This window comes from uncultured Streptococcus sp., assembly GCF_963545685.1.
Classification (GTDB): domain Bacteria; phylum Bacillota; class Bacilli; order Lactobacillales; family Streptococcaceae; genus Streptococcus.
The window spans coordinates 1-47806 of sequence record NZ_CAUUKN010000013.1 but is presented as its reverse complement, the minus strand read 5'-3'; the positions used below and the strand labels follow the sequence as shown (position 1 = coordinate 47806).

Sequence of the window (47806 nt, the reverse complement as noted above, 5' to 3'; positions counted from 1 at the left end):
AGACATTGTCACTAGGTGTTACAGTACCAGATAAATTCTACGAGTTAGCACGTAATAATGAAGATATGTACCTCTTCAGCCCATACTCCGTTGAAAAAGAATACGGTAAACCCTTTAACTACATTGATATTACAGCTATGTATGACGAGTTGGTTGCCAATCCAAACATCGCAAAAACTAAGATTAATGCGCGTGAGCTAGAAACTGAAATTTCTAAACTCCAACAAGAATCTGGTTACCCATATATCGTCAATGTTGATACAGCAAACCGTCACAATCCAATTGATGGCAAAATTGTTATGTCCAACCTCTGTTCTGAGATTCTCCAAGTTCAAACACCAAGTGAACTTAACGATGCTCAGGAATTTGTTAAACTTGGTACAGATATCTCATGTAACCTTGGATCTACTAATATCCTGAACATGATGACTTCACCTGACTTCGGTCGTTCCATTAAGGCTATGACACGTGCGCTTACCTTTGTTACAGACAGCTCAAGTATTGATGCTGTTCCATCAATCAAAAATGGGAACCAACAAGCTCATACATTTGGTTTGGGAGCTATGGGGCTTCACTCTTACCTTGCTAAACACCATATCGAGTATGGTAGCCCCGAATCTGTTGAATTTACTAATATTTACTTCATGCTTATGAACTACTGGACTTTAGTTGAATCTAACAATATCGCCCGTGAACGTCAAGAAACCTTTGTCGGCTTTGAGAATTCAAAATATGCTGATGGTTCTTACTTTGATAAATACGTTACAGGCCAATACGTTCCTAAATCTGACCGTATCAAAGAACTTTTCGAAGGCCACTTCATCCCACAAGCCAAAGATTGGGAAGAACTACGTGAACTCGTTAAGAAAGATGGACTCTATCATCAAAACCGTTTGGCTGTTGCGCCAAATGGCTCAATCTCTTACATTAACGACTGTTCTGCTTCTATTCATCCAATCACACAACGTATTGAAGAACGTCAAGAGAAGAAAATCGGAAAAATTTACTATCCAGCCAACGGTCTTTCAACAGACACTATTCCTTTCTACACTTCAGCCTACGACATGGACATGCGTAAAGTTATCGACGTCTATGCCGCTGCGACTGAACACGTTGATCAAGGTTTGTCATTAACTCTATTCTTGCGTAGTGAGTTGCCTAAAGAAATTTACGAATGGAAAACAGAAAACAAACAAACAACTCGTGACCTTTCTATCCTTCGTAACTACGCCTTTAACAAAGGAATCAAGTCAATCTACTACATCCGTACTTACACAGATGATGGTGAAGAAGTTGGCTCTAACCAGTGTGAAAGCTGTGTCATCTAAGATAGTGAGTTAAGGCTAACAACTTCACTAGTCTTATTTACAAAATGCATAAAAAGGTCGGTTCGCCGACTTTTTTAATAGATAAACTCAAAAAATTATGTCATGATTTTGAATTATGATAAAATAGAAATGATATCAATAAAGAAAGAGGTTTCTAATGGAAACTTACTATAAAGCCATTAACTGGAATGAAATCGAAGATGCGATTGATAAATCTACCTGGGAAAAATTAACTGAACAATTCTGGTTAGATACTCGTATCCCCCTTTCAAATGACCTTGATGACTGGCGTAAACTTTCAGCTGAAGAAAAAGACTTAGTTGGAAAAGTTTTCGGTGGTTTGACCTTGCTAGATACCATGCAATCTCAAACGGGTGTTGAAGCCATTCGAGCAGACGTTCGTACACCTCATGAAGAAGCTGTCTTGAACAACATTCAGTTTATGGAATCTGTCCACGCAAAATCTTACTCTTCTATTTTCTCAACTTTGAATACTAAATCAGAAATTGAGGAAATTTTTGAGTGGACAAACAGCAACGAGTACTTGCAAACTAAAGCAAAAATCATTAACGATATTTATGAAAACGGAACGCCACTTCAGAAAAAAGTTGCTTCAACTTATCTTGAAACCTTTCTTTTCTATTCAGGCTTCTTCACTCCACTCTATTATCTTGGTAATAATAAGCTAGCTAACGTCGCTGAAATTATCAAACTCATTATTCGCGACGAATCGGTTCACGGAACCTATATTGGCTATAAGTTCCAACTAGGATTCAACGAATTACCTGAAGAAGAGCAAGAGAGTTTCCGTGAATGGATGTATGATCTCCTTTATCAATTGTACGAAAATGAAGAACTCTACACTAAATCTCTTTATGATGGTGTTGGATGGACTGAAGAAGTAATGACATTCCTTCGCTACAATGCCAACAAGGCATTAATGAATCTTGGGCAAGATCCTCTTTTCCCAGATTCTGCTAACGATGTTAACCCAATCGTTATGAATGGTATTTCTACAGGAACATCAAACCATGATTTCTTCTCTCAAGTCGGTAATGGTTACCTTCTAGGTACTGTTGAAGCCATGCAAGACGATGATTATAACTACGGACTATAATAAAAACTAGCTGAGCTAGTTTTTATTATAGTCAATACTCTATTCGAAAATATAGAAAAAAAGAGTTCAAAAATGAACTCTTTTTAGCTTATTTACCTTTAACTTCGAAACCTTCTGCCACACCTTCAGCAAAGTTTTCTTCGACAATGCTAGCACAGTGATCACAGATAGTCGCATTGTAGCTACGTTCTTTAGTAGTTGGATCAATACGACGACAGCGGTCACATACTTCACCATCGGCACGTTCCACTGTGAATGAAACACCTTGGAAGCTTACAGCAGATTCAGGAACATCTCCTTCAGCAATAGTTAGAGCTGAAACAATCAAAAGTTGAGCAAGATTAGTATTCAAACTTTCAAGAAGTTCCTTGACTTCAGCATCTGGATAGATCGTTAAATGAGCTTCAAGCGATTTACCAATAACTTTCTCATTACGAGCTTCTTCCAAAGCTTTTTGAGCTTGGCCACGGAATTCCATGAAGGCATTCCATTTTTCAAGAAGTGCATCTTGATTTGCAAAATCTTCTGCTTCTGGCAACTCTGACAATTGAACATAGTCTTCATTTTCAAATTCAAGATATGACCAAATTTCTTCTGCAGTATGAGGAAGAATTGGAGTCAAGAGTTTTGTAATCTTAACGAGAATATCGTAGAAGACTGTTTGCATTTGACGACGTTCAAGTGATTCAGCACTCTCAATGTAAACGACATCTTTAGCAAAATCAAGATAGAAGGCTGACAACTCAACATTAATAAAGTTAACCAAAGCTTTGTAAATAGTCAAGAATTCAAAGTTTGCATAAGCATCACGAATAATCTTAACCAATTGATTGAAACGAATAGTCATATATTGATCGACAGAGCGCAAGTCTTCAAATGCTACTGCATCAGTTGTTGGATTGAAGTCAGAAGTGTTAGCAATCAAGAAACGAAGCGTATTACGAATCTTACGATAAGATTCTGATACTTGGCTCAGGATATCCATTGAGATACGAACGTCATTGCTAGTATCTACACTTGTTACCCAAAGACGAAGAATTTCAGCACCAAATTGTTTCTCAACATCGCTAGGCGCAATAGTATTTCCAAGAGATTTGGACATCTTTTCACCCTTACCATCAAGCGCAAAACCTTGAGACAAGAGTTGTTTATATGGTGCAACACCATTATTGGCAACTGACGTGATAAGCGATGAGTTAAACCATCCACGATACTGGTCTGAACCTTCGAGATAGAGATCAGCAGGATATGTTAACTCTGGACGTTTTACGGCAACACCATTCCATGATGAACCTGAGTCAAACCATACGTCCATAATGTCAGTTTCTTTAGTAAATTCTCCATTTGGTGAACCAGGATGTGTAAATCCTTCTGGAAGAAGATCTTTGGCATCACGTTCCCACCAGATAACTGATCCATGCTCTTCAAAAAGTTTAGCTACATGTTCAATCGTTTCTTCAGTCATGATTGGTGTTTTATCTTCAGCATAGAAGATTGGAAGTGGAACACCCCAAGCACGTTGACGAGAGATTACCCAGTCACCACGGTCACGAATCATGTTGTAAAGACGAACTTTACCCCACTCAGAATGGAATTTAACTTTTTCAATCTCATCCAAGATTTCTTGACGGAATTTAGAAACAGAGGCAAACCATTGTGGCACTGCACGCCAGATAATTGGTTTCTTGGTACGCCAGTCAAATGGGTATGAGTGAGAGATTTCTTCTTTCGCAAGAAGCAAATCTCCGAGTTTCTCCATAACAATCGGAGCCACTTTATCGTAGAATTGACCAGCAAAATCAGGACCTGCGTTTTCCATCATGATTCCACGTTCGTTAACGGTTACTGCAACCTCAAGGCCATTAGCAACACCTACGTTGTAGTCATCCTCACCAAACCCAGGAGCTGTATGGACGATACCTGTACCAGAGTCTGTTGTAACATGGTCACCAAGAATTACAAGTTCATCAACTTCAGTGTCCCAAGGGTGTTCAGTAACGATTTGATTTAATTCATCACCACGATAAGTATTAAGAACTTCTACTTCAGCCCAACCAAATTTCTCAGAAAGACTATTTAGCAATTCAGAAGCAACGATAAACTTACGAGTTTCTCCAGCAGGTTTTACGAGAACATACTCAATATCTGCACCTACAGTCAAACCACGTGAAGCTGTCACTGTAAATGGTGTTGTAGTCCAAACAACAATATAAGTATCAGTATCTAAAACACCTTTTCCATCCTTAACCTTATTGGCATAATAAAGAGATGTTGAAACCAAATCATGATATTCAATCTCTGCTTCAGCAAGTGCTGATTCTGATGACCATGACCAGTATACAGGTTTCGCTCCCTGGTAGATATAACCCTTTTTAGCCATTTCGCCAAAGACACGGATTTGTGCTGCCTCATAGTCTGGTGTCAAGGTAACATAAGGGTTTTCCCAATCAGCTGAAACACCAAGGCGTTTGAAATCTTCACGTTGCTTATCAACTTGTGAGAGTGCATAATCACGACACATCTTAAGATATTCAGCACGATCAAGTTCTTTACGTTTTACACCTTGTTTAGCCAATACCTGTTCAATTGGCAAACCATGTGTATCCCAGCCAGGAATATATGGAGCATAGAAACCAGACATTGATTTAGATCGAACAATGATATCCTTAGAAATTTTATTCATCGCATGACCTACGTGAATATTACCATTGGCATAAGGAGGGCCATCATGAAGTGTGAAATGCGGTTTACCTTGATTCAACTCTTGACGACGTTGATACATTTTCGCTTCTTCCCACTCTTTTTGCCAGATTGGTTCTTTATTAGGAAGTCCAGCACGCATTGGAAAAGCTGTCTTACCTAAATTTAAGGTTTCTTTGAGTTTCATTATATCTCCTCTTTAATTTAATTCATTTAATTCTACTAAATAAAAAGAGCCTTCATCAAAAAAGGACGAAAGCTCGTGGTACCACCTTAGTTTAGAGCAAATAAAATTTGCTCCCTCAAATGTCCGTAAGGAGGACCACCCTTCTAGCTTACTTAATTCAGCTAGAATGCTAGAAAATGATAACTACCCAAATAGGGAATGTGGGACTCACACCATCTCCCACTCGCTGTTAATATATTTGGTAAGTTTTATTTTTCTTATTCGCTAATATTTAATTTAAAAGTTTGTGTTTCATTAAGGTTGATTTCACCAGTTCCTTCTGGTTGCAAATCAAAGTCCTCATCTACAGGTGCAGAAGTTGGAAAATCAGCTACTTCACTTTCGAATGAATCTGCAATACCAAAATCTACTGGAGTTGAAGTAATATCATTTGTTTCGTCAACATCCGGATTAGAGAAATCTTCAACTTGTTTATTGCTTTCAGCAACGCGACGTTGAAGTTCAGCCATTTCATCAGGAGTGAATTGACGAGTTGCGTCGAATGAAGCAGCATCATTTGAATCTGGAACATGTTCATCCAAAACTTTTTCAACAACTTCTTTAAAGGCAGCATCTGAGTTTTGAAGATAAATAGCTGTTGGTTGCAACAATTCACCCCATTCTGGAGCACTTGCCAAGCTAAGTTGACCTTCAACTGCAGCCAAAAGACGTTGGTGGAAGACACGACTTTGACGTTTAAGTTCTTCAGTTTCAATGGCAACACGTTTTGCTTCATCTGTAGCATCACGAAGAATTTCAGATGCCTTAGATTTAGCTTCTTCAACCAAGTGTGTCGCGTTAAAGTTGGCCTTGTTAATCAAGTTAGCTGATTCATCTGCTGCTGAAGCTTTAACTTTTTCAGCTGTTTCTTGAGCCAAGATAACTGACTGACTCAATGATTCTTTCATTTCGTCAAAATAAGCCAATTTTTCTTCAAGCTCTTTTACACGGGCAGCAAGTTCACGATTGTCACGAACTAAATCTTCATAATCATCTACAATAATATCAAGAAATTCATCTACTTCTTGTTCATTGTATCCACGAAATTTAGTTGTAAACTGTTTATCTTTAATATCAAGTGCTGTGATTGCCATTACAGGCCTCCTTTATTTTTTTACCATTTCTTAAAGCTCTTTTACATGAGCAGCAAGTTCACGATTGCCATGAACTAAAACTTCATAACCATCTCTGATAATATCAAGAAATTCGTCTACTTCTTATTCATTGTATCCACAAAATTTAGTTGTAAACTATTTTTCGATAATATCAAGTACTGTAATTGCCATTACAGATTTCCTCTTTATTCATTACCATCTCTGATGACTTTAAATGAAATAACTACTTTTGTCGTCTTAAAAGACTGTCGATGACCACCTTAGCTTTTCCTGATTTAGAAATGCCTTCTTGTTGTGATAGACGAAATCGGCCAAAACCTCTAACTGAAATCATATCACCGATAGATATTGTCTGATCAGCTTTCTCAATTTGCCGATAGTTGAGTTTGACTTTTCCTGAAGCAATCAGCTTTAAGGTGTTTGAACGTGATAGATTTAATACTGTAGATAACACATTATCAAGACGCATACTAGAAAGTAAGACAAAAGATTGTGAATATTTTTTTTGATTTGAAATCCAATCGTCTTTACTTACTTCTCTAAGCGTAACTGAAACCTTACCGATTTTAGTAATGGTCATTATTGCATAGCTTGCTAAATGAGAAGCAATGTTAAATTGAATTCGGCCTTCTTCATCAAGAATGATATCTCCAAATACTTGACGTTCAAGACCAAGTTGATTAATCAGTGCCCCCAAAATTTTTGGATGTGTCAATTTATTAAACTGTCTAGCATAAGAAATCTCTAATCGTTTAATTTCAAAGTCATCTTCATCAAGCTCATAATAATCCGGAGCAAGAATCACTCTTCCATACTCTTCGTTATCAAATGTTGAACTTACAAAGAATTTTAAATTATAGTAATTTGCTAAATCTTTGATAATCTGGATTTCACGAGGATTTAAGAAATCAGTCAAATAGGGGCTATACCGATTTTCAACTAACTGACAAAATCCCCTAACCTTTTCTAAAAAAGGACGTTCCTCTAACGAATAATGCTGTTCAATATTTTTTGCTTCAGACATCAAAATAGGACAACCCTAAGAATACTAAGAGAGATATTCAACAAAAGTACAATTGCAATAATTGAAAAATCAATACCAGCAAAAACCAGATTCAGCCGACGAAATGGTGCAAGAATTGGCTGAACAATTTGTCTAATTATCTTCCCAAGAGCTGTATCATAAGCTCCTGGAAACCAAGATAACAAAGCATAGATTATAAGGAGTATCTCTACTAAGTTAACAATACGTGCACAAATAACATATAATAATTCTGACATTGCTTAACGCCTCTTCATATCGAAGTCAAAAGTAGCTTCTTGATTTCCATGAGTCAAACCAATCTCTTCGATGTCAACAACAACGTTGATTGGTGTGAGCAAATACATGGAAGAACCAACTTTTTGCAAGTTTCCTGTAAGTACCTTACTAGCACCATCAATAAAGTCTAGACAACGACGTGCTTGCGCTTCTAACATATATTGAAAATCAATTAAAACACATTCATTTTCAATCAAAAGTTCTACAATTTCCTGAGCATCTTCATATTTTTTTGGATATTTAATTGCAATTGTAGTTTTAGTTGTATTCATTTGTTGTGGTCCCTGATTAGCTTGTGATCGACTCAAAGGTAAACTACGAAGGCCTTGAGTTTCCTGTAAGTCTGAATTGACATGTTGACGACGAGGAGGGACTGTTGCCTGAGGACGCTCAGGTTGACGTTGCTGACGAGGTGGTGTCTGCACAGGTCTCTGTACTTTAACTGGACGTTCTTTAGCCTCTTCTTTAGCAACATCTTCATAATCTGTTACTTCGTCGGTATCAAAATATGAAACAATTTTATCAATTGCATCTTTTATTGCCATAAGGTTATTCTCCGTTCTCTTTAAAGAATGCACTGCCTATTCTAACAAAAGTTGATCCATTCTGAATAGCCACGTCGTAGTCTCGACTCATCCCCATACTCATTTGATCACAAGGAACATTCTTTAGTTTTTTATCTTGAATTGATTTTCTAAGTTCATTTGTCTCAGCAAAAATCTTATCAAGTTCTTGAGCATTCGCATCAATTGGAGCCATAGTCATTAGCCCAACTATACAAATTTTATCAAGATTTTCAATTTTATTTAAAACAGTATCAAGTTCTTCAGGTGAAAAACCATGTTTCGACTCCTCACCTGAAACATTAACTTGTAGGAAGCAATTAATGGTATGATCGGCACGCTTTTGAATTTCCTCTGCCAATTTGACAGAATCCAAAGCATGAAAATAATCAACTAAATTAATAACATCCTTTACTTTTCGACGTTGTAAGGTACCAATAAGGTGCCATGTCAAATCATATTTTTTTAATGCCTGATACTTATCTAAAAATTTATCAACACGGTTTTCAGCAATGTGTTTAATTCCCGTTTCAACCAATTCTTCAGCGATTTCACTTGAAACATATTTAGTTACGGCAATTATATTGACTTCTTCGCTAGAGCGATTAGCTTTTTCACATGCTTTCTTTACCGCTTGATAAACACCATTTTTATTCTCTTCTATAGTCATTATTAACGGTTTTTAAAGAATGGTGGTGTCTCCAATTCATCATCATCTTCAACATCACTTGAGAATGTAGACATAGTCAATTGACTATCAAGTTCACCTGTTTCAGGACGAGAAATATTATCTCGTCTCAAGTCCCAGTTTCCAAAAGCTGACTGCTCTTGTTGAGGTGCTGCCGTAGCAGGACGAACTCCTGGTTGTGGCATTGAAGGTGCTTTATTGTAGTCAAAATTCGGTTGACGTTCAAATGAAGGTTGAGAAACTGGACGTTGTTCTTCTTGAGCTACTTGCTGAGTAGGAACTGACTGTTGTGAAGGAGCTGTAGTAACTTTACGTGGTTGAGCTTTTATACCAGATGCTTTTTCAGCACGATCTTGACGAACCCCTGTTGCAACAACTGTTACACGAATTTCATCTTTCAAAGTATCATCGATTGATGTACCAAGCCAAATATTAACACCATTACCAGCTGCTTGACCAACGATTTCAGATGCTTCTTCTGCCTCTGTAAGGGTCATATCAAGGCCACCTGTTACGTTAACGATAACATCTTCTGCACCATCGATAGTTGTTTCAAGAAGCGGTGAATAGATTGCTTTGCGTGCAGCCTCAACAATACGTTCTTCACCAGAACCAATACCAATACCCATAAGCGCATTACCTTTATTTGCCATTACTGTTTTCACATCAGCAAAGTCGAGGTTGATCAAACCTGGGTTGGTAATAAGGTCTGTAATACCTTGTACCCCTTGGCGTAGGACATTATCTGCTTCACTAAGGGCTTCAAGAAGTGGAGTTTTCTTATCAACGATTTCAAGAAGGTTGTTGTTAGAGATAATAAGAAGAGTATCAACTTGCTCACGCAATTCTTGAATACCTTCAATAGCAAAGGCACCACGCTTATTACCTTCAAATCCAAATGGACGTGTAACCACTGCTACTGTTAATGCACCCAAACTTTTAGCAATACGTGCAATAACTGGTGCTGCCCCTGTACCAGAGCCACCACCCATACCAGCAGTGATAAATACCATATCAGCTCCTGTAAGTGCTTCTGTAAGTGTTTCTTCACTTTCTTCAGCTGCTTTACGACCAACTTCAGGTTGACCTCCAGCACCAAGACCACGAGTCAATTTAGGACCCAATTGGATAACTGTTTCTGCTTTAGAAGAGCTGAGCGCTTGAATATCCGTATTAGCTGCAATAAATTCAACACCAGCAAGACCTTCCTCAATCATTCGGTTGATGGCATTTCCGCCACCTCCACCGACACCGATAACTTTAATTACCGCACCTTGAACTGATGCGCTATCAAATGAAAAACTCATTTTATTTCCTCGCTTTTACTAGATTCAATTAATCAAACATGCTACCGAAGATTCCACGAACACGATCTCCAAGTTTTTGTTTTTGCTCATGATTTTCTTCGTCAACCGGAAGAGGTACCTCAACGGTATTCTCTACTGGAATAGGATTTGGTTGTGGAGTCACTCGAGGTGCTGGAGCAGGAGTTCTATCAAAACTCAAGCTAGGCGCCTCATTGTCGATAGGTTTACGACGAAGATACTCTTCACCAGATACAGCTTGCTGAGCAATGATATCAACTTCTGTAAGGAGACCAACATACTCTACAAGACTAATCACATTTGCAAACATTGGATTACGGATACCAACTTGGTTTGGTACATAAAGTTTCACATTTGTCTCAAAAACTTCCTGAGCAACTTCAACCACGCCCGGCATGATGGCTGTTCCACCTACAAGGACAATACCACCAGGCAAATCAAGTAGGCGACCTCGAGTCAAGTCTTGTTTAACTCTATCCAAGATATGCTTCACACGAGCTGAGATAATCTCAGCAAGATATTTTTCAGTGATTTCGACAGGTGAATTTTCACCTACAACCTCTACCTGAACAGTTTCAGTTTCACTTGCTTCTTCAATATCAGCATTACCAAAATTAAACTTAAGCGCTTCTGCAATTTGCATAGACGTCTTCAAGACTTTTGAAATATCCTTGGTGATGTATTCGCCACCTTCAGAGTAAATATTGGTAAACTGAAGTTCTTGAGCACGCATGCTTGCAACTGTTGTTTGGCCACCACCCATATCAATAACAGTAGCACCAAATTCACGCTCACCTTCATTCAAGACAGCACGAGCCATTGCAAGAGGAGAGATGATGATGTTCTCAACCTGAATACCTGCGCGCTCAACTGTCTTACGGAGATTGTGAAGAATTGTTGTTGGTCCTGTGTAAATGAGGCCTCTCATTTCAAGACGAATCCCCATCATTCCACGAGGATCACGAATCCCTTGGAATCCATCAACGATAAATTCTTCAGGAACCAGTGAGATAACCTCACGCTCAGGTGTAATGCTCTTAGTCAAGGCTGAGCGAACAACACTTTCAACATCTTCATCTTTGATTTCTTTTGATTCACTTGTTACAGGAATCATACCTTGTGTAGGCTCAATTTGAAGAAGATTGGCTGGAAGCCCAACATTCACTTGTTCAATCACAATACCAGCTTTTTCTTCTGCTTGTTCAATAGCTGTTTTGATTGATTTTGCTGCAGCGTCAATATCAACAATGATGCCATCTTTCACACCAGAACTCTTAACATTACTTACTCCGATGACATTCATTGATCCATCAATAAACTCAGCAACAAGAACCTTAATCGAGCTAGTTCCTATATCTAATCCTGTAAAAAAGCCATCTCTAGCCATTCACTCGACCTCTCAATCTTTCCATTCAATATCTTTGTAAACTGTATAAAAACAGAATTATTCGGATACTATTGTACCATAAAAAAACGTAAAATGTCAGCATTTTACGTTTTTATTATTCAATATTAGCCTTGAGCGGGGGAAGTTTGAAGAGTTGATTCTTGATTAACGGTCGGATTTTCTACTTCTTGAACATCTGAATTATCAGCATTAGCTTCTCTCTCAGAATTCTGTTCAGTTGATGTCGTTGTTTCTTGACCCTCTTCAGAAGTTTCTTTATCTTCCTTCTTATCCTCATCAGTTTTTGATGATTCTACTTCAGGAGTTGTTGTATAGATACCAACCTCCATATCTACAATACTTCCATCTGAGAGTTTACTCTTAATTTTCTCGTAATAAGGTAGCTTAGTCGTTAATTGAGAGAGGGGAACGCGAATTGAATTTCCATCATATAACTCAATTGTCAACAAATCTGAAGTTGCTTTTGTAGGCGTTAAATTAATAATTTGAATATTACTCTTGATTTTACTATCAAGTTTATTCAACTCTTTTACCAACTCTTCAATTTTCTTTTCATCATCCATCTTTAAAGTGATAAATTTATCTGGTAGATTTCCTGTTGAAACAGTCCCTCCAGTCTTACCACTTTCAAGAATAGAAACATATCCATTTGATGTTTGACGATAAGCCACGATTGGATATTCTTTCACTGCAATATTAAATTGATTTGGAAAACTATAAGTTACCGTAGCCTTTTTGACCCAAACATTGGTCTTTTCAACAGTTGATGCAATCTCTCCTTGGTTGAAAAAGACATGAGTAATATAATCTGTATCAAGAATACCACTTGCATCTTTCACATCTTCTGATAGAGCATTTTTTGTTCCTGATACTGTAAGAACCTTTTGCTTAGACCAAGGCGAGATAAAGAAGAGTGAAAATACAATTAAAATCGCAGCTATAAAAATAACAAGTCCTGCAAGATTTTGTTGTGCAATTGGGATATTACTAGTCTTATTGATTTTTTTTCTTTTTTTCTTCTTGACCTTCTTTTTTACTGGTATTTTACTCTCATGCGATGTGGCTTTTTCTGAATGAACGATTGTTTTGTTCGTCATTTTTTCTGAACCTTCGGTTTCTTTTTTTCTCAAAAATTCTAGGTTTCGCTTCTGCCACTCTGTCAGAACTTTTTTTTCTTGTGATTTTTGATCCTTTTTTGCCATGAAATTCCTTTATTTATTTGAAATACTAGTCACTAATAGGTTGTAAAAATCATCAGGAGAAGTGATTTCCTCAGATTTAGCCATAGCTTCTTTGTAAGTCTCTGCATGTTCAACAAGTTGTTCAAGCTCGTGATTTAATGTCTCCCAACTTAATTCCGGTTCCTGCAATTGACGAGCGTAACCTTTTCTTTCAAAATAGTCAGCATTCTCAAGTTGGTCTCCACGGCTAGCTTCTTTTCCTAGAGGAATGATTAAATGAAGTTTTTTCATAGCCAGCAATTCAAAAATAGTATTTGAACCACCACGAGTTACAACTAAATCCGCCATATCCATAAGAGGTTGGTACAAATCTGTCACATAATCAACTCTATAAAGATGACGCTCCAGAGTATTCAACGAAGAATCTCCAGATATATTGATGACATTATAGTGTTCAATCAGTTCTGGTGTTTTGCTAATAAAATCATTAAACACCTTTGCACCAGCTGATCCCCCAATAAAAAGGACTGTTTTTAGGTTCTCATCAAACTGTTCTTTAATCTTATCTAGTTCATCGGAATTAACAGACTTTGTCATACCCACCTTAGTAATAGCACCAACATGCTTTGTCTTAGCCAAAGCTTTTGATTGTTCAAAAGTGGTAAACATAGTAGTCGCAAACTTGTATGCGATTTTATTGGCTAAGCCCATAGACAAGTCAGACTCGTGAACATATACAGGGACTCTTAATAATTTAGAAGCGATAACTGGCGGCACAGATACAAATCCACCTTTTGAAAAGAGTGCTTGGGGACGAATCTTAGCAATAATTGCAATTGACTGTAGAATTCCCCAACCAACTTTAAAGACATCCAACATGTTTTGCCATGAAAAATACCGACGTAGTTTACCTGTAGCGATACTATGGAAGGTTACATCTAAACCAGACTTATCAATTTGTTCGTGTTCGATACCATGTTTATCACCGATATAGTGCACTTCCCATCCATTTTTTAGAAACTTTGGAATTAAGATAAGATTTAAGGTCACATGTCCAACTGTTCCGCCACCAGTAAAAACAATCTTTTTCGATTTTGCCATATCCTATCCCTTCAATCGCTCAACAGTTGTGATAAATTCATCACCACGCACTTCGAAATTCTTGTACATGTCCCAACTTGCGTTAGCGGGACTCAACAAGACAACATCTCCTGCACTCGCTTGTTCAAAGGCAATACGTGTCGCATCAGCAACATCTTTGGCATCCAAATAGCTCACACCAGATTTGTCTGCTGCGCGTTTGACACGAGGAGCTGATTCTCCCAAAATTACCATTTTCTTAAGTCCAGTAATATCAGGAATGAGCTCATCAAATTCATTACCACGGTCCAAACCACCAGCAATCAAAATGACTTTACTATTATCAAAGCCAGAAAGTGCTTTTTGTGTCGCTAAAATATTTGTTGACTTACTATCATTATAGAATTTCACATCATCAATCGTATCAACAAATTGAAGACGGTGCTTAACCCCACCAAAGCTTGCGAGAGTTTCTTTGATTGCTTGGTTTGAAACACCTGACAATTTTGCTACAGCAATTGTCGCTAAGGCGTTTTCAACATTGTGACTTCCTGGAACACCAAGTTCTTCAGCATGCATTACCAATTCACCTTTGAAGTAGAGACCACCATTTTCCAGATAGGCACCATCTACTTTTTCCATAGTTGAAAATGGAACTACTTGTGCATTAGTTTGCGTAGCCAATTCCTTAGCCAAGTCTTGATTAAAGTTTAGAATAACAAAATCATCTGATGTCATTTTGTTTTGAATATTCCATTTGGCAGCCACATATTCTTCAAAACTACCATGATAGTCAATATGCGTCGGCATCAAGTTCGTAATCACAGCAATATGTGGATGGAAGCTCTCAATTCCCATCAATTGGAAAGAAGATAACTCCATGACCAGAGTATCCTGATTTGTCACTGATTGCGCTACTTCTGATGCAGGGAAGCCAATATTCCCAGACAAGACACCTGACTTACCACCATGATTTAGAACATCAGCAATCATAGTTGTTGTTGTTGTCTTACCATTTGAGCCCGTAATACCTATAATTGGTGCTTCAGAGACTAGGTAAGCCAACTCAACTTCAGTCCAAACTGGGATCCCTTTTTCAAGCGCACGAGCTACCATTGGATTATCATACCGAATTCCAGGATTCTTAACCATTAATTCAAAATTTTCATCCAAAAGTTCAAGAGGATGTCCACCACAAACAACCTTAATACCTTCTTCAAGAAGTGATTGAGCTGATGGGTTTTCCTCAAAGGCTTTTCCATCATTAACAGTAACAATAGCTCCTAGCTTAGCCAAAAGACGAGCCGCTGCTTCACCAGATTTAGCCAAACCAAGGACTAAAACTTTTTTATTTTCAAATTGTGTTATTGATTTCATAATTCGTCCACTCTCTCAAATTGTATCATAACCATTTTACCCTTTATCACAAGCTATTTCAAGGAGTAGTATTTTCTAGATACAGAAAAAGCCAATCTAAGAGATTGACTTTAATATCATGCTACTTATTTTCATCTTGTTGAGGTTTATCACGATTGAGCTCTGACATGGCGAAAAAATCTTTCAAGGTGAAATAACTCAATACAAGCATCCCTACCGTGACAAAGAACTCGCCAGGTAAACTGAAGAATTTAATGATTGATAACACTGCTAAAAGCAAGAGCAATGCTAGGGTAGCCATGACAAAGAGAAGATTCATGGTGTTTTTTACCGACTTTGGTGCAATAAAGAAATAGAATGACGCAATCAATATGGCAACAATCAGATAAAACATCTCTTCTCCTCTCTATAGTTTATTCAGCTTCTGCTGCTTTTTTCTTACGTTTATTAGCTTTATCACGCTCTGCTTTATTCAAAATTTGTTTACGCAAGCGGATAGATTCTGGTGTTACTTCCATGTATTCATCATCATCCAAGAATTCAAGTGATTCTTCAAGTGTCAAGATACGTGGAGTCTTGATAACAGCCGTCTGGTCCTTAGTAGCTGAACGCACATTTGTCATTTGTTTTGCTGTAGTAATGTTAACACCAAGGTCATTTTCACGAGCATTCTCACCGACAATCATACCTTCATAAACTTCAGTACCTGGGTTAACAAAGATTGTACCACGCTCTTCAATACGCATAATTGAGTATGTTGTTGCTTTACCTGTATCGATGGAAACGAGGGCACCACGGTGACGTCCGCCAATCTCACCAGCAACAACCGGCAAGTATTGGTCAAAGGTATGGTTCATGATACCGTAACCACGTGTCATAGACAAGAATTCAGTAGAGAATCCGATAAGTCCACGAGCTGGCACAAGGAAGATAAGGCGTGTTTGACCGTTACCAACCATTTGCATATCAAGCATGTCACCTTTACGTTCTGAAAGGGCTTGGATAATTGATCCTTGGTACTCCTCTGGAGTATCGATTTGAACACGTTCAAATGGTTCGCATTTCACTCCATCAATTTCTTTGATGATAACTTCTGGACGTGATACTTGAAGTTCATATCCTTCACGACGCATTGTTTCGATAAGGATTGACAAGTGCAATTCACCACGACCTGACACAGTCCATTTATCTGGTGAATCAGTTGGATCAACACGTAGTGAAACGTCTGTTTGCAACTCAGCCAAAAGACGCTCTTCGACTTTACGTGATGTCACGTGTTTACCTTCACGGCCAGCAAATGGTGAGTTGTTCGCCAAGAAAGTCATTTGAAGGGTTGGTTCATCAATACGAAGAACTGGCAATGGTTCAACAGCATCAGTTGGTGTGATTGTTTCACCAACGAAGATATCTTCCATACCTGAGATAGCAATCAAATCACCAGCTTTTGCTTCTTCAATTTCACGACGTTCCAAACCGAAGAAACCGAAAAGTTTAGTAACACGGAAGTTTTTAGTTGTTCCGTCAAGTTTTGAAAGGGTAACTTGATCACCGACTTTTACAGATCCACGGAAGACACGTCCAATACCGATACGTCCAACGAAATCATTATAGTCAAGAAGTGACACTTGGAATTGAAGTGGCTCATCCGAATTATCAACTGGAGCCGGAATGTGTTCAATAATTGTGTCAAAGATTGGAGCCATAGTGTGCTCTTGATCAGCAGGATTATCAGACAATGATGATGTACCATTAATAGCTGATGCATACACAACAGGGAATTCCAATTGGTCATCATCTGCACCAAGTTCGATGAAGAGTTCAAGAACTTCATCAACAACTTCTTCAGGACGAGCTGATGGTTTATCAATCTTGTTAACAACAACGATAGGAGTCAAGTTTTGTTCAAGCGCTTTTTTCAAAACAAAACGTGTTTGAGGCATTGTTCCCTCGTAGGCATCAACAACAAGAACAACCCCATCAACCATTTTCATGATACGTTCAACTTCTCCACCAAAGTCCGCGTGACCTGGTGTGTCCATGATATTGATACGCGTACCATTATAAGCAACGGCTGTATTCTTGGCAAGGATGGTAATACCACGTTCTTTTTCAAGATCGTTTGAGTCCATCGCACGCTCATCAAGTTCTTTACGTTCATCGAGTGTGTGTGATTGTTTCAACAATTCATCAACAAGCGTTGTTTTCCCGTGGTCAACGTGGGCAATGATGGCCACGTTACGGATATCTTCTCTAAGTTTAGTCATTTTTTCCTCTTTATTATTTATTTCAACTTTTCAAGTATACCACATTTTCAATAAAATGGCAGAGGTCAGCTAATTGTAAACGTTTTTAACAAAAAAAGGTGCTACCTCTCCCTTATTTGGTTAGGCACACCTTATCTCATTATTTATCAATACTACGAGCAAGACTAGCAGCTCCAATGATTCCCGCATCATTTCCAAGTTCTGCTAATTTCACTTTTGTTGTAAGGCGAACTTGTGGGAATGCATAACGTGTAAAGTATCCTTCAACACGACTACGCAAAAATTCTCCTGCAGCAGAAACACCACCACCGATAACGACAGAATCTGGGTTAAGAATGTTTGAGATATTTGCTGTTGCAAGTCCGAGGTATTCAGAGACTTTATCCACAATGCTATCAGCAAACTTATCACCCTCAGCAGCAGCTACGAAGATATCTTTACTTGTCACTTGCTCACCATTGTCTACAGCAGCTTTAATAGATGAGTTCCCTTCGTATCCTTCTGCCAAATGACGTGCTAAACGTACAACACCTGTTGCTGAAGCTACAGTTTCCAAACATCCCTTGTTTCCGCAAGTACATTCAAATCCTGTTTCAGGTTCAACAATAATGTGACCAATTTCACCACCAGCACCGGCAACACCATGAATTAAATTACCATCAGCGATAACACCGCCACCAACACCTGTTCCCAATGTTACAAAGACAACGTCTGGATTGTTAGCACCAGCACCAACCCAACGTTCACCAAGTGCAGCCACATTGGCATCATTATCAATAGCGAATGGAATACCAAGTTCTTTTTCAATGACAGAGCCAACTTCTTGAGTTTCTGCCCAGTTCAAGTTAAAAGCACCCGTTACGGTTTTATGCTCACGATCTACTGCACCTGGAGATCCCATACCAATTCCAATGAAGTCTTCAGCAGTAAGTCCATACATATCCAAACGGTGTTTCAAAGACTCTACAATGTTAGGAACGATGTGGCGACCATTTTCAAGCGTATTTGTTTCAATAGCCCATTTTTCCTGAACTTCACCATCTGCAGTCAAAATACCAAACTTAACAGTTGTTCCACCAAGGTCAATTCCCAAGAGTTTCTTACTCATTTTCTTTCTCCATTTCAATGCGATGTTCACGTCGTAAAATCATTTCAGCAATAAGATAGTTCTCCTTGTCTATCAAACCATTCTGATAAAGAGCTTCCAATTCAATCTTCATCATCTCGATATCATAGAGCCTTTTACCTAAGTAAACTACTATGCCAAACTGCTTCAACAACTGTTGAACGTCATATAATGTTTTCATAGAAATATTTTAGCAAAAAGCTTAAGTCATGACAAGATAATTTTGAAAACCTTTACAGATTATTATGTAACTAGAAAAAAAGCCCAAGCCCATTTGACTTAAGCTCTTATTTATTGACAATTCGGACAAATACCATGTAAAATCATCTGCTCACGAGTAATGCGAAATCCTGTTTGCGATTCTACCTCTTCTTTGAAAGACGGAATCGGTAAGTCTAAATCCGTAATTTGACCACATTTTTCACAAACAATGTTTAAGTGGTCATGTCCCATAAAATCATAATAGGTTGTATTATCATTATTAACCTTAATTTCAGAGACAATCCCTTCTTCAACCAACACTTTCAAGTTGTTATAGACCGTCGCTAAACTCATGCCCGGATTATCAGGGAGAAGGTCATAATATATCACATCAGCGCTAGGATGTTGATCAGACATCATCAAATAGCGGATAACAGCTTTACGAGATTCAGTCAATCGAATCCCTTTAGCTTTTAACTGATTCAGGACATCTTCATAAACGCCTAGACTACGTCGATGCTCAGACATATCGCCGCCTCCCTTCTTCTAAAAGTATTTTGTGTCTATTATACACTTTTAGAGGAACTCTTGACAATCATCTTAACTCAAAAATTGATTATTTCAAGCCTGGGGCTTGTCCAAGTTCTGCAGTCAACATCCAGATTGTCTTATCAATTTCTGATTTTGCTGCTGTAAAGATATCATTTGAAGGAGCGTCTCCTTCTTCATCTGTGATATCCAAACCAACTTGGAACAAGACAGACAAGTATTTGTATGTATCAACCAATAACTGAATTTGATCAGACATTGATTTATCAAATGTACCAGTAGTTTCAGTCAAACCTGAATTAGATGAAAACTCTACCAAAGTTGAGTATGGTTCACCACCAATGGTAATCAAACGCTCACTGATCACATCAAGATGGGCATTCAAACTATCCATCAATTCATCCATTTTTGGGTGAAGATAAAGGAAACCAGGACCACGCATATACCAATGAACTTGATGCACAATAGAAGCTGCTACAGACAAATCAGCAACTGCTTGATTTAATACTGCTTTGGTTTTTGTGTTTGTTGGTGTCTCTGCTTGATGGTTAACTGTTTCATTGATTGTTTCTTTAATTGAATCTGTCATATTCTTTCTCCTTATTTAGAATCATTATTGTTTACACTTATATTTTAGAATATTTATAAATAATATGCAAGTAAAATGCTTTTTCTGTCTTTTTTCGAATAGTTAGGTATGCTTAGTATTTTATATTTTTTTCTTGGCGCCTCTTTAGGCTCGTTTATTGGTTTGATTTGTGATCGTTTTCCTAAGAAGTCGATTATTTTTCCTAGAAGCCACTGCAGTCACTGTGGACATCAGTTACGTTTTTTCGAGATGATTCCTATCCTATCGCAACTTTTCTTAAGGTTCAGATGTCGGTTATGCCAAAGCTCTATCCCATACCGTTACCTCTTCATTGAATTGTTTTGTGGGGGAACCCTTCTTCTTTATTTCTATGACTATTTAGATTTTGGGAGAACCTATTTACTTCTTTTCAGTCTTTGTGTAACTATTTTTGATTTAAAAAATAAATCATATCCCCTTCTGATTTGGATTCTTGGAACACTACCTCTCCTTTGGTTGGGAAACTACTACCTCACTTTTACCTTGGGAATAAGTTTAGCCGCTCTGTCATATCTCAAACGTTTAAATATTGGTGAAGGTGATTTTCTCTATTTAGCCAGTGTCTCCCTCATTTTTCCATTTTCCAAAATACTATTAGCTATTGAACTAGCTTGCCTATTTGGGCTTACCTACTTCCTAGTACGTAGAAATCCTAATGAAACAATCGCTTTTGTTCCATTCCTCTTTACGAGTGTTCTACTCCTTACCTTCATGTAATAGTATAGAAAAAAGCCGAATAATCGGCTTTTTTCAGTATTAATTCATATTGACACGGTGCCACTCATTAATAACATAAGAGAGCATTCCCAATTGTTGAAGACCCCAGCCACTGATTTCATCTGATTCTTCAGTTGACCCACCGAGGTAACGGGTATAGATTGCTACCATATAAGGTGTCTCTTCCATGACAATAGCATCAACGTTGAGTGCTTCACGAACGTAACCTGGTTTTTGATAGATGGTTAAATCAGGAAGATAAGTTTTGTAGTATTCATTTGGGAAAGACTCACCAATATAGTAGAGAATATCCTTATAATTATCTTGGTGTTTCCAAAGGTAATCCAAGACCTGGATGTAATAATCCGTTGTTGTCTTATTACCATTCATTTGAATAGTTTTAACTTCACCTTTTGATTTACCGTATTTATCAAGCATGTCATAGAATTTTTCCATACCGCCAAGACGTTCTGCCAATGCATAGGCAGGCGTATTCTCAGAATAAACTAGAGAATATTCTTGCATCTCTGGGATGGTCATTGCACCACCAAAGGCAGCAACATAATTGTCATGTTCTCCTTGATATTCATATTCAGTATTAGTAATATCAAAACGTTCAGTTAAAGAAAGCTTCCCTTTATTAACCTCATCCATAACAAGCATGTTTAGTGGCAATTTATAGGTCGATCCTGCAGTCATTGGCTGAGTATCATTCATAGAGAATTGCTCATTTGTCTTGGTATTTTTATATGAGAAGGCGATTTGGCTAGACTCAATACCCTGATCAGCCATAAAGGCTTCAACCACTTGGTTCAATGTCATGTTAGCATAATCGTAATACAATCCATAAGCATACATCGTATCTGCATCTGCTTCCATGACTGCTTGTTTAGCTTCAGCTGACTTGTTGGTGGGAGTTACCTTTTCCTCTTTTTTCTTATCTTCTTTTTTAGTTACCTTAGAGTTCGAACCAAAAATGTTCTCAAGGTTCCCAGTATGACCAGCCTGTTTTTCGCGACCTGCTAAGGCAAGCATAGTAACGAACACAAGAACAACCACTGCACCCAGAAAAACTAAGATAAGATAAGCTTTTTTATCATCACGGGATGATTTTACTTTAGATTTTTTAGAACGTTTACTCCTAAGTGCTAAGGTTTCAGTTTTTTCTTCTTTTTCCTTATGCTCTACTGGTACTAAAGTTGCCTCAACTGGTTTCTTTTCTACTGACTTTTTAGAAGCCTTTTTCTTATCTTTTTTATTATCCTTCCTGTCGCTTCTTTTGACATCCTTTTTACTATCTTTACTGTCTTTTTTTACGTCTTGTTGAAGGTCTTGTTTTACCGGATCTTTCTTCTTGTCTTTAGTTTTCCGGCGGCTTCCACTATACTTTTTACTTGAATGCTTTTTCTTTTTTTTCATAACAGTTATAGTTTAAGCTATAATCCTCTAAAATGCAAGGAGATTTTACAGCCATATTACAAAAAAAACACCCTCAAGACTGAGGATGATTCTAGACTTATTTAGCTGCTGCGTAAAGCTCAGCAACTTTATTCCAGTTAATGATTTCAAAGAAGGCTTTGATGTAGTTTGGACGTACATTACGGTAGTTTAGGTAGTATGCATGTTCCCAAACATCAAGTGCCAAGATTGGTTTTTTTCCATTTGAGATAGGCGTGTCTTGGTTGGCAGTTGAAACAACTTCAAGTTTACCTTCTGCATTAACCACAAGCCATGCCCAACCTGAACCAAAACGAGTTGTTGCTGCCGCAGTAAAAGCGTCTTGGAAGGCTTCGAAAGATCCGAAAGCTTCATTAATAGCTGCTGCCACTTCTGCAGTTGGCTCTTGTTTTTCTGGTGACAAGAGTTCCCAGAAAAGAGCGTGGTTTAGGTGTCCACCACCATTGTTAATAAGTGCTTGACGAATGTCAGCTGGAATTTGTTCCACGTCAGCCAAAAGTGCTTCAAGATCTTCACCAATTTCAGGGTGTTTTTCAAGAGCAGCATTAGCATTTGCCACGTAAGTTGCATGGTGTTTGTCGTGGTGAAGAGTCATTGTTTCAGCATCAATATATGGTTCCAAAGCATCGTAAGCGTAAGGAAGGTCTGGAAGGATAATTGCCATAGTAAAGGTCCTCTTTTCATTTTTTCTTCATTTTACCGTAAAATGATAGAGCTTTCAAAAATTTTGCTTACAAAATCATGGAAATCTCCATTTTTTAGCGGTTTGATGCTATTTTTAAAAGTGCTAGATCAAATAAATAGTCTTTATCTAAAGTACCTGTTTTTATCTGGTAGTCTGTCTCAACTAGAATCTTAATCGTTGTCTTTAAAAATGCGACTGATAAAGGACGGCTATCTCTTATAGCATAGCGAATCTGAAATGGATTAACTTTCCGACCTAGGTAGTCTGAAAGACTTGAAATAATTTGTTGCTCGCTTTTGCCTTTAGCAGATAATAATTTGACTTGCAGATAGGTGCGGAATTGTCCCAACATAACAGCAATCAGCTTGATCTCATCTTCTCCTTGCAATCGTAAATCATGAACCAATTCACGAACACCCTGAACCTGTCCTCGCAAAAGAAGTTGAGTCATGTCAAAAATGTTATCTTGTAAACTTTTAGGTATAGCCTCCGCAATGTCTTGCGATGAGATGTTCCCTTCAGTTTTATATCCTTTTAAAAACGCTAGATTCTTCTGAATATCAGAAAAATCAAAACTTGACTTGATTAAGAGTTCCTCAAATGCCCCTTTATCAAAAATGAGCCCCTCTTGATGTGCCTGTTTTTGAAAATAAGTTCTAAGCTCTGCATCCTTTAAAGGGTTAGCTTCAAGTACCAAAGCATCACGTTTTAGGAGTTTAACCAACCGACGCTTCCCATCAAGCTTTCCAGAAGCCATTAAGACAAGACGTGTTGTTTCTACAGGTGATTGAAGATAATTTTCAAGACGTTTCAATGCTTTCTCATCCAGATAAGACTTTTTAGCAGTGGTCATATCTGCGAAATGATCAAAAATAACCACCTTTTCATCTGCAAAAAAAGGCATACTTTCCAAATCGAGTTCAGCATCTTGGTAATCAGTCTCAGACATATCAAAATAGGAATAGCTCAAGTCACTCGGATCAAAACCAATTTGTTTTAAAAATTTTTCTTTAGCTTGACTATACTGCCCTAAATCCTCGCCAGCCAAGACAGTTATCATGGGGAGTTTTTCTCTGGTCAGCTTTTCAATCGTTTCCATAGCAATCATGGTTATATTATATCAGAATTTTCATTATAACAAAAAGTTCACCACCGAAGCGATGAACTTTACTTTATTAACCAGAGTTACGAAGCCCTGTTGCAATACCGTTGATCGTAATATGAATAAGACTAATTTCGTCATCAGTCAAATCATTGTTACGAAGACGTTTAATCAATTCAATTTGGATGTAGTTCAAGACGTTGAAGTATGGCAAGCGGAAATCCAAACTTGCTTTAAGAGATGGGCTTTCGTCAAGGAAGCCATCATGTTTTTCAATCGCAAGAATAACATTCTTAGTCAGCTGCCACTCATCCAAAATGATGTTAAAGACACTGCGAACTTCTTCACTCTCTGCCAATTGTGCATAGTGGAAGGCGATATTCATATCTGATTTTGAAAGCACCATATCCACGTTAGACAAAAGTGAACGGAAGAATGGCCATGTTTCAAACATGTGTTGAAGTTTTTCAAGGTTTCCTTCTTCAGCTTCAATATAGTGATTAAAGGCAGAACCCACACCATACCAACCTGGGAACATGATACGGTTTTGTGACCATGAGAACACCCAAGGAATGGCACGAAGCCCTGAAATCTCAGTAATAGTCTTACGAGCTGCTGGACGAGAACCAATATTTAAACTTGATACTTCCTTAATTGGACTTGCTTCAAAGAAGTAATCATAGAAATGTTCATTTCCAAAGACAAGATCTCGATAAATGCCATTAGAATCTTGAACAATTCCGTCCATAACCTCACGGAAACCAACCAATTCTTCTGGATCGGCAATTTGACGTGTCACCATACGGTCAAGAGCTGCTGAAACTAGCATTTCAAGATTATAGTAAGCTGCATCCTTATTACCATATTTATTACCGATAACCTCACCTTGCTCTGTCAAACGGATTCGGTCTTTAATAGTACCAAATGGTTGAGAAGTAATAGCGTCGTAAGATGGTCCACCACCACGACCAACAGTACCACCACGGCCATGGAAGAAGGTAATTTTAATGCCACGCTCTTCACCAATCTTGGTCAATTCGTTTTGAGCCTTGTAGAGAGTCCAACCTGAAGACAAGTAACCACCATCTTTATTTGAATCTGAGTAACCCAACATGATTTCTTGGTAGTTATTACTGTTCTTAATCCATCGTTTAACAATATCATAACCAAGGTATTGTTTCATGATTTCATTAGAGTTTTCCAAGTCTTCGATGGTTTCAAAAAGTGGAACGATTTGGACACGCGCACGCTCAGTATCAACTAAACCAACTTCTTTAAGAAGGATAGCTAACTCAAACATATCTGAGACGCTCTCAGTGTGAGAAATGATATGTTGTTTGATGACATCTTCACCAATATAGTCTTTCAAAAGACGAGCGGTACGGAAGATAGCCAATTCTTTTTCAAGTGTTTCAGACTTAGGTACATTTGTTGATGATAAGGTACGTGGATCTTCTTGCAATTCTTTGAGAAGAACAGCAACCTTTTCAACCTCTGTCAACTCACTATAGTTGTCAACAATGTTTGCAGATTTAAGCAACTCTGCCACACAAGCTTCATGAACGCTTGAATCCTGACGCATATCAATTGTTGCAAGGTAGAATCCAAAGATCTCAACGGCTTGAAGAAGCTCTTCGAAATCACCGGAAATCAAGACAGCATCATCATTCTCGAGAAGTGAGTTTTTAATTGCCAAAAGGTCATCATGGAAAGCTTCAGCTGTTTCATAAAACTCGGTAGTTTGTTGTGAGACAGCTTGAAGACTTTGGCTAAGACGTTCTTGCACAAAATCAGCTACTACTTCACCTGTTGAGACTGAGCCAAGACGAACATTTTCAGAAAGACGTTTAGCAACTCTTTCCTTACTAAAGTTTCCTTCTTTAAAGAATAGAAGGGTTTGAATCAACTTAGACTGGATGTAACTGAAAGCACGACGGTAGGGCTCATTTTCACGATAAACAGATCTATCTGGAGAATGTTTTGCCATTTCTGCTACTGTTTCAGAAACTTCAGTCAAACGTGATGAGAGTGAGAATGAGCGGTAAAGGTTATCAACTTTTTCAATATAGTAATTGAGGATAACTTCACTTTGAACAGTTGCAGAAAGTTTGAGGGTTTCTGCCGTTACGAATGGATTTCCGTCACGGTCACCACCAATCCACATACCCATTGTAATAGGTGTTGGATTATCAAGCTCGATTCCTTTTTCAACAGCTAAACGTTTGAATTCATGCGATAGATTTGTAATCGCCTTAATCAATGAGGAGTTGTAATACTCCATAACGTTAGTGATTTCGTTTTTAACCTTAAGTTTCTTCTCACGAATGATACTCGTTTGCATCATGATTTCTACATAACGACGCAAATCCGCGTACCATTTGTCCTTGTTAATAAGACCAGCCTTAACGTCACGATGCTTACGGAGAAGTTCGTGAATGTGGTTGGTCAATTCAAGCATGGTTTTACGTTGAACCTGAGTTGGGTGAGCTGTCAATACTGGTACAACATTGACATGTTCAAGAATGTCACGTGCATTATCACTTTCAGCTACAACGTCAAAGGTTTCAGACAACTTACCTAAATAAGATTCATCAATATTATTTTTGTGGTTGACTTCATAAGCCAAATCCACGTCCTCAGAGATATTAATCAAGAGAGGTAACAAAGAGAAATAACGTGATGCAACGACCATATCGTCATGTGTCATTTCTGAAATGGCTTGTGTAAGGGCCACATAATCACCTTCATCATAAAGTTCAACCAAATGTTGGACAGTTGTGAGACCTTGCTCTCCAGCCATGCCTCGTGTTGCATCATCCAACAATTCTTTCAAGATACCAACTTCTTCAGAGATGATTTCCTTGTTGTTACTGTTTTCCAATTTGTTAAAAGCCAAATCGTATTCTCCTTACTTCATGTAGTACCCTTTTATGATATCACTTTTAAAACAAAAGTAAACTATTTTTCTGTAAATCGTCAGTTATTTTGCAATTTTCCGACTTCTTTAGGAAAATTATTAGACCTATTTCCGAACTTTATAAAAAAAAAAACTCTGAATTAGAGTCTAGAATCTTAATTATACTTTTCTTGATAGAATATAATTTCATCACCATCTTGAACTTTAAGTTGGTTAGCGGCTTTCTCACCGAGTTTTCCATTGACATCAAACATCCAATAGATCCCCTTATCCTTGTCTTGAGAAATACCATCAATTTCAGTAATAAAACCATCATTTTCTTGAACAGGATATATTTCTTCTAAAACATCAAGAACTGTATCACCTTTTTTGATTTCTACAGATTTTTTCTTACTTTCCTTTTCAGTTTTCAAAATCAAGGTAACCTGACCTTGAACCTTAGACTGATGATTGTTGGTGCTACTAGTAAGTTTAGCAGCCTCATTTTTTCCACAAGCAGCTAAAGTAACAAGAGAAAAGGCAAGAACTAAATATATCGATAATTTTTTCATTTCAAAAATCTCCTAAAAATAGACTGGATAAATGGATAGAATAGAAGCGTCGATACTGCATGGTAGGTATCATAAAGAAGACCAGAAACAACAAAGGTAAGACCACTCTTAAATAGGAGGCCATAACTATAATCCATGAGAACTCCATAGAGAAAGGACAAAATAGTTACCAAAGCAATCTGCCAAACAAGTGATAACCTAGGTGCAATCAAACTCCAAAGAGCCATCAAAACGCCGAAGGTCAAGATTTGATTAAAAACCCAGGGACCAAACCCAAAGATGAATCCTGAGATTGACATGGTCAAAGCCATAATCAAGAGACCATCTACTAACCCCAAATAAAGAACTGCTACAAAAAACATGGCTGTAATGGGCTGAATATTTGGCAATCCTATAAATGCTGACCGCAATCCTACTGCCAGTGCTGATAGAATGGCTATCCGAGCCATTCGTTGAATCGTTAGTTTCATACATCTATTATGCCAGAAATAAGTTAACTTGACTAGGTATGTATTTATTAATTTAATTAAAAAGGAAAATAACTGCTAAAAGAAAGAGACCAATCACACGACTAGCCTCTCCTGTATTACATTTGTTTCAAGCGTTCCACCCGTTCTGAAATTGGGGGGTGAGTATAAAAGAGCTTCTGCAAACCAGATTCCTTTTTAGGATCATTGATATAGAGGGCTGCACTAGCATCATCCACGTGATGTTGCATAGGCGCACTATTATCAAGTTTGAGCAGAGCATTAATCATGCCTTGTGGGTTACGTGTCAATTCGACGCTAGAAGCATCAGCTAGAAATTCACGCTGACGTGAAATAGCCAACTGAACCAAGGTAGCCGCCAAAGGCGCCAGGATAATGGCAATCAAAGAAATAATGAGAAGAATAATTTCCAAACCGCTACTTCCATTACGGTCATCATCATTTCTACGACGGCCTCCCCCCCAGAACATCATATTACGAGCCATCCCAGCTAGCATGGTAATGGCAGATGCTAAGGCAACTGCTATGGTAGAAATTCGAATATCGTAGTTGCGAATATGACTCACTTCATGTCCGATAACCCCTTCAAGTTCCTCACGATTCATAACCGCAAGAAGACCTGTTGTAGCAGCTACAGCAGCATTTTTAGGGCTAGATCCCGTTGCAAAAGCATTCATTGAAGGATCATCGACAATAAAGACACGTGGCATTGGGATTTGGGCCACCATAGCCATGTCCTCGACCACATGGTAAAGGTCTGGAGCCGTTTGTTCATCAACTTCTCGTGCACCATTCATGGCCATGACGACATTTGTTGATTGGAAAATCATGGTAATGGCATAGATAAAACCAATAACTAAGGCAAGAATCAGACCACCAAAGCCTGAACCTAACCAAAGATAGCCGACACCGTAGCCAACAAGGCCCAACAAGAGGAAAAAGACCATGAGCAAAAGCCAAGTCTTTCTCTTATTTCGAGCAATTTGATCAAATAACATATTAGTTACCTAGTCCACTGAAATCAACCTTAGGCACAGCTTTTTCTTCTTCTGGTGTTTCAAGGAATTCAGCAGCCTTAAAGCTAAACATCTTAGCAATAACATTGCTTGGGAAGGTTTCCAATTTCACATTGTAGTTACTTGTCACACTGTTATAAAGTTGGCGTGAATAGGCAATTTTATTTTCAGTATTCGTCAACTCTTCTTGAAGCTGGCTGAAGTTAGCACTAGCCTTAAGATCAGGGTAACTTTCAGCTACCGCAAAGATGCCAGAAACCTGACGAGTCAATTCATCACTAGCACGCATAGCCGCTGCAGGAGAAGTCGCAGCTGCTACTTGATTACGAAGTTCTGCTACTTTTTCAAGCGTTGAACCTTCATATTTAGCGTAACCTTTAACCGTTTCAATCAAGTTAGGAAGGAGATCATTACGACGTTTCAATTGAACATCAATTTGACTCCATGCCTCCTTGGTTTGCATACGGCTTTTAACCAAGCCGTTATAACTTGCAATAACAAAAATCACAAGAACAACAATAATGGCAATAATAATCCAAATCATATTTAGTTTCCTTTCTTATACTTAAAAAGAGTCGGTACGACTTCTCTTACAAGTATTTTGATAGTCTCAGTATATCAAATTTTCAGATAAAAGTGGTAAAATGTGAGTCGTTTTGCAAAAAAACTGGACAAGATGTCCAGCTTTTTTATCACTCTTTAGTCGTGTGTCGTTTCCCTTGGGCTATGGCATCTGCTTCTGTCATGGTAACGACATTAGCCTTATTGGTATTGCTAGGCATACTGTTGATGTCATACCAATAAACATCTGCTGTTCCATGACGCGCCACATAAACTGTTCTACTTTCTTCTTGTGTAGGTTGCACAGGCTCTGGCTCAGAACTCGGTTGTTCAGCCACTTGTGAACTCTCAGAACTAGGCTCAGATGGTGCCTCAGTAAATTCAGTAACCGTATTTGTCGCTGTCCCATCCGCATAATTTATCTCTGCATTTGGTGATTGGTTATCCAAGACAACATGCGTAACTCCCTGACTGTCGAGAGTCTCCTTATCTCCACCAAGTTTAATTTCCAAGAGATTTCCAGAACTATCGATACCAACATACTGAAGTTCCACTTGGCGAGGCAACAACTCGTCTCCACTGTAGATAGCTGTTACCTTATAATCTAACCAATAGTTAGGGTGGAGTGCCAGCCAGTTATCCAAGCGATTCTCGTAATAAAGCATACTTGACTGATTACCCTCGTCGGTTCCTTTATAATTTCCAGAGTTTAACCAGGCAGTCATAGGTACTAAATTCTTGCCCTCGTCATTGACACCAGAAAACTGATAGCCAATCAAATGCCCTCGATTCATTAGCCAAGATTTTGATTTACCATCACCATAATAAAACTTATAGTTATGCCATCCTACAGGATCATATTTTATTTTACCGGGACGTTTATTCTTCGGCTCGTCCTTATCTTGTAACTGTATATGAGCACTGTGGGCACGTCCTAGCTGGTCCTTCTCCTCCATGACAAACTGCTTTTGACCATTAAAAGCTAATATACCATTGTTCTCATCCGCTTGAGCTACTTGAGAACTAACAGCCAATGAGTGTTTGCTAGTATCTACTGAAAATCCGAAACCTAAAGTAAATACTAAAACAAGAAGAGCAAATAAACGAATCCTACTATTTCTTTTTTCTTTCATTATCTTAACTCCTTAATTTTTTATCACTTTAATTATACAGGACCAAATCAAAGTGGATGATTAAAAATAAAGAATAATGACATTAGGTGTCTTAAAAAATTCTTAAGAACAAAAAAAACACCCATTTGACTGGATGTTTCTTATCCATTACTTACCTGCTTTCTTACCTTGTTTAGTAAGATAAATTGTAGATATACTTAGTGCAGCAGCAACTCCGACAAGAACCAGAACCGTAGAAGTCTGAGATTTTCCTTTTTCTTTTGAAGAATCACCCTGACTTTCAGAAGACTTAGCTGCCTGATTAGCCTCGGTTGCTTTATCAATTCGGGCGACATTCTTAGGTGTGTCATCCTTCTTGCCTTCCGCCAATTCTGATAAATCACTACCAGTCTCTTTAACAACACCTTCAGAGCTCTCGATTGAAGCTACTTCGGAAGCTAATGTTTCAGAGGCTATAACCGCCATGACTTTACTTGCGATGACATCCACAGAGTTCTCATTCAAAAGAGAATTAAAACGAATAGCTTCTGAGGCAAACTGACTGCTTGTTACAGGAGTTTTTAGGTCATTGTTATAGGCGACCTGACTATTTGTCGAAATACTGACAACTTCTGATGTACTTGCTGTAGTTGGTGCTTCGGAAACTTTGAGATTAACCTGACTTGTCGATCCCTTTTCAATAACTTCTGAAGAAAGCTCGCTAATTGGATTTTTCTGTGTGCTTTCTGAAGTTGGAGATTTTTCTGGACTGTCAGAAGTAATTGCTACGTCAACCTTACTAGTAGATGACGCAACTGATGTTTGCTCGCTATTTGGTGTTTCTGATGTTGAAGACTCAGAAATCACTTCACTGTTAGATACTTCAGAAACAGGGGCTGACGAGCTTGCCTCACTATTTGGTGACTCAGAAGCCGAAGTTTCAGAAATCACTTCACTGTTAGATACTTCGGAAACCGGAGCGCTTGAATTGGCTTCACTTTTCGCTGTTTCGGAAACTGAAGTCTCAGAGTTTACCTCACTGGTTGATGCTTCTGAGGTTGGGACGCTTGAGTTTGCTTCACTCTTTGCTGTTTCGGAAACTGAAATCTCAGAGTTTACCTCACTGGCTGATGCTTCTGACGCTGGCACGCTTGAACTGGCTTCACTCTTTGGTGTTTCTGAAAGTGAAGTTGCGGAAACCACTTCACTGTTAGATGCTTCGGAAACAGGGGCTGACGAGCTTAACTCACTCTTTGGTGACTCAGAAGCTGAAGATTCAGAAATCACTTCACTGTTAGAAGTCTCTGAAACTGAATTATTGACAGGGGTTGGTTCAGGTTTTGTTGGAGAAACTGTTGAGACATCGCCAACAATCGTCGCTTTGTTGTCAATTGTATTGTTAGACAAACGGATTTCTCCATTACCATTGTCCCCCATCTCAAAGTTCTTGGTAATCACTGGGTCAGCCAAGGTATTCAATAGCTTATTATCGTAGACATCAACATTCTTGATTGTCCCACGAACTTGTTGGAAATCAATTGCACCTCGGTGGAGATTATAGAGGTCATTTGTTGTCCCTGAACGGAGAATAGTATTATCATGAATCTTAATTCCAGAATCATTGAGGTCGAAATTATGACCTGCAAAAACCGTATTGACACGAATACCTGCTCCAGCAAAGACGTCCTTAATGAGGTTTCCTGAAATCTCATGCCCCTTTCCACCAAAAATACCGATACCAGCAGCACGCCAGCCTGCTTCAATGGTGTTGTTGAGGAATTTATTATTTTCCTCAGCTGCGGCATTCGTCCCATCTGAAATACTTGACCAGATAGCCAAACCGTCATCACCATTCCCACGGATATTAGAGTTTTTAACCGTTGAATTCTTGGTTCCTTGAGCAAAGTTAATACCATCAGCCAAGTTATTACGAATACGAGCATTTTCAACGACAAGACCATCCGTATACTTCATATTTCCCGTTTGGTCATAGTCTCCAATCCACATACCAACTTCAAAATGCTGAACCCAGATATCATGAATTTTCGAATCTTTGCCAAGTGTTCCCGAAATAGCCTTGTACTGTGCGTCTTCGTTATAACGAGAGGTCAGGTTGGAATCCATATAAAGATTGCTCAACTCAATACCATTACTATTATGACCGAAGACAATCCCACCACCATAGCGTTTGTCACTTGTGAAGTGCAGTTGTGTATGCCAGACACCAGCACCTGAAATTTTTAGATTATCAGCTTCGATATTAACTTGTTTGTCAAAATTGAAACGTCCCTCTGGAATATAGACAGATTTTCCGCTGGCTTTAGCTTCTTCAACAGCCGCAAGTAAGGCAGCTGTGTCATCACTATCATCATTGGCAGATGCACCCTTATCCACAATACTGATGCTATTTTCACCTTGGGGAACTGGCGCTGGAGCCTGTTCTAGCTCAATAAAATCAATACCATAAGGGACATTGTCATCTTTCTTCTTAACCAGAGAAATCTTATCACCAGATTTCAATTGGATGTCCTTGAGGAGAAGACGTGTCTCATCAAAACGGAAACGTGCACTTGATCCATCAATAGCTTGATCATACTCATGGTCACCTTTGAGGTACTGCCATGCTGAATGAGATGACAAATCAAGATTACCGACACTTGAACCATTAACCTGCACATCCAACTGACCTGATGCACCATCAGGTATTGTATAACGCACATTCAAAGCATTGGCTGGCTCGGTCACGTTGAAGGTAACTGCCGCATCTTTTTTAGGAAGCTCGACATAAGTTTGGTTAGTCGCTTCCACAGCCGTAGATTCCATGTCCGTTGACTGTTGAATTGTAGCTCCATTTTCGACAGTCGCATTTTCGGCTTCATGAGTCGTGTAAGGCATTTTGGCACCGTAGGCATCTGTGCTATACTCCCTGCCTTGAACTTGATCCTCAGTCGCATTTGTTAAAACATTTGCTGACGTTCCTTGATTTTGAGAGGTCCCTGTCTCAACCACTTGATCGATGGTCGGAGTCTGTTCAGCTGCTTGAACAGTCGTTACCTGAGGTTGAGACGGCATAATATTGGCAGGCTGAGAAGCTTGTACTGTCTCAACTGATACTGGTTCAGAAGACGCTAATTGTGCTGTTGAAGCCGTTTGAGGAGCCTGAGCCTGATTTGAAACATCAGTCAAGTCACTAAGCGATTGGGCCTCGTCAGCCTTAACTACTTGCCCATTTGCAAGGGCCATGAAGCCAATCAAAGCTGATGCTGCCCCAATAGAATATTTACGGATACTGTACTTTGGTTTCGTTTTACCTTCTCTAAACAAGTTAATTCTCCTGATACTTTTTTTCACAATCTCTCCATTTTAGTTCCAAGTTATTCTTGAAACTAAAAATAGAGACTCTCAAATATTAGATGTATTTAATGATGCTGTTGTTTTTTTAATTCAAAACAAACCAAAACAAATTATAAGTCATGAGAAAACAAAATAAAAGGCCAAGTAATCCATTTTAACAAGGCCTTAACAAAAATGTCATATTAGAAAGTTCAGTTATTCATTCCTAAATTATAGTCTAAAAATGTCGCACAAAACGATGAGTTCTGCCACATGTAAGGAAGACAGAAATCTAATTACCCTCCAAGCCTTATTTAGCAAGAGTTACCCGTCAAAACATTTAAATGATTTAAGTCTTTTTTCTCAGATTTCTGTCAAACGTTTGACAGTCTTTTTTAATTTTATCTTTCAAAGTATTATTTTCCGAATGTTTTAGTATTACAAATGTTAAATAGCAAAAAATAAAAAAGAGACAAAAACTGCCTCTGACCATTCAACAAAATGATTAAATCAACTGATTTTAAGATAACAACTCCTCTAGTTCTTCAAGTGATAAACCTGTCACATCTGACACAACTTCTATCGGTAGACCTTTTGAGAGCATCTTGCGAACCAACTCTAGACGCTCCTCATGACGGCCTCGCTCCAGTCCCTGCTCTAATCCTCGCTCCAAGCCTTCTTCCCGTGCTTCATCGATAGCTGTTTCCATGGTCATGTCATAATTTTCTTGAATACGTATACGTTCATCAATCATCGCCTTTTCCTCCTGTGTCCAGCTGGATGAATCCAGTAATGAATCGGCATGCGTGACCGCTTGACTAGGTGCCTTAGAAAATGGGAGATTTCCAAAAAACTCTAGCCACTGCCGCCCTTCATCCGTAATATGCTTATCTTTATTATACTTATCCAACTCTAAAAAGGCAATCTGAAGAAGGTTCTGCCGTTTCCCGTCCTTATAGTAAGCATTCAAAGGCTTACCCGTCTGACTATTGGCCATCCAATAAGTATTAATCGGGGACTCCTCATCTGGCAACAAGGTCTTCTCCAAGATAGCTATGCCATAAACTGGCTCCATCTGTTCGTACATCTTATGCGTCTGCCCTTGTTGTCGTAATTGTTGCACATTTTCCACCAACTGGTTAGCCAAATAATAATGAAAACGATTGAGAAAATAATGCTGCTTACGCACCTGAATCTCAATAATAACCTCGGTTCCATCATTCAACTTGGCTCGAACATCCACTGACGTTGAGAAAAGCTCATCCTCATCAAAGGCCTTTTTATGAAGCTGGGTCCCCTCCAAAATCTGGGCATCCACAACATCCAAATCCAAAATATCTCGAATAAAAGCCACCGTCACCTCCGGCAGACTGAAAATCTTCTTGGCCATGATGTCCAAGGTCGGTGAGACATGCTTGTGTCTTTTTTCCATATACCTCTCCTTAAGAAAAAATAGAGGGATGGTCCCTCTACTTCTATCTATTCGGAAAAGCTTTGGAATAAGTGAGATATCTTATTTCGTTGCATTTTTTAATACTTGTTGAAGTTCTTCATCTACGGCATAAACATATAATCCATTCACACCTCGAGTAAGCAATACATTCAATTCATTTCGTAACAAGATCTCACCGTAGTTCACCAATTCGCCAGAATCCAATTTTCTATTTTGGACAGCACTTTTATTTTTGCTTTCACTTATATCAAAAACAATCTTACCATCTCTATATTTTACAGAAGGACCAATGATGACTCCCACATAATTTAGGTCAAATCCCTGAACGGTAAACGTTGATCCTACTTCATGAATCGTTTGAGACTGTTCTATCCAGGATAAATGCTTAGTGTCTTTTTCTTTTGCAAGTTGTCTATTCCATGGACAAGACCAGTCCCCAATACGGACACACCAATATTCCGAATCTGTTGGCTTTGATTGGCTACTATATTCCCAATCATAGGTTGCTGTTAAGCGTGAAATTCCTAAATTTTGATTTTCGTCTTTTTTCATGATTGCATTTTGTAGTTCCTCAGGGGAGTCAAAAACTTTAATATCATAATCATTATCAATTGGAACCTTATTCACAACTCCAGCATCAATCAAGTTTCTTATCCACTCAACTGTTTCCTTTGTCGCATGGATACGCATTTGATTATGTAGGGTAATGAGATTTCCTTTTAGATTTGCCTCGTGTTCTAATTTCAAGAAAGAATCATCTGTCCATATTTGAGATTTGTTCATAATCTGATTCTCATCATAAACAAGTACTACTACTTTTGATTTAGTAAGTAAATCATTTAAATGATTCCCACCTAAATAAGCTTGATTTTTCGCAGTCAATAATAAATGACCTTCATCAACCACTACAATTCCAGCATCTCTTTTTTCTTTTTTCAGAGCATTCAAAAATTGAGTTGGTTTCATCACAACATTAATATTTGATCCACTCTTCCATTCCAATTTTTTCTCAATTTCTTGGTAAACGCTGAGTTGATCATCATGATTCACAACCAAATTGATATCATTGTTTTCACGAATCATTTGAATATCTTCAGAATTCAATAAATCATCAACAAGAGAACTCATCAAAACTGTTTTTCCTGCACCAGCATCACCCTTTACTAAAATTAAAACTCCTGTTTCATTTTTACTAATGACAGAGGTGATTTTGAGCAATATTTCATTTTTTGCCTTTACTTGCTCATCCGTTAATTTGTGAAATGGGGAAGATTTAAAGATTGCCGAATTTCGAATAAAACTTTCAGCAGGGAATAAATAATGGTTTTTCCGGTTTAGTGTTCTCCAAATCTTCGAAAAAATCTCGTCTAACTCTTCAGAAGTATAATATTGGTTTTGAGGATTTCCTCTTCTATTCTGAACCCGTTCAACTTGGTCAACACTTGAAAGATATAGCATTAACCTATTCTCAATATCCAAGGTCAAAGATTTATTGAAATGGTTATGCCCAATAACAAACATTTTAGATGTTTTAGATTGTTCAAACTGTCGCCAATCTTCTCGATTCTTTTTAATGTCATCTGATAAATGCTGATTTGTTCTTCGAATGATATCTGTTGTCTCTCCGACGTAGACACTATACTTATTTTTGCTCTCATCGTTTACGATATATACAGTTGGATAATCAAAAATAAGCTTAGAATGTTTTGGTGTGATTGTATCTTTTATTTGATCAAATGTCTGACTTGAATAGTCGATTTCTATGACTACGGGTGATTGAATCTTACTCATTTTTTCTCCAAGTCCGTATATTTTTTATTATTTCCTTTGCTTAATTCTACAGGATACTTTTTTGCATTTATTTCAATCTTTTCTTTTATAATTTCTTCTACATCCAAGTTCAGGTTATCTGCCATCATAAAAGAATAAATCAATACATCAGCAAGTTCTTCTTTAATTTTTTCAAGTGAGCTCTCTACTACTTCTTCTGAATTTTTCCATTGGAACAACTCAAGAAGTTCACTTGCTTCTAGTGATATGGAAATAGCTAAATCCTTTTCATTATGAAATTTTCGCCAATCTCTATCATCTCTAAATTGATTGATTTTTTTCATTAATTCCTTCATTTTGTTACCTCGACATTGTCGTAATCCCTTACATTATAGCATTTTCACGGTTTCTTTCATAGTTTTGGGAAAATTCAAACAAAAAACACAGCTTGGTGCCATGCTTTCATCGTCTATTTACGGACCTTTTTCTGAATGAGCTTTTCCACTCTTTGATTACTGGCTTCAATTTCTTCCTTGCTAAAGAGTTTTGATCGCAAGTCTTTCCAGCTTCTGCCGATGGCTGAATTAGTTTCATTCTTCATAAGTTTCTCCTTTCATTCCACCCTATGAATCGTAAACCCTGTGGCTTGCTGGTTAGCCATGATGGTCATGTCTGAAATCTGGACACGTCGTGGTTGCTTGGTGACGTAGAGGACCGCCTCCGCAATATCTTGGGCTTGGAGGGCTTCCAAACCTTGATAGACCTTGGCTGCCTTATCCTTGTCACCGTGAAAGCGAACTTGAGAAAAGTCGGTCTCAACGATACCTGGCTGAATGGTTGTCACCTTGATATCTGTGGCAATGGTATCGATACGAAGCCCATCACTGAACGTTTTTACAGCAGCCTTGGTTGCTGAATAAACAGCGGCGCCTGCATAAGCATAAATACCTGCTGTAGAGCCCATATTGATGATATGCCCCTCATTGGCAGCAACCATGCTTGGCAAAATCTGACGTGTCACCATCATCAAGCCCTTGACATTGGTGTCGAGCATGGTCAGCATGTCCCATTCTTCATAATCTTGATAGGCTGTTAGACCTAGTGCCAATCCTGCATTATTGACTAAAATATGGACCTGCCCCACACTTTTGAGAATGGCTTGACAAACATCCTTAACCATCTCCAAATCTGTGACATCCAGTGCAAAGGTCCAAACTTTTTGGTCTGGATAGGTCGCTTGAAGCTCTTCTTTCAAGGCTTCTAAACGCTCCACACGGCGACCTGTTAGGATGACATTTTCTCCCTCTTTGGCAAAGGCACGCGCTGTTGCTTCGCCAATTCCTGATGTTGCTCCTGTAATAAGTACGTTTTTAGTCATGATATCCTCCATTTCTATCACTCTAAATCTCTAATCGTGATTCCTTAACTCGTTTAACTTCTTGATAAAATCAGGAAGTTCTAACTTGGGCAGGTTAGTTTTCTTGTTCCCTGACTTCCAAAATATCCAGAGTAACTGTTTGAAACCGTCTTGAAGAACCTTCTTTTGTTGGTTAGTAAGATTGCCAAATTCTTGCAACAACTGACCTAGCTTAGGCAAAGCTTTTATCCCAATATCGTCTAGACTTTCAATTCCAGAATCAAGAATGGTATCAAAGAATAAATCAAAGACTTGCTTGAGTTGTTGATTTGGCAAGGTCTCAATCCATTTTTGGAAGGTTTCTTCCAAACGTTGACTCAACTCTGTTGGCTGCTCCTCATGAACAAAATCATTTGTCGCCAAATCAACCTCCCAGGTCAAGGCATTATGTTGAGCAAATCCAATGCCTTCTGCTGCAACAAGCTGAGCAGGCATATCCCAGTAGAGCATGACTCCTACAACAGAATCTTGAGGTCTGATAACAGTCATCTTAGCTTTCAACTCTTGGTATGAAGGCTTCTCTAAGAGTGATTTCATCAAACCTGGAGAATCTAAGAGCAAGAGCTCTGCTATTTGCTCACGTAGAGCAGGCGAGCTTTGAACAGCCGAATAGAGGGCAAGATTACCACCCTTGGAATGTCCAGAAACAATGATATGACCACTGAGGTTTGGCAAGTACTCAGACAGAAAGGCAAGAGCTGAGCGATGGGCTGAAATTTCCCTACTGTAGGTCAGCTGAAAATCCTCCTTCCAACCAATGACGCTATCATCTGTCCCACGAAAGACAATCTGCTGGTAGTCCAGTTCAGGCAGACTGAAAATCATGGCCGCAAATTGCTTTTCGACTTCCTTGTCCAAAACACTACGGTAGTTACTTAGATTAAGTCCAGCAAAACGCCTTGACCTAACCATAGCTTCAGCTAGTTTCACCCGTTCCTTAGTCACCATGAAGCTGTAGTCTAGATTCAGGTCCTTACCCTCGACATAATCATGTAAATTGATGGTCTTCTGTAACTCACTTGCTGTGAGCCATTTTTCATAAGGCAGGTAGCCGATTTCGTTGATACATACCTTATCCAAGATATTGAGAGGCTCTTGATCAAACGTAAGCTCCGTCACCTTTTCAAGATAATCGATTAGATTGGGCATAGTAATCTCCTTGAAATCTTTCTTACTTTGATTTTACTAGAATTGTCACAGAATTGTTAGTGAAAAATGTGATATGATAAGAGAGATTATTTACTAAGAAAAGGAAACTTATGACTATTTCACGATTTTACCGTATCTTATTAGCTCTTTGTGGGCTTGTGGGAGTCTCTATCCAAATCTATGACGATGGTTGGGCCATGCTTCTCTACTACACCGTTTTGTCCAATATTCTGGTCTTCTCAAGTTTGATTTTCTTTATCATCTATGACTTCAAAAAAGGAGACGCTACGACTAACACCAAACTCCTGCGCTACAAGGGGGGCGTAACCATGGCTATCCTCATCACTGGAGTTATCTACCACATCCTGCTAGCTCCTATTACAGAACCTGAGAATTACTGGACAGTAAGAAATTTCTTGGTTCACTATATTGTGCCTTGGGGCATGGTGCTTGACACTCTCATTTTCGATGCTAAGAAAGCCTATTGTCTACGCGAGCCACTTTACTGGTCCCTAGTTCCACTGTCTTACTTCGCCTTTGCCCTTCTAAACGGACTGGTTCTAAAACTGCCAATTCCAGGTGCCAAAGACAGTCCCTTCGCCTACTTCTTTATCAACGTCAATAAATTTGGTTGGAACAAGGTTATGATAAACGTCCTAGTCATCAGTGCTGGATACATTGCTGTTGGCTATCTCTTGTTCCTCTTGAAAAAATTTATCGGTCGTAAACCAACCTAAAATACAAACTGAGCTCCAAAAGGAACTCAGTTTTTTCTATTTCAACAAGCCTAATTTATCAAAAGCCTTATAGAGGCCATCAACTTCAACATCGTCTGTTACAAAGTCTGCCATAGCCAAGATTTCTGGACCACCATTGCCCATGGCAACACCAATCTCACAGTATTCCAACATAGGGATATCAATCTTGGCATCACCAAAAGCAATAGTGTCCGATCGCTTAGCCCCCAAATGCTCCAAAAGGACATCAATAGCATGAGCCTTGTTAATATCCTTAACACCTAAATCACCAAATAAGGCCGTTTCGCCTCGCCCTCCCCAAGTATGGGCCTCAAGCTGTGGAAAAGTTTCTTTTGAATCTAGATGGTCCTGATAGGATTCTAAAACGAAACTGACCTTGTTTAAATCATCACGATAGAGCTCCTCACCATACTGAAGGCCATGAAGAAAATCTTCTGGTTCCTTACCAGCGACAGACTCTTCTGACTGCCCCTTTTGAATGGCGTAAGTCTTAAGTATCTCGCGTGCTCGCTCACGAAAATCAGGACTAGCAAAGAGACCATTATTGCTCTCAAGATAAAAGGCTAGATGACGTTCGGTCAACCAATCCACAATCTTAGCAGCGTCTTCCTAGGAAATCAGTTCATGCATAAGGACCTGACCATGATGCTCCACATAAGAGCCATTGCCACCAATCATCCCATCTAAGCCAATCTCCCATAATTCTGGTTGCATTTCTGCCTTGCTACGACCAGTACAAACATAGACCAGATGGCCGTTTTCACGGGCCCGACGAATAGCCTTCACTGCTGATTCGGGAATGCGGTTATGATAATCCACCAATGTCCCATCAACATCTAAAAAAATAAGTTTTGACATGATATTACCTCAAGTATTCTTTTCCCCTATTATACCCTTATATTGATTTAAGAGATACTATTATCCTTGGACAAACTGATACTATCCTACGATAGTATTCTTTCCAATCCAATGCATTGCCATTTCGCATGAAAGAAGCTATCATGAAAATATGAACGATTTAAAAACAATACTGAACCATTTGCCCTATAAACTAGCAGCTTATGATGCTAGAGGAAAGTTTCTCTATGACAATGGTGGTGCAGACGGTAGCTTCTTCCCCCGTGAGTCTGAAAATCTACCCGATTGGATTCTGTCTGAGGTCTTGGCTTCTCCTACCAAAGAAATAAGTTATCAAATTCCCACAGATAGTTTTGATCAAATCCTCATCCAGACCTATCAGGCTGCTCTCGACCAAGAAGGAAATGTCCTGGGATTTTGGGAAACCGTTTATGATTTGAAACAACCTCTCAAGACCTATCTGGACAGTTCTGCTCAAGCTCTTGTAGCTTGGTCTGATGCCACTAGTGGTGCTAGTTTCAGGGGGGAATCAGACACTTAATCTAAATATTTCTATTTAATAAATGAAAAATTCACTTAATTCATAACTATCTCAGAATGTACTTATTCATAAAAGTCATCCAAGCAAGCACAACCAAGGCTTTTACCAAATCAGTCACTTTAATATCTCTCACATAATTTATAAACATACTATTTTGCATTTTTGCGTTATTTAAGGTAGAATGGGACTAATGAGAAAAAGAATAAAACCGATCGTTGTTTACGTGGTTCTAGCTCTTTTAGGATTAGCATTAGTTATCGCAAATATTCACAATACGTCCAAACAGCAGGCGCATCTTGAAAACGTGAAATCTGCTATTCCTTCTGCTACTACACCAAAAACAACAACCAGTAGTACATCTGACAGTTCCGATGAGGAGCTGATACTCAATCCCATTATTGACCTTTCGGGTTGGCAACTTCCTCAGGATATCGATTACGATGTCTTGTCAAATCATATTTCTGGTGCTATCATCCGCGTCTTTGGTGGATCACAGATTAGTAAGGATAGCAATGCCGCCAGCTCAAATGGGATTGACAAATCTTTTAAAACACATATCAAAGAGTTCCAAAAACGTGACGTTCCAGTTGCTGTCTATTCCTACGCCCAAGGTACTTCTGTCAAAGAGATGAAGGAAGAAGCTCGTATTTTCTACAAAAATGCTTCTCCATACAAGCCTACCTTTTACTGGATTGACGTTGAAGAGGAAACCATGTCTAACATGGAGGAGGGTGTCCAAGCCTTTCGTGCTGAGCTCAAACGTCTGGGAGCTGAGAATGTTGGCCTCTACATTGGTGCCTATTTCATGCTTGAGCAAGAAGTGTCAACCAAAAACTTCGATGCTGTTTGGATTCCAGCCTATGGTACCGACTCCGGTTATTATGAGGCTTTACCGAATACTGAAATCGACTATGATTTACACCAATATACATCACAAGGAAGCCTTCCTGGTTTCGACAATATCCTAGATCTTAATCAAATCAACCCTGAGAAAAACAAGCGTAAAACCTTTGAAAAACTCTTTGGTGAGATTAAGCAAAAAACAACAAAAAATAAGAAGACTACTTCGACAAGTTCAACTAGCTCAGGAACTGTAACCAGCTCATCTAGTTCCTCAAAGTCGTCTAGTAGTGAGTAAAAACCAGTGTTTCAACCACTGGTTTTCTTCTTGCCCAAATTGACTTAGGCGTGTTTGGACGAATGTGTTATAATGGAGAGTAGAAATTTATAACTTTGAAAGGAGATAACACAATGGCTAAGAAAAGCAAAGTCAAGAAGACCTTGGTCGACCAAATTCTTGATAAGGCTAAAATAGACCATGATAGCTTATCCTTCAACGGTTTAGAAGGAGAGCTTCCAGAGGATGTGGCGCGTGAGAGCATCTATAAAACCCTAGCCCTTAAAGGGGATAAGACAGGACCAGTCATCGGTATCCTTCCTATCACTGAGCACCTGTCTGAAAAGAAATTAGCTAAAATTTCAGGCAACAAGAAAGTTCAAATGATTCCACAAAAGGATCTCCAAAAAACAACTGGCTATGTACACGGGGCCAACAACCCTGTGGGAATTCGTCAAAAACACAATTTTCCCATTTATATTGACCAGTCCGCCCAAGAAGCAGGTTTTCTTATTGTCTCAGCTGGAGAGATTGGGCGTTCTATCCGTATCAATAGTCAAGAACTTGCTGATTTCGTTAATGCCGAATTTGCTGATATTAAGGAGTAATCATGAAACTATATTTTGTACGCCACGGTAAAACCCAGTGGAATTTGGAAGGACGGCTTCAAGGTTCCAAGGGAGACTCCCCCCTTCTCAAAGAATCTATTGAGCAAGTCCGTGAGCTTGGCCGTTACCTCAGTGATACTCATTTCGACTTAGTCTTCTCAAGTGATTTGCCACGCGCTAAAAAAACGACTGAACTCATCATGGAGTCACAACACCCTAAAGCCAAAATTACCTATACTGAGGCTTTGCGTGAGTGGCAATTGGGGAAACTAGAGGGACAAAAAATTTCTATCATTCAAGCAATTTATCCCAAAGAAATGGATGCCTTTCGTCATAACCTGGCCAACTTCTGTGCCAACGACTTCCAAGCGGAGTCCGTCTATCACACAACCAAACGTGTAGCTGACTTAGTCCGAACACTTAAAGATAGTGGTGCGAAAAACGTCCTCCTCGTCGGTCATGGAGCTAATCTAACAGCTTCTATTCGTAGTCTACTTGGCTTTGAACCTGGTCTTCTTCGAAAAGCCGGTGGTCTTGACAATGCATCTGTTACAATTATTGAGACAGATGATTGTGAGCACTTTACCCTCAGATCTTGGAATGATACATCCTATAGGAATCAAGTCAACAAAATTAGCTAAGTCATCATCTTATATCATAAAACAGGCGGTCCTTAACTAGGGTCGCTTTTTCGCATGCAAAAACCCCAAAAGCTATTACTTTTAGGGTTACTTGGCAATTATTTCCGACTCGGTTCATCTGGCAAACGATCTAATTCGACACCAAAGTCTCGGGCCAAGTTCTCTAGTTCATTTTCAAAATCGTCTAGTTCCTGTAACACAAGATCATACTGTCCCTCAGACAGCAAACGTTTAAAACGAAGACCACGACTTAAGACAAATTCCATGTCTATCTTAACATCACCAGAAACATGCTCCCAATAGTTATTAGCAAATTCTCTTTGCTTTTCTTCAGCCTTAAGGTGATCCGCCAATGCACAAAATGAATCCCAGGCAGCACTCTTCATCTGCTCCGCATCTCTAACCCCCTCAAAGAGATCATCACGTTTGGCTTTGAGGGCTTCTACCTCTTTTATCAAAGCTTCACGCTCAGTACTTAGGGCTTCAATATCTTGTTTTAAGTTGTTTGTTTCCACCATTTCACGTCTCCCTTCTCACATCCTAGACAATAAAACGGCCACGCAAGTCCGTTTTATTTATCTTCCATATTTCATACGAAGAATTTTTTCCTGATTAGCATCCAAACGAAGGAGAATAACTACCTTATCAATACTCATATTGCTCTCAAGAAGACGCTCAGCTGCCATCATAAGACCATTGTTGATACCCAGTTGAAGGACTGGATTTTCTTTATCGTTAATATCAAAGATATATTTGTTATTTGGAAGATCAAAAAGGACTTTGACAGCTCCAAAGAGTTGCTCAAAACTATCGATTTCCAAGTCAAAGACTGGTTTCGTACCAGGTTTAAGACTACGTCCACGGTGGTTAAACCACATAGAATGCCAGCCGCCGTTGAAGGCACCCTTGACATCATTGTCGTATGAATCTCCGACGTAGAGAGTCGTTGATGGATTCATATCAAATTGCTCAGCCGCAAGATTGAAGATTTCCTTTTCTGGCTTTTGGAATCCTGTCGCCTGACTGACGATGACACGTTTAGGATCCACGTAATCGTATAAGCCCAACTTCTTGACTTTCTTAAGTTGGTGCTCTGTTGGTCCATTGGTAATAATTCCCATACGAACATTTTTTTCCTTGAGGAAATCAAGGGTCATGCGCATTTCATCAAGCATAGTGATGTTTTCCAACTCATGCTCGTAAACCTCTTGGAAATGGTTACCCGTTTTTTCATCGATTTCGTGGTAGCCAAACTCCAAAAGTGTTTCTTTACAGCGCCAAAAACGGAAATATTCGGTTGTCCACTCACCGGCCATTACACGTGGAAAACCGATGTCAGAATAGTGGCGAAAACGAATGTAGGCTTGATTCATGTGGGTCATATCAAAGTCAGGGAAACATTTTTCCATGGCAATACGATAAGGCGCCTGTTGGTCATAAATAGTGTCGTCAACGTCAAAAACAATAGAGGTAATCATCTGTCCGCTCTTTCTTATGTCGTTCTCTTGTCAGAGACTTAGGCAAACTAGAAGGTCAAATAACAGAACTGATAAAGCAGTCAACCCCTGAGTCTAAGTCTTACAAAAGTTGCTTTAAGTCAACTGTCTATAGGCAGTCCTGCTTATCTGTTCTTTTGACTAGCATGAAATTGCCCAAACAGTCTTATTATACCGTTTTTGCTCTCTCATTTCAATTTTTGGCCATAATTAAGAAAATATTATTCGTGATTTGCAGTATTTCAAATAGAAAAAAGGTTTGAAACATTACATTCCAAACCTTAGGCATCTTTTTATCATCGGATGCTTATTTAATTTCTTTAAAGGTCATTTTTTGTTTCACTTCACCCTGACCACCTTTGGCAATCTGGTAATAGAAATCCTTTGATGTGAAATGGTCGCCAAAAGCAAAGACCTTGTTGTACTGCCATTGTGACAATTGATCATCCTCTTTTTTACCGAGAGTCAAAGTTGTTTTTGTCACGCTGTATTCCCATTTAGCTGTTTGGTCATTATAGGCCTTGTCAAAATCAGTCTGGCTCTTAGCAGCATTTACCACTGTCGTACGGTCCTGACTCACGAGTGCCTTGTTACCACCTTCTTGGAAGGCGACATACATGACACGATCGTTGACCTCGCCATTTAAAGAACTTGAATATTGGTAAACCTTACCAGGTACAACACTATCCAAATGGTGTGACCCCCAGTAATAGAAGACACCAAAACCAGCACCCGTAACCAAGAGACAAGCAAGAACAACACTAATAATGATATTTCTCTTTGACATGCTTGCCCCCTCTCTATTCGTCACCAGTTAGGTCAGACAAAGTTGCCTCTGAGTCTGTTTCAGTATGTCTTGAAGAACTTGATGATGAACGTTCAACACTTGATGAGCTTGAACTCATGCGTGTTTCTGTTTGAGAATCATCACTTGATGAAGTTTTTGATTCAGATGAGGATTCAGTGCTTGATGATGAACTTTCTTTTTCTTTATAAACATCAACGTTGAAGGCCCACATATCACCCTTGTAAGTTACCTTAATTTGGGCATATTTTGCCTTGATAAGGTCTGACATTTTACCACCATTGTTAAGGGTGTCGTAAATCTTTTCAGCGAGAGCTTTGGCATTGGCTTCAGTTTTGGCACCATCTTTAGGACCATTAGCAATATCTTCATCTTTAGCAGTTTCACCTTGGCGGTAAAGGGCTGTGCTTTCAGTGTCCTTCTTATCCTTAGCATTTAGACCATTCTTATCATCTACATGCGAGAAGAAGGTCCATGCAGGACTACCTTTGTGTTTTTGTTGATAAATATTTAAGAATTCTTCTTGAACCTTGTCTTGGAAAGCATCCTCAGTCAATTCTTTTTCTTTAGAAGCATCTGTGCTTGCTTTACTGTCACTGCTACTTGCTGTTGAGCTTGATGCAGAAGGGTTAGAAGAACTTGTTGAACTTGATGAAGCGTCTTTAGATTCTGATGATGAAGAAGATGACTCCTTGCTTTCTTTAGAATCTTTATCTTTATCGCTAGTATTGTTGTTATTGTTATTTGAGAATGAAATGCTATTATCAGAATTATCTGGAGCGTAAATCATTGTATTTTTAGAGTGATCATCAGATACAAAAGTGCTGTTATTGATAATCACTCGGTTGTTATCGCCATAGTAGTTGTTGATAACAATCTTAGAATGTGCACAACGGTGACCATTACCAGTCACACGATAGCCTGCTGGTACATCACCATCACGTTTTAAAATAAGGACATCACCAGCAAAGATAAGATCAATATTCTGAATATTGTTATCATAGGCTAATTTTTCAATAGAGATTCCAGTCGCTTGAGAGATTCCCCACAAGGTAT

The 47806-nt window shown here is 38.8% G+C and carries 43 protein-coding genes, 4 pseudogenes and 1 other annotated feature; of the genes and pseudogenes, 8 read left to right on the top strand and 39 right to left on the bottom strand.

Annotated elements, in window-relative coordinates:
- Positions 1 to 1328: pseudogene (locus RWZ99_RS04250) on the top strand (ribonucleotide-diphosphate reductase subunit alpha); the annotation flags it as partial.
- A 157-nt stretch (positions 1329 to 1485) separates the two neighbouring features.
- On the top strand, positions 1486 to 2445 hold the full coding sequence (gene nrdF, locus RWZ99_RS04245; RefSeq protein ID WP_014633295.1) for a class 1b ribonucleoside-diphosphate reductase subunit beta: 960 nt from the start codon (positions 1486 to 1488) through the stop codon (positions 2443 to 2445).
- A gap of 88 nt (positions 2446 to 2533) precedes the next feature.
- Here nrdF and ileS read toward each other — a convergent pair whose 3' ends face one another.
- From ileS to RWZ99_RS04160, 18 genes and pseudogenes are all read right to left on the bottom strand, one after another.
- Positions 2534 to 5332 (bottom strand): isoleucine--tRNA ligase, encoded by a 2799-nt coding sequence (gene ileS / locus RWZ99_RS04240; protein ID WP_314676646.1) that lies wholly within the window; start codon positions 5330 to 5332, stop codon positions 2534 to 2536.
- Positions 5333 to 5390: 58 nt separating this feature from the next.
- Positions 5391 to 5603, bottom strand: a binding site (T-box leader).
- Positions 5590 to 6465: a DivIVA domain-containing protein gene (locus RWZ99_RS04235; RefSeq protein ID WP_314676645.1), complete on the bottom strand. Its 876-nt coding sequence runs from the start codon at positions 6463 to 6465 to the stop codon at positions 5590 to 5592. It overlaps the preceding feature by 14 nt.
- Before the next feature lie 244 nt (positions 6466 to 6709).
- A complete protein-coding gene (locus tag RWZ99_RS04230) occupies positions 6710 to 7510 on the bottom strand; it encodes a YlmH/Sll1252 family protein (RefSeq protein WP_314676644.1) in 801 nt (266 codons plus the stop codon).
- Positions 7510 to 7767, bottom strand: a complete 258-nt coding sequence (locus RWZ99_RS04225) for a YggT family protein (RefSeq protein ID WP_314676642.1) — start codon at positions 7765 to 7767, stop codon at positions 7510 to 7512. Before RWZ99_RS04225 ends, RWZ99_RS04230 begins: the two co-directional genes overlap by 1 nt.
- Positions 7768 to 7770: 3 nt before the next feature.
- Complete coding sequence (locus tag RWZ99_RS04220) at positions 7771 to 8352, bottom strand: cell division protein SepF (RefSeq protein WP_314676641.1); 582 nt, start codon at positions 8350 to 8352, stop codon at positions 7771 to 7773.
- Positions 8353 to 8356: 4 nt separating this feature from the next.
- The gene (locus RWZ99_RS04215) at positions 8357 to 9040 is read right to left on the bottom strand and encodes a YggS family pyridoxal phosphate-dependent enzyme (protein WP_314676640.1); all 684 of its coding nucleotides are present in this window, start codon (positions 9038 to 9040) and stop codon (positions 8357 to 8359) included.
- Positions 9041 to 9042: 2 nt separating this feature from the next.
- Positions 9043 to 9201, bottom strand: a pseudogene (locus tag RWZ99_RS09390) (cell division protein FtsZ); the annotation flags it as partial.
- Between the two features lie 74 nt (positions 9202 to 9275).
- Positions 9276 to 10365: pseudogene (gene ftsZ / locus RWZ99_RS04210) on the bottom strand (cell division protein FtsZ); the annotation flags it as partial.
- Positions 10366 to 10393: 28 nt separating this feature from the next.
- Positions 10394 to 11770 (bottom strand): cell division protein FtsA, encoded by a 1377-nt coding sequence (ftsA, locus tag RWZ99_RS04205; protein ID WP_314676638.1) that lies wholly within the window; start codon positions 11768 to 11770, stop codon positions 10394 to 10396.
- 125 nt (positions 11771 to 11895) lie between these two features.
- Positions 11896 to 12993, bottom strand: coding sequence for an FtsQ-type POTRA domain-containing protein (locus tag RWZ99_RS04200; RefSeq protein WP_314676637.1), 1098 nt, complete (start codon positions 12991 to 12993; stop codon positions 11896 to 11898).
- Between the two features lie 9 nt (positions 12994 to 13002).
- Positions 13003 to 14073, bottom strand: coding sequence for a UDP-N-acetylglucosamine--N-acetylmuramyl-(pentapeptide) pyrophosphoryl-undecaprenol N-acetylglucosamine transferase (locus RWZ99_RS04195; protein WP_314676636.1), 1071 nt, complete (start codon positions 14071 to 14073; stop codon positions 13003 to 13005).
- A gap of 3 nt (positions 14074 to 14076) precedes the next feature.
- Positions 14077 to 15429 carry a UDP-N-acetylmuramoyl-L-alanine--D-glutamate ligase gene (murD, locus tag RWZ99_RS04190; RefSeq protein ID WP_314676635.1) on the bottom strand — a complete coding sequence of 451 codons (1353 nt, stop codon included), beginning with the start codon at positions 15427 to 15429 and terminating at the stop codon, positions 14077 to 14079.
- Positions 15430 to 15550: 121 nt separating this feature from the next.
- Positions 15551 to 15823 (bottom strand): DUF3165 family protein, encoded by a 273-nt coding sequence (locus RWZ99_RS04185; protein ID WP_314676634.1) that lies wholly within the window; start codon positions 15821 to 15823, stop codon positions 15551 to 15553.
- Between the two features lie 19 nt (positions 15824 to 15842).
- Complete coding sequence (gene typA / locus RWZ99_RS04180; protein ID WP_314676633.1) at positions 15843 to 17693, bottom strand: translational GTPase TypA; 1851 nt, start codon at positions 17691 to 17693, stop codon at positions 15843 to 15845.
- Between the two features lie 139 nt (positions 17694 to 17832).
- A complete protein-coding gene (locus RWZ99_RS04175; protein ID WP_314676631.1) occupies positions 17833 to 18801 on the bottom strand; it encodes an ROK family glucokinase in 969 nt (322 codons plus the stop codon).
- On the bottom strand, positions 18794 to 19000 hold the full coding sequence (locus RWZ99_RS04170) for a YqgQ family protein (protein WP_314676630.1): 207 nt from the start codon (positions 18998 to 19000) through the stop codon (positions 18794 to 18796). Before RWZ99_RS04170 ends, RWZ99_RS04175 begins: the two co-directional genes overlap by 8 nt.
- A 110-nt stretch (positions 19001 to 19110) precedes the next feature.
- The gene (locus RWZ99_RS04165; protein ID WP_314676629.1) at positions 19111 to 19548 is read right to left on the bottom strand and encodes a Fur family transcriptional regulator; all 438 of its coding nucleotides are present in this window, start codon (positions 19546 to 19548) and stop codon (positions 19111 to 19113) included.
- A gap of 88 nt (positions 19549 to 19636) precedes the next feature.
- Positions 19637 to 20158 carry a Dps family protein gene (locus RWZ99_RS04160; RefSeq protein ID WP_314676628.1) on the bottom strand — a complete coding sequence of 174 codons (522 nt, stop codon included), beginning with the start codon at positions 20156 to 20158 and terminating at the stop codon, positions 19637 to 19639.
- Positions 20159 to 20266: 108 nt separating this feature from the next.
- Between RWZ99_RS04160 and RWZ99_RS04155 the strand changes: the two genes are divergently transcribed.
- On the top strand, positions 20267 to 20914 hold the full coding sequence (locus RWZ99_RS04155) for a prepilin peptidase (protein WP_314676627.1): 648 nt from the start codon (positions 20267 to 20269) through the stop codon (positions 20912 to 20914).
- 39 nt (positions 20915 to 20953) lie between these two features.
- Here RWZ99_RS04155 and RWZ99_RS04150 read toward each other — a convergent pair whose 3' ends face one another.
- The 16 genes from RWZ99_RS04150 to RWZ99_RS04075 form a co-directional block, all read right to left on the bottom strand.
- Entirely contained in the window at positions 20954 to 22333 is a 1380-nt protein-coding gene (locus RWZ99_RS04150; protein ID WP_314676626.1) for a serine hydrolase, read from the bottom strand.
- 97 nt (positions 22334 to 22430) lie between these two features.
- A complete protein-coding gene (gene sodA / locus RWZ99_RS04145) occupies positions 22431 to 23036 on the bottom strand; it encodes a superoxide dismutase SodA (RefSeq protein ID WP_314676625.1) in 606 nt (201 codons plus the stop codon).
- Between the two features lie 94 nt (positions 23037 to 23130).
- A complete protein-coding gene (gene holA / locus RWZ99_RS04140) occupies positions 23131 to 24165 on the bottom strand; it encodes a DNA polymerase III subunit delta (RefSeq protein ID WP_314676624.1) in 1035 nt (344 codons plus the stop codon).
- A 67-nt stretch (positions 24166 to 24232) separates the two neighbouring features.
- Entirely contained in the window at positions 24233 to 27055 is a 2823-nt protein-coding gene (gene ppc / locus RWZ99_RS04135) for a phosphoenolpyruvate carboxylase (RefSeq protein ID WP_314676623.1), read from the bottom strand.
- Between the two features lie 176 nt (positions 27056 to 27231).
- The gene (locus RWZ99_RS04130) at positions 27232 to 27627 is read right to left on the bottom strand and encodes a DUF4430 domain-containing protein (RefSeq protein ID WP_314676622.1); all 396 of its coding nucleotides are present in this window, start codon (positions 27625 to 27627) and stop codon (positions 27232 to 27234) included.
- Positions 27624 to 28097: a hypothetical protein gene (locus RWZ99_RS04125; RefSeq protein ID WP_314676621.1), complete on the bottom strand. Its 474-nt coding sequence runs from the start codon at positions 28095 to 28097 to the stop codon at positions 27624 to 27626. The genes RWZ99_RS04130 and RWZ99_RS04125 overlap by 4 nt, the downstream gene beginning before the upstream one ends.
- A 116-nt stretch (positions 28098 to 28213) precedes the next feature.
- Positions 28214 to 29113 carry a zinc metalloprotease HtpX gene (htpX, locus tag RWZ99_RS04120; protein WP_314676620.1) on the bottom strand — a complete coding sequence of 300 codons (900 nt, stop codon included), beginning with the start codon at positions 29111 to 29113 and terminating at the stop codon, positions 28214 to 28216.
- 1 nt (position 29114) lies between these two features.
- Positions 29115 to 29675, bottom strand: a complete 561-nt coding sequence (locus tag RWZ99_RS04115; protein ID WP_013990801.1) for a LemA family protein — start codon at positions 29673 to 29675, stop codon at positions 29115 to 29117.
- Positions 29676 to 29823: 148 nt separating this feature from the next.
- Positions 29824 to 30825: a DNA/RNA non-specific endonuclease gene (locus RWZ99_RS04110; RefSeq protein WP_314676619.1), complete on the bottom strand. Its 1002-nt coding sequence runs from the start codon at positions 30823 to 30825 to the stop codon at positions 29824 to 29826.
- Positions 30826 to 30972: 147 nt separating this feature from the next.
- Positions 30973 to 34128 (bottom strand): YSIRK-type signal peptide-containing protein, encoded by a 3156-nt coding sequence (locus RWZ99_RS04105; protein ID WP_314676648.1) that lies wholly within the window; start codon positions 34126 to 34128, stop codon positions 30973 to 30975.
- Between the two features lie 529 nt (positions 34129 to 34657).
- Positions 34658 to 35569, bottom strand: coding sequence for an Rpn family recombination-promoting nuclease/putative transposase (locus RWZ99_RS04100; protein ID WP_314676618.1), 912 nt, complete (start codon positions 35567 to 35569; stop codon positions 34658 to 34660).
- Positions 35570 to 35650: 81 nt separating this feature from the next.
- Complete coding sequence (locus tag RWZ99_RS04095) at positions 35651 to 37381, bottom strand: DUF2075 domain-containing protein (protein ID WP_314676617.1); 1731 nt, start codon at positions 37379 to 37381, stop codon at positions 35651 to 35653.
- Entirely contained in the window at positions 37378 to 37716 is a 339-nt protein-coding gene (locus RWZ99_RS04090; RefSeq protein WP_314676615.1) for a nucleotide pyrophosphohydrolase, read from the bottom strand. The genes RWZ99_RS04095 and RWZ99_RS04090 overlap by 4 nt, the downstream gene beginning before the upstream one ends.
- 113 nt (positions 37717 to 37829) lie before the next feature.
- Positions 37830 to 37961, bottom strand: a complete 132-nt coding sequence (locus tag RWZ99_RS04085; RefSeq protein ID WP_314676613.1) for a hypothetical protein — start codon at positions 37959 to 37961, stop codon at positions 37830 to 37832.
- Positions 37962 to 37973: 12 nt separating this feature from the next.
- On the bottom strand, positions 37974 to 38738 hold the full coding sequence (locus RWZ99_RS04080) for an SDR family NAD(P)-dependent oxidoreductase (RefSeq protein WP_314676611.1): 765 nt from the start codon (positions 38736 to 38738) through the stop codon (positions 37974 to 37976).
- A 30-nt stretch (positions 38739 to 38768) separates the two neighbouring features.
- On the bottom strand, positions 38769 to 39926 hold the full coding sequence (locus RWZ99_RS04075; RefSeq protein ID WP_314676609.1) for an Mbeg1-like protein: 1158 nt from the start codon (positions 39924 to 39926) through the stop codon (positions 38769 to 38771).
- A gap of 110 nt (positions 39927 to 40036) precedes the next feature.
- On the opposite strand from RWZ99_RS04075, the gene RWZ99_RS04070 reads away from it, so the two are divergent.
- Positions 40037 to 40663, top strand: a complete 627-nt coding sequence (locus tag RWZ99_RS04070) for a Pr6Pr family membrane protein (RefSeq protein WP_314676608.1) — start codon at positions 40037 to 40039, stop codon at positions 40661 to 40663.
- Between the two features lie 36 nt (positions 40664 to 40699).
- On the opposite strand, the pseudogene RWZ99_RS04065 reads toward RWZ99_RS04070, so the two are convergent.
- Positions 40700 to 41542 (bottom strand): annotated as a pseudogene (locus RWZ99_RS04065) (HAD family hydrolase).
- A 151-nt stretch (positions 41543 to 41693) separates the two neighbouring features.
- Here RWZ99_RS04065 and RWZ99_RS04060 point away from each other — a divergent pair.
- The 4 genes from RWZ99_RS04060 (at position 41694) to RWZ99_RS04045 (ending at position 44449) form a co-directional block, all read left to right on the top strand.
- Entirely contained in the window at positions 41694 to 42083 is a 390-nt protein-coding gene (locus RWZ99_RS04060) for a sodium transporter (protein ID WP_314676607.1), read from the top strand.
- 190 nt (positions 42084 to 42273) lie between these two features.
- The gene (locus tag RWZ99_RS04055) at positions 42274 to 43221 is read left to right on the top strand and encodes a glycoside hydrolase family 25 protein (RefSeq protein WP_314676606.1); all 948 of its coding nucleotides are present in this window, start codon (positions 42274 to 42276) and stop codon (positions 43219 to 43221) included.
- 113 nt (positions 43222 to 43334) lie between these two features.
- Positions 43335 to 43808: an aminoacyl-tRNA deacylase gene (locus tag RWZ99_RS04050; protein WP_064519130.1), complete on the top strand. Its 474-nt coding sequence runs from the start codon at positions 43335 to 43337 to the stop codon at positions 43806 to 43808.
- A gap of 2 nt (positions 43809 to 43810) precedes the next feature.
- Positions 43811 to 44449 (top strand): histidine phosphatase family protein, encoded by a 639-nt coding sequence (locus RWZ99_RS04045; RefSeq protein WP_314676603.1) that lies wholly within the window; start codon positions 43811 to 43813, stop codon positions 44447 to 44449.
- A 98-nt stretch (positions 44450 to 44547) separates the two neighbouring features.
- Here the strand turns inward: RWZ99_RS04045 and RWZ99_RS04040 are convergent, their stop codons facing one another.
- The 4 genes from RWZ99_RS04040 to RWZ99_RS04025 all read right to left on the bottom strand — a co-directional run.
- On the bottom strand, positions 44548 to 44967 hold the full coding sequence (locus RWZ99_RS04040) for a hypothetical protein (protein WP_314676602.1): 420 nt from the start codon (positions 44965 to 44967) through the stop codon (positions 44548 to 44550).
- A gap of 57 nt (positions 44968 to 45024) precedes the next feature.
- Positions 45025 to 45927, bottom strand: coding sequence for an HAD family hydrolase (locus RWZ99_RS04035; RefSeq protein WP_314676600.1), 903 nt, complete (start codon positions 45925 to 45927; stop codon positions 45025 to 45027).
- A 325-nt stretch (positions 45928 to 46252) separates the two neighbouring features.
- Positions 46253 to 46732, bottom strand: a complete 480-nt coding sequence (locus RWZ99_RS04030) for a hypothetical protein (protein WP_314676599.1) — start codon at positions 46730 to 46732, stop codon at positions 46253 to 46255.
- A 13-nt stretch (positions 46733 to 46745) separates the two neighbouring features.
- A partial coding sequence (locus RWZ99_RS04025) for a LysM domain-containing protein (RefSeq protein ID WP_314676597.1) occupies positions 46746 to 47806 on the bottom strand: 1061 nt, incomplete at its 5' end.

Bases quoted from the DNA above. Each gene is read 5' to 3' on its own strand.
- nrdF (WP_014633295.1), top strand. From the start codon at position 1,486: ATGGAAACTTACTATAAAGCCATTAACTGGAATGAAATCGAAGATGCG.
- ileS (WP_314676646.1), bottom strand. From the start codon at position 5,332: ATGAAACTCAAAGAAACCTTAAATTTAGGTAAGACAGCTTTTCCAATG.
- RWZ99_RS04235 (WP_314676645.1), bottom strand. From the start codon at position 6,465: ATGGCAATCACAGCACTTGATATTAAAGATAAACAGTTTACAACTAAA.
- RWZ99_RS04230 (WP_314676644.1), bottom strand. From the start codon at position 7,510: ATGTCTGAAGCAAAAAATATTGAACAGCATTATTCGTTAGAGGAACGT.
- RWZ99_RS04225 (WP_314676642.1), bottom strand. From the start codon at position 7,767: ATGTCAGAATTATTATATGTTATTTGTGCACGTATTGTTAACTTAGTA.
- RWZ99_RS04220 (WP_314676641.1), bottom strand. From the start codon at position 8,352: ATGGCAATAAAAGATGCAATTGATAAAATTGTTTCATATTTTGATACC.
- RWZ99_RS04215 (WP_314676640.1), bottom strand. From the start codon at position 9,040: ATGACTATAGAAGAGAATAAAAATGGTGTTTATCAAGCGGTAAAGAAA.
- ftsA (WP_314676638.1), bottom strand. From the start codon at position 11,770: ATGGCTAGAGATGGCTTTTTTACAGGATTAGATATAGGAACTAGCTCG.
- RWZ99_RS04200 (WP_314676637.1), bottom strand. From the start codon at position 12,993: ATGGCAAAAAAGGATCAAAAATCACAAGAAAAAAAAGTTCTGACAGAG.
- RWZ99_RS04195 (WP_314676636.1), bottom strand. From the start codon at position 14,073: ATGGCAAAATCGAAAAAGATTGTTTTTACTGGTGGCGGAACAGTTGGA.
- murD (WP_314676635.1), bottom strand. From the start codon at position 15,429: ATGAAATCAATAACACAATTTGAAAATAAAAAAGTTTTAGTCCTTGGT.
- RWZ99_RS04185 (WP_314676634.1), bottom strand. From the start codon at position 15,823: ATGTTTTATCTGATTGTTGCCATATTGATTGCGTCATTCTATTTCTTT.
- typA (WP_314676633.1), bottom strand. From the start codon at position 17,693: ATGACTAAACTTAGAGAAGATATCCGTAACGTGGCCATCATTGCCCAC.
- RWZ99_RS04175 (WP_314676631.1), bottom strand. From the start codon at position 18,801: ATGAGTAAGAAACTCTTGGGAATTGACCTTGGTGGAACAACTGTTAAG.
- RWZ99_RS04170 (WP_314676630.1), bottom strand. From the start codon at position 19,000: ATGAAAACATTATATGACGTTCAACAGTTGTTGAAGCAGTTTGGCATA.
- RWZ99_RS04165 (WP_314676629.1), bottom strand. From the start codon at position 19,548: ATGTCTGAGCATCGACGTAGTCTAGGCGTTTATGAAGATGTCCTGAAT.
- RWZ99_RS04160 (WP_314676628.1), bottom strand. From the start codon at position 20,158: ATGACAGATTCAATTAAAGAAACAATCAATGAAACAGTTAACCATCAA.
- RWZ99_RS04155 (WP_314676627.1), top strand. From the start codon at position 20,267: ATGCTTAGTATTTTATATTTTTTTCTTGGCGCCTCTTTAGGCTCGTTT.
- RWZ99_RS04150 (WP_314676626.1), bottom strand. From the start codon at position 22,333: ATGAAAAAAAAGAAAAAGCATTCAAGTAAAAAGTATAGTGGAAGCCGC.
- sodA (WP_314676625.1), bottom strand. From the start codon at position 23,036: ATGGCAATTATCCTTCCAGACCTTCCTTACGCTTACGATGCTTTGGAA.
- holA (WP_314676624.1), bottom strand. From the start codon at position 24,165: ATGATTGCTATGGAAACGATTGAAAAGCTGACCAGAGAAAAACTCCCC.
- RWZ99_RS04130 (WP_314676622.1), bottom strand. From the start codon at position 27,627: ATGAAAAAATTATCGATATATTTAGTTCTTGCCTTTTCTCTTGTTACT.
- RWZ99_RS04125 (WP_314676621.1), bottom strand. From the start codon at position 28,097: ATGAAACTAACGATTCAACGAATGGCTCGGATAGCCATTCTATCAGCA.
- htpX (WP_314676620.1), bottom strand. From the start codon at position 29,113: ATGTTATTTGATCAAATTGCTCGAAATAAGAGAAAGACTTGGCTTTTG.
- RWZ99_RS04115 (WP_013990801.1), bottom strand. From the start codon at position 29,675: ATGATTTGGATTATTATTGCCATTATTGTTGTTCTTGTGATTTTTGTT.
- RWZ99_RS04110 (WP_314676619.1), bottom strand. From the start codon at position 30,825: ATGAAAGAAAAAAGAAATAGTAGGATTCGTTTATTTGCTCTTCTTGTT.
- RWZ99_RS04100 (WP_314676618.1), bottom strand. From the start codon at position 35,569: ATGGAAAAAAGACACAAGCATGTCTCACCGACCTTGGACATCATGGCC.
- RWZ99_RS04095 (WP_314676617.1), bottom strand. From the start codon at position 37,381: ATGAGTAAGATTCAATCACCCGTAGTCATAGAAATCGACTATTCAAGT.
- RWZ99_RS04090 (WP_314676615.1), bottom strand. From the start codon at position 37,716: ATGAAGGAATTAATGAAAAAAATCAATCAATTTAGAGATGATAGAGAT.
- RWZ99_RS04085 (WP_314676613.1), bottom strand. From the start codon at position 37,961: ATGAAGAATGAAACTAATTCAGCCATCGGCAGAAGCTGGAAAGACTTG.
- RWZ99_RS04080 (WP_314676611.1), bottom strand. From the start codon at position 38,738: ATGACTAAAAACGTACTTATTACAGGAGCAACATCAGGAATTGGCGAA.
- RWZ99_RS04075 (WP_314676609.1), bottom strand. From the start codon at position 39,926: ATGCCCAATCTAATCGATTATCTTGAAAAGGTGACGGAGCTTACGTTT.
- RWZ99_RS04070 (WP_314676608.1), top strand. From the start codon at position 40,037: ATGACTATTTCACGATTTTACCGTATCTTATTAGCTCTTTGTGGGCTT.
- RWZ99_RS04060 (WP_314676607.1), top strand. From the start codon at position 41,694: ATGAACGATTTAAAAACAATACTGAACCATTTGCCCTATAAACTAGCA.
- RWZ99_RS04055 (WP_314676606.1), top strand. From the start codon at position 42,274: ATGAGAAAAAGAATAAAACCGATCGTTGTTTACGTGGTTCTAGCTCTT.
- RWZ99_RS04050 (WP_064519130.1), top strand. From the start codon at position 43,335: ATGGCTAAGAAAAGCAAAGTCAAGAAGACCTTGGTCGACCAAATTCTT.
- RWZ99_RS04045 (WP_314676603.1), top strand. From the start codon at position 43,811: ATGAAACTATATTTTGTACGCCACGGTAAAACCCAGTGGAATTTGGAA.
- RWZ99_RS04040 (WP_314676602.1), bottom strand. From the start codon at position 44,967: ATGGTGGAAACAAACAACTTAAAACAAGATATTGAAGCCCTAAGTACT.
- RWZ99_RS04035 (WP_314676600.1), bottom strand. From the start codon at position 45,927: ATGATTACCTCTATTGTTTTTGACGTTGACGACACTATTTATGACCAA.
- RWZ99_RS04030 (WP_314676599.1), bottom strand. From the start codon at position 46,732: ATGTCAAAGAGAAATATCATTATTAGTGTTGTTCTTGCTTGTCTCTTG.